Origin of the sequence: Pannonibacter sp. XCT-53, from assembly GCF_009915765.1 — a bacterium.
In the GTDB taxonomy this organism is placed as follows: Bacteria; Pseudomonadota; Alphaproteobacteria; order Rhizobiales; family Stappiaceae; genus Pannonibacter; species Pannonibacter tanglangensis.
Genome location: NZ_JAABLQ010000001.1, coordinates 221,906 through 277,504, shown reverse-complemented (window position 1 = coordinate 277,504; position 55,599 = coordinate 221,906). Strand labels below are relative to the sequence as shown.

The 55,599-nt window shown below is 68.0% G+C and carries 56 protein-coding genes (2 of these 56 only partly in view); 27 read left to right on the top strand and 29 right to left on the bottom strand.

Annotation, left to right across the window (positions count from 1 at the left end):
- A protein-coding gene (locus GWI72_RS01380) for an ATP-binding protein (protein WP_161676083.1) crosses the window boundary here: on the top strand, positions 1–1,174 show its 3' portion. Its footprint begins 119 nt before the window's first position; only the last 1,174 of its 1,293 coding nucleotides appear in the window; its start codon lies off the left edge, out of view; the stop codon is at positions 1,172–1,174.
- A 29-nt stretch (positions 1,175–1,203) separates the two neighbouring features.
- On the opposite strand, the gene GWI72_RS01375 is transcribed toward GWI72_RS01380, so the two are convergent.
- From GWI72_RS01375 to GWI72_RS01355, 5 genes are all read right to left on the bottom strand, one after another.
- Positions 1,204–1,569, bottom strand: a complete 366-nt coding sequence (locus GWI72_RS01375; RefSeq protein ID WP_161675050.1) for a tRNA-binding protein — start codon at positions 1,567–1,569, stop codon at positions 1,204–1,206.
- A 74-nt stretch (positions 1,570–1,643) separates the two neighbouring features.
- Positions 1,644–2,375, bottom strand: a complete 732-nt coding sequence (locus GWI72_RS01370) for a TetR/AcrR family transcriptional regulator (RefSeq protein WP_161707678.1) — start codon at positions 2,373–2,375, stop codon at positions 1,644–1,646.
- Between the two features lie 201 nt (positions 2,376–2,576).
- Positions 2,577–3,395, bottom strand: coding sequence for a pyrroline-5-carboxylate reductase (proC, locus tag GWI72_RS01365; protein ID WP_161707677.1), 819 nt, complete (start codon positions 3,393–3,395; stop codon positions 2,577–2,579).
- Positions 3,392–3,892, bottom strand: coding sequence for a type III secretion system chaperone family protein (locus tag GWI72_RS01360; RefSeq protein WP_161675044.1), 501 nt, complete (start codon positions 3,890–3,892; stop codon positions 3,392–3,394). Before GWI72_RS01360 ends, proC begins: the two co-directional genes overlap by 4 nt.
- Before the next feature lie 371 nt (positions 3,893–4,263).
- Positions 4,264–4,557: an accessory factor UbiK family protein gene (locus GWI72_RS01355; protein ID WP_161675042.1), complete on the bottom strand. Its 294-nt coding sequence runs from the start codon at positions 4,555–4,557 to the stop codon at positions 4,264–4,266.
- A 179-nt stretch (positions 4,558–4,736) separates the two neighbouring features.
- Here GWI72_RS01355 and lgt point away from each other — a divergent pair, with 179 nt between their 5' ends.
- From lgt to GWI72_RS01320, 7 genes are all read left to right on the top strand, one after another.
- On the top strand, positions 4,737–5,561 hold the full coding sequence (lgt, locus tag GWI72_RS01350) for a prolipoprotein diacylglyceryl transferase (RefSeq protein WP_161675040.1): 825 nt from the start codon (positions 4,737–4,739) through the stop codon (positions 5,559–5,561).
- Positions 5,558–6,694 (top strand): class I SAM-dependent methyltransferase, encoded by a 1,137-nt coding sequence (locus GWI72_RS01345; protein ID WP_161707676.1) that lies wholly within the window; start codon positions 5,558–5,560, stop codon positions 6,692–6,694. The genes lgt and GWI72_RS01345 overlap by 4 nt, the downstream gene beginning before the upstream one ends.
- A 261-nt stretch (positions 6,695–6,955) precedes the next feature.
- Positions 6,956–7,726, top strand: a complete 771-nt coding sequence (gene pgeF / locus GWI72_RS01340; protein ID WP_161675036.1) for a peptidoglycan editing factor PgeF — start codon at positions 6,956–6,958, stop codon at positions 7,724–7,726.
- Positions 7,727–7,729: 3 nt separating this feature from the next.
- Complete coding sequence (locus tag GWI72_RS01335; RefSeq protein WP_161675034.1) at positions 7,730–8,887, top strand: M24 family metallopeptidase; 1,158 nt, start codon at positions 7,730–7,732, stop codon at positions 8,885–8,887.
- 83 nt (positions 8,888–8,970) lie between these two features.
- Entirely contained in the window at positions 8,971–9,546 is a 576-nt protein-coding gene (locus tag GWI72_RS01330) for a hypothetical protein (protein WP_161675032.1), read from the top strand.
- Positions 9,547–9,830: 284 nt separating this feature from the next.
- On the top strand, positions 9,831–10,763 hold the full coding sequence (locus GWI72_RS01325; protein ID WP_161675030.1) for a ribose-phosphate pyrophosphokinase: 933 nt from the start codon (positions 9,831–9,833) through the stop codon (positions 10,761–10,763).
- A 403-nt stretch (positions 10,764–11,166) separates the two neighbouring features.
- Complete coding sequence (locus tag GWI72_RS01320; protein ID WP_161707675.1) at positions 11,167–11,859, top strand: MOSC domain-containing protein; 693 nt, start codon at positions 11,167–11,169, stop codon at positions 11,857–11,859.
- Positions 11,860–11,934: 75 nt separating this feature from the next.
- On the opposite strand, the gene GWI72_RS01315 is transcribed toward GWI72_RS01320, so the two are convergent.
- Complete coding sequence (locus GWI72_RS01315; RefSeq protein ID WP_161707674.1) at positions 11,935–14,058, bottom strand: methyl-accepting chemotaxis protein; 2,124 nt, start codon at positions 14,056–14,058, stop codon at positions 11,935–11,937.
- 228 nt (positions 14,059–14,286) lie between these two features.
- A complete protein-coding gene (locus tag GWI72_RS01310) occupies positions 14,287–14,856 on the bottom strand; it encodes a hypothetical protein (RefSeq protein WP_161675024.1) in 570 nt (189 codons plus the stop codon).
- Positions 14,857–15,224: 368 nt separating this feature from the next.
- Between GWI72_RS01310 and GWI72_RS01305 the strand changes: the two genes are divergently transcribed.
- Positions 15,225–15,818 (top strand): 50S ribosomal protein L25/general stress protein Ctc, encoded by a 594-nt coding sequence (locus tag GWI72_RS01305; protein WP_161675022.1) that lies wholly within the window; start codon positions 15,225–15,227, stop codon positions 15,816–15,818.
- Positions 15,819–16,100: 282 nt separating this feature from the next.
- On the opposite strand, the gene GWI72_RS01300 is transcribed toward GWI72_RS01305, so the two are convergent.
- Both GWI72_RS01300 and GWI72_RS01295 read right to left on the bottom strand, forming a co-directional pair.
- Complete coding sequence (locus GWI72_RS01300; RefSeq protein WP_161707673.1) at positions 16,101–16,733, bottom strand: hypothetical protein; 633 nt, start codon at positions 16,731–16,733, stop codon at positions 16,101–16,103.
- Between the two features lie 107 nt (positions 16,734–16,840).
- On the bottom strand, positions 16,841–17,791 hold the full coding sequence (locus GWI72_RS01295) for a hydrogen peroxide-inducible genes activator (RefSeq protein WP_161707672.1): 951 nt from the start codon (positions 17,789–17,791) through the stop codon (positions 16,841–16,843).
- A 101-nt stretch (positions 17,792–17,892) separates the two neighbouring features.
- Between GWI72_RS01295 and GWI72_RS01290 the strand changes: the two genes are divergently transcribed.
- From GWI72_RS01290 to GWI72_RS01270, 5 genes are all read left to right on the top strand, one after another.
- A complete protein-coding gene (locus GWI72_RS01290) occupies positions 17,893–18,096 on the top strand; it encodes a YdcH family protein (protein WP_161675018.1) in 204 nt (67 codons plus the stop codon).
- Positions 18,093–18,308, top strand: coding sequence for a hypothetical protein (locus GWI72_RS01285; RefSeq protein ID WP_161675016.1), 216 nt, complete (start codon positions 18,093–18,095; stop codon positions 18,306–18,308). Before GWI72_RS01290 ends, GWI72_RS01285 begins: the two co-directional genes overlap by 4 nt.
- A gap of 235 nt (positions 18,309–18,543) precedes the next feature.
- Complete coding sequence (gene pth / locus GWI72_RS01280) at positions 18,544–19,365, top strand: aminoacyl-tRNA hydrolase (protein ID WP_161707671.1); 822 nt, start codon at positions 18,544–18,546, stop codon at positions 19,363–19,365.
- Between the two features lie 114 nt (positions 19,366–19,479).
- Positions 19,480–20,580, top strand: coding sequence for a redox-regulated ATPase YchF (gene ychF / locus GWI72_RS01275; RefSeq protein ID WP_161707670.1), 1,101 nt, complete (start codon positions 19,480–19,482; stop codon positions 20,578–20,580).
- 153 nt (positions 20,581–20,733) lie between these two features.
- Positions 20,734–21,420, top strand: coding sequence for a fumarylacetoacetate hydrolase family protein (locus GWI72_RS01270; RefSeq protein ID WP_161707668.1), 687 nt, complete (start codon positions 20,734–20,736; stop codon positions 21,418–21,420).
- Positions 21,421–21,464: 44 nt separating this feature from the next.
- On the opposite strand, the gene GWI72_RS20275 is transcribed toward GWI72_RS01270, so the two are convergent.
- Positions 21,465–22,517, bottom strand: coding sequence for a methyl-accepting chemotaxis protein (locus GWI72_RS20275; RefSeq protein WP_161675009.1), 1,053 nt, complete (start codon positions 22,515–22,517; stop codon positions 21,465–21,467).
- Positions 22,518–23,032: 515 nt separating this feature from the next.
- On the opposite strand from GWI72_RS20275, the gene mbfA reads away from it, so the two are divergent.
- The 4 genes from mbfA to GWI72_RS01245 all read left to right on the top strand — a co-directional run bounded on the left by mbfA (position 23,033) and on the right by GWI72_RS01245 (position 25,797).
- The gene (gene mbfA, locus GWI72_RS01260; RefSeq protein ID WP_161707666.1) at positions 23,033–24,016 is read left to right on the top strand and encodes an iron exporter MbfA; all 984 of its coding nucleotides are present in this window, start codon (positions 23,033–23,035) and stop codon (positions 24,014–24,016) included.
- A 99-nt stretch (positions 24,017–24,115) separates the two neighbouring features.
- On the top strand, positions 24,116–24,481 hold the full coding sequence (locus GWI72_RS01255; protein ID WP_209000032.1) for a COG1361 family protein: 366 nt from the start codon (positions 24,116–24,118) through the stop codon (positions 24,479–24,481).
- Positions 24,482–24,826: 345 nt separating this feature from the next.
- Entirely contained in the window at positions 24,827–25,285 is a 459-nt protein-coding gene (locus GWI72_RS01250; protein ID WP_161707664.1) for a MaoC family dehydratase, read from the top strand.
- Positions 25,282–25,797 (top strand): MaoC family dehydratase, encoded by a 516-nt coding sequence (locus GWI72_RS01245; protein WP_161707662.1) that lies wholly within the window; start codon positions 25,282–25,284, stop codon positions 25,795–25,797. The genes GWI72_RS01250 and GWI72_RS01245 overlap by 4 nt, the downstream gene beginning before the upstream one ends.
- Positions 25,798–25,859: 62 nt before the next feature.
- Here the strand turns inward: GWI72_RS01245 and GWI72_RS01240 are convergent, their stop codons facing one another.
- Genes GWI72_RS01240 through GWI72_RS01230 form a run of 3 tightly spaced genes read right to left on the bottom strand, consistent with a single transcriptional unit; the run spans position 25,860 to position 27,552 of the window.
- Positions 25,860–26,339, bottom strand: coding sequence for a GNAT family N-acetyltransferase (locus GWI72_RS01240; RefSeq protein WP_161675001.1), 480 nt, complete (start codon positions 26,337–26,339; stop codon positions 25,860–25,862).
- Between the two features lie 8 nt (positions 26,340–26,347).
- Positions 26,348–27,007 (bottom strand): 5,6-dimethylbenzimidazole synthase, encoded by a 660-nt coding sequence (bluB, locus tag GWI72_RS01235; RefSeq protein ID WP_161674999.1) that lies wholly within the window; start codon positions 27,005–27,007, stop codon positions 26,348–26,350.
- Positions 27,004–27,552, bottom strand: coding sequence for an adenine phosphoribosyltransferase (locus GWI72_RS01230; RefSeq protein WP_161674997.1), 549 nt, complete (start codon positions 27,550–27,552; stop codon positions 27,004–27,006). The genes bluB and GWI72_RS01230 overlap by 4 nt, the downstream gene beginning before the upstream one ends.
- Before the next feature lie 240 nt (positions 27,553–27,792).
- Here GWI72_RS01230 and GWI72_RS01225 point away from each other — a divergent pair, with 240 nt between their 5' ends.
- A complete protein-coding gene (locus GWI72_RS01225; protein WP_161707660.1) occupies positions 27,793–28,428 on the top strand; it encodes a LysE family translocator in 636 nt (211 codons plus the stop codon).
- Positions 28,429–28,475: 47 nt separating this feature from the next.
- Here GWI72_RS01225 and GWI72_RS01220 read toward each other — a convergent pair whose 3' ends face one another.
- The 10 genes from GWI72_RS01220 to GWI72_RS01175 all read right to left on the bottom strand — a co-directional run bounded on the left by GWI72_RS01220 (position 28,476) and on the right by GWI72_RS01175 (position 40,429).
- On the bottom strand, positions 28,476–29,351 hold the full coding sequence (locus GWI72_RS01220; protein WP_161707658.1) for an S-methyl-5'-thioadenosine phosphorylase: 876 nt from the start codon (positions 29,349–29,351) through the stop codon (positions 28,476–28,478).
- Between the two features lie 411 nt (positions 29,352–29,762).
- Positions 29,763–30,605, bottom strand: a complete 843-nt coding sequence (locus tag GWI72_RS01215) for a cytochrome c1 (protein WP_161674991.1) — start codon at positions 30,603–30,605, stop codon at positions 29,763–29,765.
- 28 nt (positions 30,606–30,633) lie between these two features.
- Positions 30,634–31,899, bottom strand: a complete 1,266-nt coding sequence (locus tag GWI72_RS01210) for a cytochrome b (protein WP_161707656.1) — start codon at positions 31,897–31,899, stop codon at positions 30,634–30,636.
- Between the two features lie 23 nt (positions 31,900–31,922).
- Positions 31,923–32,483 (bottom strand): ubiquinol-cytochrome c reductase iron-sulfur subunit, encoded by a 561-nt coding sequence (gene petA, locus GWI72_RS01205; RefSeq protein WP_161674987.1) that lies wholly within the window; start codon positions 32,481–32,483, stop codon positions 31,923–31,925.
- Between the two features lie 304 nt (positions 32,484–32,787).
- A complete protein-coding gene (locus GWI72_RS01200) occupies positions 32,788–34,626 on the bottom strand; it encodes an ABC transporter ATP-binding protein (RefSeq protein ID WP_161707654.1) in 1,839 nt (612 codons plus the stop codon).
- Positions 34,610–35,050 carry a hypothetical protein gene (locus GWI72_RS01195; RefSeq protein ID WP_161674983.1) on the bottom strand — a complete coding sequence of 147 codons (441 nt, stop codon included), beginning with the start codon at positions 35,048–35,050 and terminating at the stop codon, positions 34,610–34,612. The genes GWI72_RS01200 and GWI72_RS01195 overlap by 17 nt, the downstream gene beginning before the upstream one ends.
- A 433-nt stretch (positions 35,051–35,483) precedes the next feature.
- Entirely contained in the window at positions 35,484–36,827 is a 1,344-nt protein-coding gene (locus tag GWI72_RS01190; RefSeq protein WP_161707652.1) for a methyl-accepting chemotaxis protein, read from the bottom strand.
- 105 nt (positions 36,828–36,932) lie between these two features.
- Positions 36,933–37,334 (bottom strand): DUF2177 family protein, encoded by a 402-nt coding sequence (locus tag GWI72_RS01185; RefSeq protein WP_161674979.1) that lies wholly within the window; start codon positions 37,332–37,334, stop codon positions 36,933–36,935.
- Between the two features lie 85 nt (positions 37,335–37,419).
- Positions 37,420–39,258 (bottom strand): ATP-binding cassette domain-containing protein, encoded by a 1,839-nt coding sequence (locus GWI72_RS01180; RefSeq protein WP_161674977.1) that lies wholly within the window; start codon positions 39,256–39,258, stop codon positions 37,420–37,422.
- Between the two features lie 163 nt (positions 39,259–39,421).
- The gene (locus tag GWI72_RS01175; protein WP_161707650.1) at positions 39,422–40,429 is read right to left on the bottom strand and encodes an AraC family transcriptional regulator; all 1,008 of its coding nucleotides are present in this window, start codon (positions 40,427–40,429) and stop codon (positions 39,422–39,424) included.
- Between the two features lie 149 nt (positions 40,430–40,578).
- On the opposite strand from GWI72_RS01175, the gene hchA reads away from it, so the two are divergent.
- From hchA to hemF, 3 genes are all read left to right on the top strand, one after another.
- On the top strand, positions 40,579–41,445 hold the full coding sequence (gene hchA, locus GWI72_RS01170; protein ID WP_161674974.1) for a glyoxalase III HchA: 867 nt from the start codon (positions 40,579–40,581) through the stop codon (positions 41,443–41,445).
- A gap of 95 nt (positions 41,446–41,540) precedes the next feature.
- The gene (locus GWI72_RS01165) at positions 41,541–42,014 is read left to right on the top strand and encodes a tRNA (cytidine(34)-2'-O)-methyltransferase (RefSeq protein WP_161707648.1); all 474 of its coding nucleotides are present in this window, start codon (positions 41,541–41,543) and stop codon (positions 42,012–42,014) included.
- A 169-nt stretch (positions 42,015–42,183) separates the two neighbouring features.
- On the top strand, positions 42,184–43,119 hold the full coding sequence (hemF, locus tag GWI72_RS01160) for an oxygen-dependent coproporphyrinogen oxidase (protein WP_161707646.1): 936 nt from the start codon (positions 42,184–42,186) through the stop codon (positions 43,117–43,119).
- A 72-nt stretch (positions 43,120–43,191) separates the two neighbouring features.
- Here hemF and GWI72_RS01155 read toward each other — a convergent pair whose 3' ends face one another.
- Genes GWI72_RS01155 through GWI72_RS01140 form a run of 4 tightly spaced genes read right to left on the bottom strand, consistent with a single transcriptional unit; the run spans position 43,192 to position 46,094 of the window.
- The gene (locus GWI72_RS01155; protein ID WP_161707645.1) at positions 43,192–44,583 is read right to left on the bottom strand and encodes a CCA tRNA nucleotidyltransferase; all 1,392 of its coding nucleotides are present in this window, start codon (positions 44,581–44,583) and stop codon (positions 43,192–43,194) included.
- Positions 44,576–44,836, bottom strand: a complete 261-nt coding sequence (locus GWI72_RS01150) for a DUF6111 family protein (protein WP_161674970.1) — start codon at positions 44,834–44,836, stop codon at positions 44,576–44,578. The genes GWI72_RS01155 and GWI72_RS01150 overlap by 8 nt, the downstream gene beginning before the upstream one ends.
- Positions 44,836–45,474 carry a CoA pyrophosphatase gene (locus GWI72_RS01145; RefSeq protein ID WP_161674969.1) on the bottom strand — a complete coding sequence of 213 codons (639 nt, stop codon included), beginning with the start codon at positions 45,472–45,474 and terminating at the stop codon, positions 44,836–44,838. Before GWI72_RS01145 ends, GWI72_RS01150 begins: the two co-directional genes overlap by 1 nt.
- The gene (locus GWI72_RS01140; protein WP_161674968.1) at positions 45,471–46,094 is read right to left on the bottom strand and encodes a DUF1285 domain-containing protein; all 624 of its coding nucleotides are present in this window, start codon (positions 46,092–46,094) and stop codon (positions 45,471–45,473) included. Before GWI72_RS01140 ends, GWI72_RS01145 begins: the two co-directional genes overlap by 4 nt.
- 236 nt (positions 46,095–46,330) lie before the next feature.
- Here GWI72_RS01140 and GWI72_RS01135 point away from each other — a divergent pair, with 236 nt between their 5' ends.
- The 4 genes from GWI72_RS01135 to GWI72_RS01120 all read left to right on the top strand — a co-directional run bounded on the left by GWI72_RS01135 (position 46,331) and on the right by GWI72_RS01120 (position 53,349).
- Positions 46,331–47,344, top strand: a complete 1,014-nt coding sequence (locus GWI72_RS01135; RefSeq protein WP_161707643.1) for an AAA family ATPase — start codon at positions 46,331–46,333, stop codon at positions 47,342–47,344.
- A gap of 173 nt (positions 47,345–47,517) precedes the next feature.
- On the top strand, positions 47,518–48,393 hold the full coding sequence (locus tag GWI72_RS01130) for a DUF58 domain-containing protein (protein WP_161709064.1): 876 nt from the start codon (positions 47,518–47,520) through the stop codon (positions 48,391–48,393).
- Positions 48,393–51,257 (top strand): DUF4159 domain-containing protein, encoded by a 2,865-nt coding sequence (locus GWI72_RS01125; RefSeq protein ID WP_161707641.1) that lies wholly within the window; start codon positions 48,393–48,395, stop codon positions 51,255–51,257. The genes GWI72_RS01130 and GWI72_RS01125 overlap by 1 nt, the downstream gene beginning before the upstream one ends.
- A gap of 13 nt (positions 51,258–51,270) precedes the next feature.
- Positions 51,271–53,349, top strand: coding sequence for a hypothetical protein (locus tag GWI72_RS01120; protein WP_161707639.1), 2,079 nt, complete (start codon positions 51,271–51,273; stop codon positions 53,347–53,349).
- A gap of 206 nt (positions 53,350–53,555) precedes the next feature.
- On the opposite strand, the gene GWI72_RS01115 is transcribed toward GWI72_RS01120, so the two are convergent.
- Together GWI72_RS01115 and GWI72_RS01110 are read right to left on the bottom strand one after the other, a co-directional pair.
- Entirely contained in the window at positions 53,556–54,050 is a 495-nt protein-coding gene (locus tag GWI72_RS01115) for a GNAT family N-acetyltransferase (RefSeq protein ID WP_161709063.1), read from the bottom strand.
- Between the two features lie 249 nt (positions 54,051–54,299).
- Positions 54,300–54,782, bottom strand: coding sequence for an NUDIX domain-containing protein (locus GWI72_RS01110; protein ID WP_161707637.1), 483 nt, complete (start codon positions 54,780–54,782; stop codon positions 54,300–54,302).
- Positions 54,783–55,257: 475 nt separating this feature from the next.
- On the opposite strand from GWI72_RS01110, the gene GWI72_RS01105 reads away from it, so the two are divergent.
- Positions 55,258–55,599, top strand: the 5' end (the start) of a protein-coding gene (locus tag GWI72_RS01105; protein ID WP_161674963.1) for a metallophosphoesterase family protein. 582 nt of this gene lie beyond the right edge of the window; only the first 342 of its 924 coding nucleotides appear in the window; its start codon is at positions 55,258–55,260; its stop codon lies beyond the right edge, outside the window.

Genomic DNA, 55,599 nt, shown 5'->3' with positions numbered 1-55,599 from the left:
GTCCGAGGCTGTGGTCCGCGAGATCGCGGCCGTCGTCTACGTGCTGGAGAACTATCCCCAGGACACCGGCTACCGGCTGATCGAGGAAATGGGCAGCCGTGCCCTCGACATGACCGTCACCGTGCTGCCGCCCGAACCGCTGCCGCCACCACGCCCGAAGCCCTATTTCGACCTGATCGACCACAACCTCAGCCGGGAGATTTCCGAGCGCATCGGCAAGCCCTTCTGGATCGACACGATCGGGCGCTCGCGCTTCGTCGAGGTGCGCATCCAGCTCCGCGACAAGGTGCTGCGGGTCGTGACCCGACGCAGCCAGACCTATGCCTCGAACTCCCATATCTTCCTGGTCTGGATGATCTGCACGTCGCTGGTGCTGATTGTCATCGCCATGATTTTCCTGCGAAACCAGATCCGGCCGATCGAGCGGCTGGCCAATGCGGCCGAGAGCTTCGGCAAGGGCCGGCCGATGGAAACCTTCCGTCCGAGCGGTGCCCGCGAGGTTCGCCGCGCCGCCCAGGCCTTCATCGAGATGCGGCGGCGCATCGAGCGGCAACTGGAGCAGCGCACGACCATGCTGGCCGGCGTCAGCCACGACCTGCGGACGATCCTGACGCGCTTCCGCCTGCAGCTGGCGCTGTTCGGCGACACGCCCGAAACCGCCGGCATGAAGCGGGACGTCAATGAGATGAACCACATGCTGGAGGACTATCTTGCCTTCGCGCGTGGCGACAGCGGCGAGGCGGTCGTGGCGACGGACATGTCGCTGATGCTGGAAGAGCTTGAAGAAGAAGCCGAAATCATCGGCGCGACGGCGCGCTCGACCTTCACCGGCGAGCCGGATGTGCAGCTGCGTCGCAATGCCGTGAAGCGGTCGCTGATGAACCTTGTCACCAACGCCGCGCGCCACAGCACCAACGTCACCATCACCGGCCGCCACGCCGACGGCTGGCTGACCGTCACCATCGACGATGATGGTCCGGGCATCCCGCCGGAGGAGCGCGAGAACGTCTTCCGTCCGTTCTACCGGCTCGACGAGGCGCGCAACCAGGACGAGGGCGGAAGCGGCCTCGGGCTTGCGATTGCCCGCGACATCGCCCGCAGCCATGGCGGCGACATCCAGCTCGAGGACAGCCCGCAAGGCGGCCTCAGGGCCCGCTTCCGGATCCCCGGCTGATCTGCCAGCCTGTTGATTTCAAAAATGTTTCAGTAAAGCCGGCCGCCGAGAGGAACGTCCTGGTCCGGCGCGATCAGCACCACCTCGCCGGCCTCGTCCGGCACGCCGAGCGTCAGAACCTCGGACATCACCGGCCCGATCTGGCGCGGCGGGAAGTTGACCACGGCCAGCACGCGACGCCCGATCAGGGCCTCGGGCGTGTAGTGTCTGGTGATCTGGGCCGACGAGCGCTTCACGCCGATCTCGGGACCGAAATCGATGCGCAGCTTGAAGGCCGGCTTGCGGGCTTCGGGGAAGGGTTCGGCCTCGACAATCCGGCCGACGCGAATGTCGACCTTGAGGAAGTCATCGAAGCCGATCTGGCCCTGGGGGGCAGAGGCGGAAGGGGCAGACATGTCAGGAACCCTTTGAATGGACAGGACCGTCACCGTGCCGGTCGCGTCGGGCAAAGACAAGTGTCTTCCGCTGCTTAAGCGCCGGGAGCGGCGGCGCCGGAGCCATTTTCCGACAGGTCGTCGGCCGCATCCTCCTGACGCCGCGCGCGCCGCCGGGAGCGACGTTCGGCCAGCCGGCACAGCCCTTTCATCAGCGGCCGGGCCGCCCGCTCGGCCCCGTCCAGCCGGTCCATCCACACCTCGCCCTTGTCGAGCGCCCGGTCGAGCGCGGCCATGGTGCGGGGCAGGCCGGGATCGTCCTCGTCCAGGAAGACGTCGACGACCCGCGCGAAGGAGATTGCCAGTCCCTGCAAGACGAGAGCGCCCTTGAACCCGGGGATCGAAATGCCGGCGGCACTCAGCATCCAGCCCTGCGACCGCAGGGCGATGCCGTTCAGAGCCAGGGCCAGGGCCGGGTCGCGACGGACGGAAGACCTGAGACTTTTCAAACCCTTGCGGTAAGAGCCGAGCATGTCGAGGCGTGACATCAGCACGTCGAACAGCCGGTCCCGCGGCGGCTGGTCGCCCATGTCCTCGTCGAGATCATCGAGCACCTTGCGGTCGATCCGGGCCGCGAAGGCCTCGAGGATGTCCATCCGCGACGACACGGCAAGGCGCAGGTCGCCGAGGCTCATGCCGGCTTCCCGGGCCACCTCGGGCAGCGTTATGTCCTTGAAATCCCGGGTTTCGAGCAGACGGAACAAGGTGTCCACGGCCTGCTCGCGCAGGTCCGGGGCGGTGGGCTTGGCAGATTTTGCAGCAGACATCGGCGCGTCTCCCGACCGGAACCAACAGGACTGTCTGCCGGTGAATGTAGGGGGGCGACCGCCAAAAGGCAAAGAGGGCCCCCCCCGGGACGGGTGCCAAGCCCGGCACGGACCGGGCCACGCAGAGCCGTCGACGGGGCCTCGACAAACGCAGGCCCCGCCCCGACACTTTCAGGTCAAAGACCGACAAAACGGGAGAATTCAGCCCGCCAGCTCGCGCGCCCGCTGCGCCGCAGCCGAAACGGCCGCATCCATCAGCGGCTGCAGCCCGTCCGGCGCCATCAGCACCGAGAGGGCCGCGGCCGTCGTCCCGTTCGGGGAGGTGACGTTCTGCCGCAGCACCGCCGGGGTGTCATCCGAGCGGAACAGCAGCTCCCCCGCGCCCGAGACGGTCGCCTCGGCGAGACGGGCGGCCAGGTCCGCCGGCAGACCTGCCTTGCGGCCAGCCTCGGCCAGACACTCGGCCATCAGGAAGACATAGGCCGGGCCGGAGCCGGAGACGGCGGTGACCAGATCGATCTGGTCCTCCGAGGTCAGCCACTCGACGCTGCCCACGGCCGAGAGCAGCTCGGCCACCATGGCGCGGTCGGGGTCGGAGACGGCCGGCGTCGGGAACAGGGCAGTCACGCCCCGGCCGACCATCGCCGGGGTGTTGGGCATCGCGCGGATGATCGGCACCGGCCCGAAGGCAGCCTCGAAGGCGCGGACCGGCGTGCCGGCGGCGACGGAGAGAACGAGGGTGTCCGGGGCAACGGCCGGAGCAAGCCCCGGCAGCACCGATCCCATGATCTGCGGCTTGACGGCGATGAGAACGAGAGCAGCCCGCGTTCCGGCGGGGACGACCGGCGCATGGACAATGCCGTGCTGCGCCAGGAACGCCTTCAGGTCATCGGACGGATTGGGGTCGACGACCAGCAGGCTGGCCGCGTCGATGCCCCGGGAGAGCCAGCCCGCGAGCATGGCTCCGCCCATCTTGCCGGCCCCGACGATGACGAAGGGGCGCTCCCTGGAAAACCTCATGCTTCTCCCGCTGTGTCAAAAAGGGCGGTCGCCACCGCCTCGGATGCGCTCTTGCCAGCCCAGAGAACGAACTGGAAGGACTGATAATAGCGTTCGCAGGACTCCAGCGCATTGGCGAGCATCGCCTCGATCTGCGCGCTGGTGGCCTCCGCCCCGCCGGCCAGCAGCAGCGACTGGCGGTACATGACCATGGACTCCCGGCTCCACAGGTCGAAGTGACCGAGCCACATCTGCTCGTTGATCAGCGCCAGCAGGCGGACGATCTCGGTCTTGCGCGGCTCCGTCACCTTCAGGTCGAAGGCACAGGCCAGATGCAGCGCCTCCAGCTCCTCCATCCAGGTGAAGGAGACGTGGTAGTCGCACCAGGTGCCTCCGATGGAGATGGAGATCTCGTCCTCGCCGGACCGCTCGAAGGCCCAGTCGTTCAGCGCGGCAACATGTTCGATGGTGTCGACGGGATTGGCGGGACGCTCGTATTCGAACTCGATGAGGCTCATGGCGATCCTCTCCGTTGCGGGCCGCCGAGCCGGGGCAGGACGCCACCGGACCAGCAGGTCAGTCCCATGAAACGCAGGGCACCAGAGCGGCATCTTCGGCCCTTAACCGGCGCGTGGACGAATCCCTGTGTTGAATCAGAATATAAGGTTCCTTCGCAATTGCAGTACAAAAGCGCCGGACCGTTCCGATCAATTCTTGTGGACGAGCCTTGCAGCCCGTCGGGGCAGGACGAGGACCGGGAGACCGGACAACCGCCCCCTCGGCACCAACCCTAGCACAGGGTCCCTGCCGTCCGCGACCTCGCGGCACTGCCGACCGGATGCCCGCAACGGACAGGCGCAAACCCCGGCCAGCCCGCGCGCCGGCCGGCTTACTCGTCGGCCGTCCTGGTCTTGCGCGCCGGCTTGGCCGCCGTCTCGGCGAGACGGGCTTCCAGCTCGGCGACGCGGGCTTCGAGCGCCTCGACCCGGTCCAGGGCGCGCACGGCCATGTCGCGGGCGACGTCGAAGTCCTCGCGCTTGACGATGTCCATGTCGGACAGGAAGCGTTCGGCCTGGGCACGGAAGGCCGTCTCCACCTCGCGGCGGGCCCCCTGCGCGACGCCGGCGGCATCGGTCATCAGCTTTGCGAATTCGTCGAGAAACCTGTTCGGGCCCTGGTTCATGACACGCTCCTGTCGGCTGGAGCCGCAAGGGAGGCGCGGCCCGCTTGCACACACCTATTGACCTTTTGCGCCAACTTCAAGGTGAGCGCGCCGCGACTTGACGCCCGCCGGCGAATGCGCAAGGTCTCACACGGCCGCGCCCCGGCACAAAAGGCAGCCCGGACCCGTGAGGATGACCGATGACCCCCCTGCTCGCCCTGCCCTTCCCGGCCATTGATCCGGTGCTGATCGAAGTCGGCCCCATCGCCATCCGCTGGTATGCGCTGGCCTATATCGCCGGCATCCTGCTTGCCTGGCGCTACATGGTGCAGGTGGTGCGCAAGGACGCCCTGTGGGGCGGCACGCCCCGGCCGACGCCGCTCGACATCGACGATTTCGTCGTCTGGGCAACGCTCGGCATCGTCGCCGGCGGGCGTCTCGGCTATGTCCTGTTCTACAATCCGGCCTATTATCTCCAGAACCCGCTCGAGATCTTCGCGATCTGGACCGGCGGCATGTCCTTTCACGGCGGCTTTGCCGGCACGGTCCTGGCCATGGTGCTCTACGCAAGGGCACGCGGCCTCACTGTCTGGACCCTGTTCGACCTGGCCGGCATCGCCGCGCCCATCGGCCTTTTCTTCGGCCGGATCGCCAACTTCATCAACAGCGAGCTGTGGGGACGCCTGAGCGATGCCCCCTGGGCCGTCGTCTTTCCGAACGGCGGCCCGTTCCCGCGCCATCCGAGCCAGCTCTACGAGGCGGCGCTGGAGGGGATCGTGCTGTTTCTGGTCCTGCGGCTCCTGTCGCACCGCTCGCATCTCCTGCAGAAGCCGGGCTTCCTCGCCGGTGCCTTTGCCGCCGGCTACGGCGTCGGGCGCTCGATTGCCGAGCTTTTCCGCGAGCCCGACGCCCACATCGGCTTCCTCGCCGGCAGCCTGACCATGGGCATGCTTCTGTCGGTGCCGATGATCCTGGCCGGCGTGGCCCTGATGGTGTGGTCGGCCCGCCGGGCACCCGCCGCATGAGCGAAAACCGGCTGAAGGCGCGGCTTGAAGACCGGATCCGGCTGACCGGGCCGATGAGTGTCGCCGACTACATGACCGCCTGTCTCGCAGACCCGCAGGACGGCTATTACACGACCAGCCCGGAGCCCTTCGGCCGCGACGGCGACTTCATCACGGCGCCCGAGGTGAGCCAGATGTTCGGCGAGCTGATCGGCGGCTGGGTGCTGGCGACCTGGATCGCCATGGGCACGCCCGATCCGGTGCATCTCGTCGAGCTGGGGCCCGGACGCGGCACGCTGATGGCGGACCTGCTGCGGACCGCGAGGCTGCGCCCGGCGTTTCTGGCGGCCGTGCGCGTCCACCTCGTCGAGGTGAGCCCGCGACTGCGCGCAAGGCAGGCCGACACGCTCGCCCCCCTGATCGCGCCCCTGAGCGGTACCCTGACAGGTTCCGGCATGGCTGCCGTTACCTGGCACGACCGCCTCGCCGAGGTTCCGGCAGGACCGACGATCCTGATCGCCAACGAGTTCTTCGACGCCTTGCCGATCCGGCAGTACCAGAAGACCCCGGCAGGCTGGCGCGAGCGCGTGGTCGGGCTGGATGCGACCGGTGCCCTGACCTTTGGCGTTGGCGGGGCGGCGCTGGCGGAGGACGTCGTCCCGACCGGCGCCAGGGACGCAGCGCCCGGGGCCATCCTCGAAGTGTCGCCGGCGAGCCTCGCCGTCGCCCAGGAACTGGCCGGCCGCCTGGTCAGCGACGGCGGCGCGGCCCTGCTGATCGACTACGGGCACCTGCGCTCCGCGCCGGGCGACACGCTGCAGGCGCTTTCGCGCCATGCCTTTGCCGATCCGCTGGCCGAACCGGGCAAGGCAGACCTGACGGCGCATGTGGATTTCGAGGCCCTGGCGCGGGCGGCGACACACGCCGGGGCGGAGGCCCTGGCGCCGCTGACGCAAGGCGAATTCCTGCTGCGGCTCGGCCTGCTGGAGCGGGCCGGGCAGCTGGGCGCGGGCAAGGACGCCGCCACGCAGGAAAGGCTGCGCGGCGAGGTCGAGCGGCTGGCCGCGCCGGACCAGATGGGCGAGCTGTTCAAGGTGCTTGCCCTTGCAGCGCCGGGTCTGGTTCCGCCGGGCTTCGAGCGGCGGGGGAAATGAGGGGGATCAAGGCGGGGCTGCCACGGACGCTGGCGGTTGATGGTCCTTGCAGGGTGAAAGGAGACAACGTCTTCGGCTTTGGCGGGGGGTGGCTCAGCTCCCCCCACCCCCGAACCCTTTCCTGGCCGTGCCACGGGAACAAATCCCGGACGCCCGGACTTACAGGATCAGGTTGAAGCGGACTGCCGGCTTCAGAGATTTGACAGGCCCGGACAAGCGCCGCAGGATCGGCGCGCCGGGAGCGACCAGCGGAGAGAGCGCATGATCACGTCTGACCTTCTCGACCAGCCCGGGGTCCTGCGGCACGGGTTCTTCACCCGGCAGGGCGGCGTGTCCGGGGGGATCTACGAGAGCCTGAACATCGGTCTGGGCTCCGACGACGACCGGGCCCATGTGCTGGAAAACCGGGCGCGGATTGCCGGGAAGCTGGCGGTTGCGCCGGAGCGGCTGGTGTCGCCCTATCAGGTCCACTCCCCCGACGTGATCACCGTCGAGGCCCCGTTTGCGGCGGATGCCGACCGGCGGGCCGATGCGCTGGTGACCGCGACGCCCGGACTGGCGCTCGGCATCTCGACGGCAGACTGCGGACCGGTGCTGTTTGCCGACCTGCAAGCGCGGGTGATCGGCGCAGCCCATGCCGGCTGGCGCGGGGCGCTGACCGGGGTGCTCGACAACACGATTGCAGCGATGGAAGCGCTGGGGGCCGAGCGCGGCCGGATCCGGGCCGTTCTGGGGCCGACGATCTCGCGCGCCGCCTATGAAGTCGGCCCGGAGTTTCAGGCCCGGTTCCTGGAGGAGGCCGAAGGCAGCGGGGCCTTCTTCAGCCCGTCGCAGAAGCCTGGGCATTTCATGTTCGACCTGCCGGCCTTCATCCTCGCCCGGCTGACGGCGGCCGGCGTCGGGGCTGCGGAAAGCCTCGGCCTCTGCACCTATGCCGACGAGGAGCGGTTCTTTTCGTATCGCCGGACCACCCATCGCAAGGAACCGGACTACGGCCGGCTGATGTCGGCCATCGTCATTGAGGGAGCATGACGCATGGCGCTGCATTTTTCGGATGACGAGTTCGCGGCCCGCCGCGCCCGGCTGCAGGGACGGATGGGCGAGGAGAAACTTGATGCCATGCTGCTCTTCGCGCAGGAGAGCATGTACTGGCTGACCGGCTACGACACGTTCGGCTTCTGCTTCTTCCAGTGCCTGGTGGTGACGGCGGACGGGCGGCAGGTGCTGCTGACCCGCTCCGCTGACCAGCGGCAGGCGCGGCACACCTCCAACATCGCCGACGTGCGGATCTGGGTGGACCGGGGCGGGGCAAGCCCGGTGGCACAGCTGAAGGAGCTGCTGTTCGAGCTGGACCTGCTCGGTGCCAGGCTTGGCGTCGAGTATGACACCCATGGCATGACCGGCAAGATCGGCCGCGAGCTGGACGAGACGCTGCGCAGCTTTGCCGAGCTGCGCGACGCCTCGACCGTGATCCCGCGCCTGCGCGCCGTGAAGAGCCCGGCCGAGCTGGACTATGTCCGCGAGGCCGCGCGGCTCGCCGATGCGGCCTATCTGGCGGCGCTGGAGGAGATCCGCCCGGGGGCCGACGAGGGCCGCATCCTGGCCGTGCTGCAGGGCACGATCCTGGAAGGCGGCGGCGACTATCCGGGCAACGAGTTCATCATCGGCTCGGGCCGCGACGCGCTGCTGTGCCGCTACAAGGCCGGGCGGCGGCACCTGTCCGAGCGCGACCAGATCACGCTGGAATTCGCGGGCGCCTATCGCCACTACCATGCCGCCCTGATGCGCACGGTGATCGTCGGCGAACCGACACCCCGGCATGTCTACATGCACGAGGCCTGCCTGGCAGCCCTGTCCGCGGTGGAGACGAAGCTGGTGCCCGGCAGCACCTTCGGCGACATCTTCGACGCCCACGCCGAGGCGATGGACGCACGGGACCTCATGCCCCACCGGCTCAACGCCTGCGGCTATTCGCTGGGCGCCCGCTTCACGCCGAGCTGGATGGACTGGCCGATGGCCTATCGCGGCAACGAGGCGGGGGTGGAGCCGAACATGGTCATCTTCCTGCACATGATCCTCGCCGATTCGGCCAACGAGACGGCCATGACCCTCGGCCGCACCTATCTGACCACCGAGAGCGGACCTGTGCCCTTGTCGGCACTGCCTCTCGACCTTGCCGTCAAGGCAGGCTAAACCAAGCTGAAACAGGGTGTTTGCGCCGCAAGGCGTGCCGCTTGAGGACTGACCGGACCGCAACTCGCGACCCACGAGAAAAGATGACGACGACCTTGCCCGCTGCCGCGAAGCGCTTTGCTGCCGCCGCCCTTCTCCTTGCCGTCGCAGCCTGCGGCCCGACGCCCGAGCCGCCGCGCCCGGTGACGCCCCCTGCCCCCTCGACGGCCGCCCCGACCACGCCGGCTCCCTATGTGCCGGTGGAACAGGCCACCTTCGCCTTCGAGCCCTTCATCGGCGCACCCGGCAACGTCGCCGACGACCTGTCGCGCCAGATCGGCACCCGCGCCCGCGACGAGGGCCTGACCCTCGTGCGCCGCGCCGACCTCAGGGCGACCTTCCGCGTCAAGGGATACCTGTCGGCCTCCGGCTCTCCGGCCTCCTCGGCCGTGTTCTACGTCTTCGACGTGTTCGACGCCCATGGCCTGCGCGTGACGCGCCTGTCGGGCAGCGAACTGACGCAGGGCGTCAGCGGCGACCCGTGGCGCAGCGCCGACGCCGACACGCTGAAGCGCATCGCCGCGACCTCGGTCATGCAGCTGAAGGCCTGGCTGCTGAGCCGGCCGGCCCCGGCCGGCGCGGCCGCCACCGGGCAGGCCCCGCGCCCGCGCGCCGGCTGAACCGGCGCCGCATGGCCCCCGGATCAGGCCGCGGGCCCGTTGCTTAGCCGGTTCGGTTAGCCATAGCAGCAGGCAGGCGCAAAAAAACGAGGGTCTTGTGCACCTGCACGGTTGTCGGCGGAACGGGACGTTGTTACAACGCCGCCGCCGGCTGCCGGTTGCGGTGCCAGGCTGGCATGCCCTCCACGGGCATGCGACTTCGACGCGGACCATCGACGACAGAGGACGAGGACGCCGGATCGCGGACGGGCCTCGCAACGTCGCATCTAGAGGACTGGCGGCCCATGAAAATCGTCGCGGGCAATTCCAATCGCGCGCTCGCCGAAGAGATCTCCAAGTACCTCGATGTCCCGCTGGCGCATTGCCAGGTCCGGCGCTTCGCCGATCAGGAGGTCTTCGTCGAACTTCAGGAAAACGTGCGTGGCGAGGATGTCTTCGTGGTTCAGTCCACGAGCTATCCGGCCAATGACCACCTGATGGAACTCCTGATCATCATCGATGCGCTGCGCCGCTCCTCCGCGCGCCGCATCACCGCCGTGGTCCCCTATTTCGGCTATGCCCGCCAGGACCGCCGCGCCTCCGGCCGCACGCCGATCTCGGCCAAGCTGGTCGCCAACCTGATCACCGAAGCTGGTGCCGACCGCGTCCTGACGCTGGACCTGCACGCCGGCCAGATCCAGGGCTTCTTCGACATCCCGACCGACAACCTGTTCGCCGCCCCGGTGATGACCCGCGACATCAAGGAGCGTTACGCGACCGACAATGTCATGGTCGTCTCGCCGGACGTCGGCGGCGTGGTGCGCGCCCGCGCGCTGGCCAAGCGCATCGATGCGCCGCTCGCCATCGTCGACAAGCGCCGCGACCGGCCGGGCGAGTCGGAAGTCATGAACATCATCGGCACCGTCGACGGCAAGGACTGCATCCTGGTCGACGACATCGTCGACAGCGGCGGCACGCTGTGCAACGCCGCCGAGGCGCTGCTGAACAAGGGCGCGAAGTCGGTGACCGCCTACATCACCCACGGCGTCCTGTCCGGCGGTGCGGTGGCCCGCGTCTCCGCCTCGAAGCTGAAGGAACTGGTGATCACCAATTCCATCGAGCCGACCGCCGCCGTCATCGCCGCCGCCAACATCCGCACGATCTCGATCGCTCCGCTGATGGGCGAGGCGATCAACCGCACGGCGCTGGAAGAATCGGTGTCGAGCCTGTTCGACTGATCCGGACAGCTCCGGTTTTCGGCAAGGGGCGCCCGGTGGGCGCCTTCAGACTGCTGACAAACCTACTCACAGTCATCCCGGCCCAGCTGAGCGTCAGCGAAGCGCCGAGCCGGGATCCAGATATCAGCCGCGCGAAGCGCGACACACCTGTCGGTCGCAAGTCGTATCGAGTTGACTTGGTTTTGCGCTCGCATGCGCTCGCACAGACACGCTGGATTCCGGATCTGCGGTTCGCTGGACGCTCACCTTGTCCGGAATGACGGCAAACTGACGAAACTCCGAAGTTTGTCAGCAGTCTGGGGCGCCCGGTGGGCGCCTTTTGTGTTTGCGACAATCGGCGCGGTGTCGCGGCCCTGCCGCTGCCCCTAAACCTGCTCTGGCCTGCCAGTGGACGGAGATCCCGATGACCCAGACCCTAGAAGCCACCATTCTCGCCGTCTTCACCGGCAAGGCACGCGACCGCTGGGAGGGCAAGGCCCCAAGCGCCATCGCCAAGGAGGCCGCCACCGGACCGCTGTGGCTGTCGGCGACGGGACTGGCCGGCGACGAGCAGGCGGACCGGGCGGTGCATGGCGGACCGGAGAAGGCGCTGCACCACTACGCCGCCGACCATATGTCCGCCTGGGCGAGCACGTTCCCCGACAGCGCGGAGTTCTTCCGGCCGGGCTGCTTCGGCGAGAACATCGCAAGCCTCGGCCTGACCGAGACGACGCTCTGCCTCGGCGACGTGCTGGAGCTGGACGGCGCCACGGTGCAGATCTGCCAGGGCCGCCAGCCCTGCTGGAAACTGAACCTGCACACCGGCCAGCCCGCCATGGCCCCCTCGTTCCAGAAGACCGGCCGCACCGGCTGGTACTACCGGGTGCTGGCGGAAGGCAGCGTCGCCGCCGGCGGTCGCATCCGCCTGATCGACCGCCCGCATGGCGACTGGCCGCTGGCCCGCCTGATCGCCGCCCGGTTCGACCCGCGGCTGGATCCGGCCGTGGCGGCCGAACTGGCCGGACTGCCGGTGCTGGCCGAGAGCTGGCGCACCGCCTTCGCCCGCAAGGTCGATCCGGCCTACACCGAGAACACCGACCGCCGCCTGAAGGGCTGAGCCACCGGATCGCGGCCGGCAACAGGGCAGGCCCTGTCGGGCTTTGGCCGGCGGCAATCCGGGCCCCGTCTTGCCTCAGCCGGCGGCAACACGCGAGAGAAAGCGGTCGACCCGCTCGCGCAGCACGCCGGCGCTGTCGTTGACTTCCTGCGCCGCGCGCAGCACCCCGGTTGCCGTCTCGCTGGTGGACCCGGCCTTGGCGGAAATGGCCTGCATCAGGCTGGCCGCGCGGCTGGCCCCGCGCGAGGCGTCCCGCACGCTGACCGAAATCTCGGTCGTTGCCTTGCCCTGCTGCACCACCCCGTCGGCAATTGCCGTGGTGTAGCCGTTGACGCTGGACATGGCCGCGGTGATGCGGCCGATGGAGCGCACGGCCTCCTCGGTCGCCGCCTGGATGCCGGCAACCTGGGCACTGATCTCCTCGGTCGCCTGGCTGGTCTGGTTGGCCAGATCCTTCACCTCGGCGGCGACCACGGCAAAGCCGCGCCCCATCTCGCCGGCCCGCGCCGCCTCGATCGTGGCATTGAGCGCCAGAAGGTTGGTCTGGTGGGCAATGGCGGTGATGAGCCCGACCACATCGCCGATCCGCTGCGCCGCGCCGGCAAGCTCGCCGATCCTGGCATTGGTGGAGAGGGCGTCGTCGAGCGCCGAGGACATCATGCGGGTCGCCTCCGCCACCTGGCGCGAGATCTCGCCGATGGAGGCCGACAGTTCCTCGGCAGCGGCGGCCACCGTTTCCACATTCGCCGACGCATCCGAGGACACGCTGGACGCCGAGCCGGCGCCCTCCGTGGTCTCGCCGGCGATCTGCGTCAGGCTGGACGCAAGGCTCTGCATGCGGTCCCCGGTGGCGCCGACCTGATCGAGAACCCGGCCGATCTCGCCCCGGAACTCGTCGATGAGCAGCTGAAGTCCGCGCACCTGCGCCTCGCGTTCGCGCTGGACCGCCTGCTGGTCGGCCTCGAGCCGGACCCGTGCACGGGCATTGTCGCGGAACACGAGAACCGAGCGCCCCATGTCGTCGATCTCGTCCACATCCCGCAGCGCCGGCAGTGGTGCGTCATTGTCCCCTTCGGCGAGGCGGCGCATGGCCGTGGACAGGCCGGTGAGCCGCGTCGAGAAGCGGCGGGCAAAGACGAAGGAGAAGACGGCGACCAGAAGGCCGCAGCCGGCCGCGATGGGCGCGATCCAGACCCGCAGCGCCTGCAGCGGCGCCAGAACCTCCGCCACGTCCTGCACCACCACCAGCGCATGCGGCGTGCCGTTCACCTCGAAGGGCGACACGGCGACACTCAGCACCTCGCCAGTGGCAAGGGACATCTCGCTCTTGCGCGGCAGCCTGCGCGCCTCCGGTACGAGACCGGCGTCACGGAACGACGCGCCCAGCCGGTCATCGACCCCGGTGCGCAGGCTGTCGTTGAGGATGAGCCCGTCCGGGCCGAGCAGGAACACGTTGCCCGTCTCGCCAAGACCGGAGTAGCTGGCGACCGCCTGATCCAGCGCCGCCCTGGGGGCGCCATAGACCAGGGCGCCGATCACCTTGGAGCCAATGACGACCGGCGTGGCGAGATAGGATTCGATCCGGCCCCCGAGCAGCGGGTCGGGCTGGAAGCGGGCCACATGGACCGTCGCCTCGGCCCCGGCGAGCGCGGCCGCAGCCACCTGCCCGAACGGTGTGGCCGCGACGGCCGGATCCTTGACGTTGACGGCCAGGTTGGCCTGCTTGCGCACCGTGTAGATGACGTTGCCATCGCTGTCGACGAGCAGGAGATCCGACAGGCCCTGATCCTGCATCTGGTCGCGCAGGATCGAGTGGAAGCTCTTGTGCGCCTTCTCGTAGGGCTTGCGCCCCGACCGGTCGAAATTCTCCCGGCTCGTCTCGGGCTCGGGGTTGCGGGTGATGTAGGCGTCGATCACCGCCGCCGCCGCGCCGCTCTCGTATTTCGACCAGCCGGAGGCAAACTCCGCGACGGCCGTGCGCACCGTCATGCCGCCGGCCTGGGCCACGAGGGAGGCCTGCAGGCTGTGGATGTGATCGACCGCCGCCTTGGCTGTCGTGTCGGCGAGGGCGAGCAGGGTCTCGTCCCCCTGTTCCCGCACCACGGCCGAAGCCACGAGATAGCTGGCCACACCGACAACCAGCGCGCAGAACATGCTTGCGCCGATCATGACGACCGGCAGTTTCACCGAAATCCGCATCGACCCACCTCTGGCGCCTGACCCCGCGAGACCACGTCAGGCGCACCGGAACGCTGACGGCGCCGGACTGGCGCCGGAACAGGGGGCCCGGTGACCGGGCCCGACACTGGCAAAAGGCCGACAGGCCCAAATATGGCCCAGGACTGGCCAAGGACTGGCCCAAGACTGGCCCAAGACTGGCAAGCAGCCGTGCAGCCAAGTCCGCCGAAGGGGCCTGCCGGCCAGACGTCACAGCTTGTCGACGTTGACGCCGACCGTGACCGCCCCGATGACCGCGCCTGTCGCCGGATCGGTGATCGAGATGCTGACCTGGCTCTGCAGCATCTGCGTGGAGTCGTCGCGCTCCAGCTCGCTGATGTGGACAGCGCCCGGGCCGACGAGGAAGGTCGCCTTCCACTTGTCCTCGTCGCCCTGCCAGTAATCGGAGGTGACCTCGCTCTGGCCGACGTTGAGCCCCTTGGCATCCATGACGAAGATCTCGGTGTACTTGCCCCCGCTCGCCTCCTGCGCAGCAGTCAGATACTGCGACAGCGGATTGTCGAGCACCTTGTCGATCATCGGCTGCGTGCTGGCCTCGGCCTCGGCGCGCCAGGTCTTGTCGAGTGCGGTGATCTGGTCCGCGCCATAGCCGGCGGTCTCGGCATTCTGTGCCTTCAGCGCCGCGATGACCTCGGGCGCCTGGACGATCTCGGCGATCGGCCCCTTGGCGAGGGCTGTCAGCTCGGTCTTGAAGTCATTGGCAAGGGCAAGCGTCGGCATCAGCGCAAGAAGCGCCGTCGTCACAGCAAGTCGTGTCATGATCGTCCCCCAAATTTCCGGACAGGCTGATCATAACAAACAAAGTTAACAAACCACCGACGACATGCCATTCCTTTGCGGTATTTGCCGCAGTAGATGAAAAGATAAAGATGTCGAGGAATGGATATTTCTTGCAGTTGCAGTTTTTATCAGGATGTGCGGACGCCTCTCATCGGAACTTCCAGCCGGAGCGACGCTCGCCCGCAGCCGGCCCGAACCGCCAAGCCGGTTGCGAAAAACCGTGGGCTCCTCTATAAGCCGCTGCGCGTCCGCACCCCTGGAGGCGGCGCGAGGGGCCGATTCCGGTCTGCGAGCCGAAAGGTGCGCGGGACCGCCGGCCCGTTTTTGCATCCGAAGGAGTACTACCCATGGCTACCGGCTTCGAGCTGAAGGCATCGGTACGGAACCGGGTGGGCAAGGGGGCCGCTCGTGCACTGCGTCGCGAAGGTCTCATTCCCGCCGTCATCTATGGTGACAAGAAGGCTGCCCTGCCGATCACCATTCCGCTGAAGGAAACCACGCTGGCCCTGCACAAGGGCGGCTTCCTGACGCATATCTCGACCATCGAGGTCGAGGGCGAAAAGCACCAGGTCATCGCCAAGGACTATCAGCTGCATCCGGTTCGTGACGAGCTGGTGCATGTCGATTTCCTGCGCGTGTCCGCCGACGCCAAGCTGACCGTCGAAATCCCGGTTCACTTCCTGAACCAGGACACCTGCCCGGGTCTCAAGGCAGGCGGCGTGCTGAACATCGTCCGCCACGCGGTGGAAATGATCGTTCCGGCCCTGTCGATCCCGGAATTCATCGAGGTGGATCTGGCCAAGGCCAAGATCGGCGACTCGCTGCACATCTCCGCAGTGAAGGTCCCGGAAGGCTGCCACCCGACCATCACCGACCGCGACTTCACCATCGCCACGATCGCCGCTCCGGCGGGTGGCGTGAAGGAAGACGCCGCCGGCTGATCCAGCCTGCAGGCATCCAGTCCGAAGGGGCGCGTTTTTCGCGCCCCTTTTTTGTTGCGGTGGTGGCTGAGGTTGGCATCCCGGCATAGCAAGCAGATCTGGGCGCCGGAACCATTACCCCGTCACCGGATGACCTCCCTCCTCTTCCGTCCGCATTCGCTCGCACCTCCCTCTTATGGGCGAGGCTGTTGCAAATCTTGATGCACCTTACCTCTCAAGCACACCGCAACTCCCATTCGAATGCGCGAACCGCAAACTCACCCGCGTAAGAAAGTAAAAAAACTAAGATTTCAACTTCAAAAATTCATCAGCAATCCAAATAATTACGTTATAGTATTCAACAGCCTCACGCATTGTCGGAAACGCGCACTCATCTGCATGTATAAGTTCATTTCTTCTATCTACATGCCCTCTCAACGCAGAAAAAACATATTCGAAGGCAGATTGGTCTACACAACGGTAATCTTCCGGAATCTTTGAGCTGTATGGAATTTTGCTGTCGATGGCATAATCTCGATAAATCTCGAACTGTTCAATAATTGCCAGTTTAGCAACCAGTCGCTCTGCCTTCCACACGCTAGACCCAGCAGGAAACGCAGGCACGAGGATGCCTCCATTGCTTCTTGGGCGCTCCCCTCCAAGTACCAGACTTGCGGCGACGCTCGTCTCAAGACTGAGTATTAAGCAATATGGGCGCGAATGGTCGATCTGTTCCTCACCGGCGCCAGCGGACAAATACGGTCCTACACTCCAAGCTTTGTTATCACCACCTAAGCACTGCCAACTAAGCATTTTTTCGGAAGCTACCGCATGATCGAAGATTGAGCACGCTTCAAGAAGCGCCACTCCCGCGCGCTTTTTATAGGCCACAAAGGCTTGTGCGCGATCATTGTCAGTAAAATAGGCACAGCTCATCTTCGCATCCACTTGGCAAAAGAAGTGGGAAACAATTGTATCACCTCTGATGTCGCCTGAATAAATCCGACATTTGAATCTGAAGCAACAACGGCAAACTGAAATTGCTACCTTGTTGAACCTCCGATAGGTGCAAGCTTTAAACCCTCTATCGAGAGGGCAGAAAGAGCGTTGCGGGCGAGGATGGCGAGGCGCTGGAAGTGGAGCTGGCGCGGGGACCCGGTGCGCCAGGCGAGGACGACGCGACGCAGCATCGGCCAGTCGGAGAGTTCGCGCAGCACCACCTGCCGTTCCTTGGCGAATTCGGAAGCCACATAGGCTGCGGGGAACAGCGACAGCCCCATGCCGATCGACACCATCTGGCGAATGGCATCGAGGCTGGTGCCCTCATAATCCTCGCCCATGGCGGCACCAGACACGGCGCACAGCGCCTGCACCTGCTCGTAGAGGCGGTGACCCCGGCCGAGCGTCAGCATCCGCTCGCCCCCGAGCGCCGCCACCGGAATTTCCGCGGCAGCCGCCAGCCGATGGCGGGCCGGCAGGCCGAGGTAGATCTTTTCCTCACAGATGACCTCATGGTTCAGCCGCTCGTCGCGCAGCGGCCACGGCGTGAAGGCACAGTCGAGCGCGCCATCGCGCACCGCCGGCTCGAGCTGCACCGGACGCTCTTCGCGGATGTAGAGTTCCAGATCCGGCACATCCGCCTGCAAGGCCTCGAGCACGGGGGGCAGCAGGTAGGGACCGACCGTCGGCGCGACCCCGAGCCGGATGAGCCCGCCGAGGCCGCTGTCGGCAGCCCCCGCCACGCGGACCAGCTCGTCCAGCGTCTCGAGGACGGACCGCGCCAGCGGCAGCAGCGCCTGGCCGGCCGGCGTGGGCTGGGCGGTGGCCGCCCCGCGATCGATCAGGACGGTGCCGAGCCGGTCCTCCAGCAGGCGGAGCTGGGCGGACAGGGTGGGCTGGGAGACGTTGCAGGCCCGGGCAGCGGCGCCGAAATGGCCGTGGTCGGCGACGGCGACGAGATACTCGAGCTGGCGATGGGTGGGACGATAGGGCATGCGATAGAGTTTATCTATCTTTCCGATACAGTCTATGTATTTCAACAATGAGCCGGCACGGACCATCTTTTTGAGGCAAGGCCAACGAAAGGAGGACTGCCATGCACCGCAAACTGGTTGCCCTGCGTATCCGCCACGCGATCCTCGATGCCAAGATCGAGCGCGAGGCCCGTCGTCCGCATGCGGACACGCTGAGGCTGACCGCCCTGAAGAAGCTGCGCCTGCGCCTGAAGGAGGAGATCGCCCGTCTGGAGCGCGAGTTCTTCCGCAAGCCGCAGCGCCCGTCGGGACTGGTGAACGCATGACCCACGCCACCACCGTACCCTTCTGGTTCGCCATGCGCGGCATGGGCACCCGCAAACCCCGCAGCCGCCGTGCCGAGCGCCTGGCCGAGCTGGACAGCCGGATGACGGAGTTTCTCGCCGAGAAGCACGAGACCGGCAGCCTCGACGTGATCCGTCACGTTGCAGGAGAGCGGGCACGGATCCGCTCCGACCTCGATGGCGCTGCCGGCTGAGGTCTGAAGCGTCCGGCACGACCCCTTTTCCCTTGTGCACGTGACCGGCGCTGTTCCGGTTGGGGCGGTCAGATGCGGGCCGCCCCATCGCCGTTTGAGGGGGCCTTCCGGCACCCCTGCCCCTTGCCTTGTGCGGTCCCGCAGGCCCTGCGGCTCGACAGCCTGCGCCTGCTCCTGTAATCCGGCGGAACGCAAGACCGCGCCGGACGACCGGCACAAGCTCAACGGACCCGCCATGCAGATCATCGTCGGCCTCGGCAATCCCGGCGGGCAATATGCCCGCAACCGCCACAACATCGGCTTCATGGCCGTGGACGAGATCCACCGCCGCAATCCCGGGTTCTCGCCCTGGCGCGCCCGGTTCCAGGGCGAGGCGAGCGAGGGCACGCTGGCGGGCGAGAAGGTCATGCTGCTGAAGCCCATGACCTACATGAACGAGAGCGGCCGCTCGGTCGGCGAGGCGATGCGCTTCTACAAGCTGGAGCCGAAGGACATCCTCGTCCTCTATGACGAGCTGGACCTGCCGCCGGCCAAGTTCCGCATGAAGAGCGGCGGCGGCCACGGCGGCCACAACGGCCTGCGCTCCATCACCGCCCATGTCGGCGACGCCTATCGCCGCCTGCGCCTCGGCATCGGCCACCCGGGCGACAAGAAGCTCGTCTCCAATTACGTGCTCGGCGATTTCGCCAAGGTGGACCAGGAGTGGCTCGAGCCGATGCTGACAGCCATTGCCGACTACGCCGGCATGCTGGCGCGCGGCGAGGACAGCCAGTTCGCCAACAAGCTGACGCTGGTGCTGGAGCCGGAAAAGGCCCGCCGGCCGGACAAGACAGCCAAGGCAGAGAAGGCCCCCAGGCCGGAGAAGGCGGAGAACTCAGCCGCGGGCCCGGCCGGCGACACGGCGGCGGCTCCCGACCCCGTGCCGCAGGCGGTGCGGAGCGCGCCGAAGGGCCAGAGCCACATCCGCCAGGCCCGCCAGCCAAAGGGCCCGCAGATGCCCACCAGCGGCCCGATGGCGGAGATGCTGAAGAAGCTGCTGGGCAAGGGCGACGGGTGAGCGCCCCCCAAGCCGTGGCGCTGACCGTGCGTGCGATGTGGCGGGAAGCTTGACGTTCCGTGCCCCCTCGGGCAAGAAGCGGCACCTCTTCGATCCAACCGAAAGCGATCACCCATGGGTTTCCAGTGCGGCATCGTCGGGCTGCCCAATGTCGGCAAGTCCACGCTCTTCAACGCGCTCACCAGAACGGCCGCCGCGCAGGCCGCCAACTATCCGTTCTGCACCATCGAGCCGAACACCGGCGAGGTGGCGGTGCCGGATCCGCGCATGGCGGCGATTGCAAAGATTGCCGGCAGCAAGGAAATCATCCCGACCCGCATCACCTTCGTCGACATCGCCGGCCTGGTGCGCGGCGCCTCGAAGGGCGAGGGCCTCGGCAACCAGTTCCTGGCCAACATCCGCGAGGTGGACGCCATTGTCCACGTGCTGCGCTGCTTCGTTGACGAGGACATCACCCATGTCGAGGGCAAGATCGACCCGATCTCCGACGCCGAGACGGTCGAGACCGAACTCATGGTCTCCGACATGGAGAGCCTGGAACGCCGCCTCGCGCCGATGAAGAAGAAGGCGCAGGTGGGCGACAAGGACGCCAAGGCGATTGCCCCGATCATGGAAGCCGCGCTCGCGCTGCTGCAGGACGGCAAGCCGGTGCGCACGCTGAAGCTGGCCGACGCGGAGGAAGAGAAGATCCTGCAGGGTCTGAACCTCCTGACCTCCAAGCCGGTGCTGTACGTCTGCAACGTCGAGGAAGCCTCGGCCGGAACGGGCAACGCGCTGTCGGCCAAGGTCGCCGAAATGGCCAGGGCGCAGGGCGCAGGCTCGGTCGTGATCTCGGCCGCCATCGAGGCGGAAATCTCGCAGCTGAGCAATGACGAGCAGGCGGAGTTCCTCGAGACGCTCGGCATCGAGGAACCGGGCCTCGACCGGCTGATCCGCGCCGGCTATGACCTCCTGGGTCTCATCACCTATTTCACCGCCGGCCCGAAGGAAACCCGCGCCTGGACCATCACGCGCGGCACCAAGGCGCCGCAGGCGGCCGGTGTCATCCATTCGGACTTCGAGCGCGGCTTCATCCGCGCCCAGACCATCGCCTATGACGACTACATCAGCCTGAACGGCGAAGTGGGCGCCAAGGAAGCCGGCAAGGCGCGGGACGAAGGCAAGGACTACGTCGTCAAGGACGGCGACGTGCTGCTGTTCAAGTTCAACACCTGAGACCCGGGACAGGGAAGCCGGGCGGGCGGTCTGGCACCAACGTCTCTCCCCCCCTCAAGGGGGGAGAGGGGCGCAGCGGCCAAACGCAAGGCAGTAAACCCACATCTTGTGCGGCCGGACCAGATGCCACTCACGCCCCACACGGAGCACAGCATGACCAGCCTAGTGATCGACATCCCGAAGGTTCCTGCCCTCCCCGTCGAGGGTGAGGCCGGGCTGTTTCCGGTGCGGCGGGTGTATTGCATCGGCCGCAACTACGCCGCCCATGCGGTGGAGATGGGCCACGACCCCAGCAAGGAACCGCCGTTCTTCTTCCAGAAGAACCCGGACAACCTCGACCCCTCCGGCCGCTTCCCCTATCCGGGCAAGACGGCGGACGTGCATCACGAGGTGGAACTGGCGGTGGCCCTGAAGTCGGGCGGCAGCGGCATCGCGGTCGCCGACGCGCTCTCCCACGTCTACGGCTATGCCGTCGCCCTCGACATGACCCGGCGCGACCTGCAGGCGCAGGCCAAGGACATGGGCCGCCCCTGGGACACGGCCAAGTCCTTCGAGCGCTCGGCACCGATCGGCCCGATTGTTCCGGCAACGCGCCTCGGCCATCCGGCCGCAGGCAGCATCACCCTGTCGGTCAACGGCACGGCCCGCCAGAGCGGCGACCTGAACCAGATGATCTGGAAGGTGCCGGAGATGATCGCCTACCTGTCCGAGTATTTCACGCTGGCCGCCGGCGACATGATCCTGACCGGCACCCCGGCCGGCGTCGGACCGGTCGTGCGCGGCGACCGGATGGAAGCCCGGATCGAGGGCCTTGCTCCGCTCGTGGTCGAGGTGGTGTGACGCCGACGCTGGTCGCGGGCCCGCGCCCTCGCGGGCCTTGCCCCCTAGAGACGCTGGCGAATGACACCGCACCAGCCGAGCCCCCGGTAGGTCTCGTAGCCAGGGGTCCTGTGAAAGGCGACGACAGCGCCCTCGTCGTCGATGTAGCAGCCGTGCTCGCGGCCGTTGCTGCGCAACGGGAACTGGTCCGTCAGGAGCCCCTGGCGATCCGAAGAGGCCAGAACGCGACCGCGCCGATCCACCAGCAGCACGCGCGACCGGTCCCTTTCGGCGGCAGAGAGGCGCACCCCCTCGACGATTGCACGCGCCTGCGGCTCCCAGTCGAAGTGAACGGCGAGCATCCCGATGGCGCGGCCGGTCGGCGCTCCGCCTTCCCGGACACTGGCAACATAGGTTGCCGCCTGGGCACCGGCGAGCAACGGATCGCGGGTGATGTCGTCAGCGACATAGTCCTCGCCGCTGCGCAAGAGCTGGCCTTTCTGGAACCAGCTGCAGGAACGGACGCTCTGCCCGATGACCGGATACCGGTCCGGCCGGCCACTGGCGATGACCGTGCCGTCCAGATCACAGACCCAGATGTCGAGATAGACCGTGTAGGCCCCCAGGATGACACCCAGCCGCTCGCACGCGAAGCTGGAGCGGGCCGGAGAGGGCTGCGCCAGGCAGTCGACAAGCGCCGCATCCGTCGCCCACCATCTGACATCACAGGTGCGCTCGAACAGGTTGCGATCCATGATCTCGATTGCGTTCAGCGACAGATCGACCAGCCGCTGCCCCTGTGCATGGGAGGCCATGTTGCGTGCCAGCGCCTCGAGCTGCGCGATCTCGCCCGCCAGCTCCTCGGCCAGCGCGCCGGAAATGCTCTCGACCGATGACGAGATGTCCCGAACTTCCTGGGCCACGACATGAAAGCCGCGCCCCTGATCACCTGCCCTTGCACTCTCAATCATCGCATTCAGCGCGAGGACACGCAGGCGTCCGGTCACGTTCTTGATCTGGCCGACCTTGGCCATGGCGAGATCCCGCACATCGGACGTGCGCCGGACAATATCCGAGAGCTGCGACGAGCCTTCAGCGATTGCAATGCCTTGAACCATGTCTGACCATCCCGCTTGCCTGATCCTGGGATCATCGAATGCGACACCTATGACAGTGTCATATTTGTCAATGATCGCGGTTCTGGTAGACAGAAGGTTAAGATCAGAGCATCAATCATGAGAAAGGTGGAAATTGACTATAATTTACTCAAGTTTCGTCAGATCGGCAGCGCACGCGGACAGAATATCGAGAGAAGAAACATTATCTGCACATTTTTTACTCATATTACCTTAGGGAAGTAAGCGGCACTCCGGAGGCGTCCCCCAGCGGCCAGCTTCTCCGTCTGGCAGGCCCCCGGGCCCCTGCCCCAGCACCGAAACAACAGGGCAGCGACAGGGGCAGCGACAGGGACAATGGCAGGGGCATCGGCGGGGGCATCGGCAGGGGCACACGGTCAGGACCGACCGGGCTCGACCGCACATCACCGCCGCATCCGCAATACTACGCGTGGCTTCGACCGGTCTTGCGGTCTAGGGTATTGCGGACCTGCCCCTTCCAGATCCTGGATCCGCACATGTTCTCCCGCTTCCTTGCCGGTGCCCGCCGCGACTTCTCGTCGTTGAGCGAGGCCGAGATCCTGGCGCTGGCGATCTCGTCCGAAGAGGATGACGGCCGGATCTATCTGGCCTATGCGGAGGGGCTGCGCGAGAGCTTTCCCGCCTCGGCCGCCGTCTTCGAGGCGATGGCGGAGGAGGAAAGCCAGCACCGGCACCGGCTGATCGAGCTGTTTCGCGCCCGCTTCGGCGAGACCATCCCGCTGATCCGCAGGGAGCATGTCCGCGGCTACTACAGCCGCAAGCCGGACTGGCTCGTGCGCCCGCTCGGCCTCGACAAGGTCCGGGCGATGGCGGAGGAAATGGAGCTTCAGGCGGCCCGCTTCTACGAGGAGGCGGCCAAGCGCACGTCGGATGCGGCCACGCGCAAGCTGCTCGGAGATCTGGCACTGGCTGAACGTGGTCATGAAAAGAAGGCCATAGCGCTTGGTGAAGCCCTGACCCCGGCAGACGTGCGCCAAGAAGAGGACAAGGCCGAACGCCGCCAGTTCATCCTGACCTATGTCCAGCCGGGACTGGCCGGACTGATGGACGGCTCCGTCTCGACGCTGGCGCCGATCTTCGCGGCCGCCTTTGCAACGCAGGACACCTGGCAGACGTTCCTCGTCGGCCTGTCGGCCTCGGTCGGCGCGGGCATCTCGATGGGCTTCACAGAAGCCGCCCATGACGACGGCGTGCTGTCGGGCCGCGGCTCGCCGCTGAAACGCGGCCTGGCCTCCGGCATCATGACGGCCCTTGGCGGGCTCGGACACGCCCTGCCCTATCTGATCCCGGATTTCTGGACGGCCACGAGCCTTGCCGTGGGCATCGTCTTCATCGAGCTATGGGCCATCACCTGGATCCAGAACCGCTACATGGACACCCCCTACTGGCGCGCCGCCCTGCAGGTCGTGCTGGGCGGATCGCTGGTCTTCGCGGCCGGTGTGCTGATCGGCAATGCGTGATCGACCCAGAATTTTTCCCAGATCCCCCCTCGCCAAGAAAAAAGCGACAGACTAGGGTTGTCCCGTTGACGGCACGTTGCCGGCAGCTGGGGGATAATCATGAAGCTTGGCAAGTTTCTGACGGCCGCAGCACTTTGCGGCCTTTTCAATGTCGGCACCGTGTTCGCACAGGGAACCGGGGCTGAAGGCTATTTCCAGATCCACAACAACACGGACCAGAACACGGTCGTCGGGTTTTACACCAACGACGGATCCGGCTGGAGCGACAACTGGCTGAGCAACCGCCTCAAGCCAGGCGAGAACGCCCGTGCGACCTTCACGGCCAACACCGGCCCCTGCGAGCAGACGTTCCAGGTCGGCTGGCTCGGCACCGACGGCGGCGAGGTGCTGGATGATCCGATCTCGATCGACATCTGCAAGGCCTCGAATGTCTATCTCGACGACAACGAGATGTATTACGACTGACGGCAGCGCCGCAGCGTCCGGACGCCGGCGGGTCCTGATCCGCCGGCTGAGCCTGAAGACACACCTCGACCTCACCGAAGTCATCGCGGCCAAGCGGAGCGCCGGGCCGGGCGCGGAGGGTCGGGGTCTGTTGTTTCACCGCGTCAACTCCGGAGAGACCTTGGCTCTCCGGTGCCCGCTCTCCGCTTCGCTCTCGTCAGGGATGGCGAGAGAGGGTGTGTCAGCCGTTTGAGCCGGAGGGAGAGGACCCGCCGGCTTTTTTGGTCCATCGACAGGACTGCGCAATGCCCGCCCCTCCTTCTGGCGCTCTCGCCAGCCGCCACGGGCTGCGCTAGAACTCCCCTCATGAGCACTTACCGCCACTTTGAAGACTTCGCGCCCGGCACGATCATCGACCTGGGCAGCCGCAGCGTGTCGCGCGAGGAGATCATCGCCTTCGCGTCCGAGTTCGATCCGCAGCCGTTTCACCTGAGCGAGGAAGCCGGCAAGGGCTCGCTGCTCGGCGGCCTGGCCGCCTCCGGCTGGCATACGGCCGCGATCTTCATGCGGCTCTTGGTGGACGGATTGCTGGGCCAGGCCGCCGGACAAGGCGCGCCGGGCATCGACAAGCTGATGTGGCGGCGGCCCGTCTATGCCGACGACACGCTGACGGCGAAGGCCGAGGTGCTGGGTGGCCGCCCGCTGCGCTCCAAGCCCGGCCTCGGCGTCGTCAGCTTCCGCTTTACCGTTACCAACCAGCGCGGTGACCTCGTCATGACGCTGGACAATCCCATCCTGTTTGCCTGCCGGGAGACGGCCGCATGAGCGCGTGGTTCGAGGACATGGCGATCGGCGACCGGCTGGATCTGGGCAGCCACCACTTTACCGCCGAGGACATCATCCGCTTCGCCCGGCAGTTCGATCCGCAGCCCTTCCACCTCAGTGAGGCAGGTGCGGCGGCAACGCATTTCGGCCGGCTCTGCGCCTCCGGCTGGCACACCGGCGCGGTGTTCATGCGGCGTCTGGTGCTGACGCACCAGCGGCTGGACGAGGAGGCCCGCCAGCGCGGCGAGACGCCGGTGCCGCGCGGGCCCTCGCCCGGCTTTGAAAACCTCAAGTGGCTGAAGCCGGTGTTTGCGGGCGACACGATCCGCTATGCCAGCGAGGTGACGGGCAAGATCGACACCACCGGCCGCCCGGACTGGGGCATCATCCTCGGCGTCAACGAGGGCGTGAACCAGCACGGCGAGGTGGTGTTCCGCTTCGACAGCCGGGTCTATATCCCGAAACGGACGGGCGGGGAGCGCCTGGAGCACCGCGACGCGACGGCGGGCTGACCGGGCAAGGGCCGTGCTCGCGGCCGGCCGGATCTGGCAGTCCCGTCAGATCTCGCGGCCCGTCAGATCTCGCGCCCAAAAACGATCTCGTCATGCAGCGGGATGCCGTACTCGCCGATCACCGGGATCTCCGGCTTGAGCCGGCGCTCGGCGTCGATGACGCCGGGCACGACCCGTTCCAGACGGAAGCCGCGCCGCTGATAGAAGCGGAAGGCGTCGAGATTGTCGTTCGAGGTGCGCACCATCAGCCGGCCGATGCCGTGGCGGCGGGCGTCCTGGACCACCGCCTCCAGCAGCTGCGTGCCCGTGCCGGCCCAGCGGCTCAGCGAATCGAGGGTCAGGATCTCCCACTCGGCGTCGCGCTTGATCAACGTGACCAGCCCGACCAGATCCGCCCCCTCCTCGGCAAGGAAGCCCGGCAGTGCGGAGGCGTCGATCATCTCGCCCTCGATGAGGATATCCGGCGTGGCCCAGCGATCCGTCAGGAGACGGGCGACGGCAGGCCGGTCGGCCTCCTCGATGGAGCGGATGAGGGCGGGCATGGGCGGTCCTATCGGATGAAGAGACGCTCGGAAAGCGGGGTACGGGCCTGCCAGCCCTCGCGCTCCAGCTCGGGATCGACGTGTTCCTCTACCGGATACCCGAGGCACAGGTAGGCGACAAGCTCCCAGTTCGGCGGAACGTCAAGCGCCCTGTGCACCGCCTGCGGGTCGAGGATCGACACCCAGCCGACACCGACCCCCAGCATCCGCGCCGCCAGCCACAGCGCCTGCACCATCCCGGCCACAGAATGGGCCAGCGTGGCCGGCATGGTGGCCCGCCCCAGACCCTGCCCCTGCACCGGATCAGGATCGCAGAACACGGCAAGATGCACCGGCGCCTCGCGCAGGCCCGCAAGCTTGAGCCGGGCGTAGAGCGCGGCGCGATCCTCGGCATAGGCCCCGGCAGCGCGGGTGTTCTCGGCCTCGAAACTGGCCTCAACCACCGCGCGCGCCGGGGCGCTTTCGACCAGGACGAGGCGCCAGGGCTGGCTGTTGCCGACGGAGGGCGACAGATCCGCAAGCCGCAGGATCTCCGCCACCAGCCCGGCGTCGAGCGGATCCCGGCGAAAGCGGCGGACGTCGCGCCGCCAGCGCAGCAAGGTCTCGAACTCGGCCCGGAAGCGGGCCTCAAACCGGGGCGGCGCGCCCGCGGGAGCCGTCACGGTCAGTGACCCGGGAAGGCGACCAGCGTGCGGACGGGCACACCCAGGGCCTCCAGTTTCGCCCGGCCGCCAAGGTCGGGCAGGTCCACGATGAAGCACGCGGCGACGATCTCCGCCCCCTGCCCGCGCAGGAGCTTGCAGGCCGCCTCGGCCGTGCCGCCGGTGGCAATCAGGTCATCGACGACGATGACCCGGTCGCCCGGCCGGATCGCATCCTTGTGCATCTCCATCTCGTCGAGGCCATACTCGAGCGAATAGGCGATGCGGACGGTCTCGTGCGGCAGCTTGCCCTTCTTGCGGATCGGAACGAAGCCGGCCGAGAGCTGATGCGCCACGGCCCCGCCCAGGATGAAGCCGCGCGCCTCGATGCCGGCGATCTGCTCCACCTTGGAGCCCGCCCAGGGCTGAACCAGCGCATCGACCGCCCGGCGGAAGGCGCGCGCATTGCCAAGCAGCGTGGTGATGTCGCGGAAGAGGATGCCGGGCTTGGGATAATCCGGAATGGTGCGGATGGCCTCGATGAGTTCGTCAGCAACGCTGGGCATGTCCATGGTCTGCGGTCCACCTGTTTTTTCGCGCGCCGGCCCGTGACGGCCGATCCTTTTGCCGGTTATACAGGAGGTGTGGCCCCGGGGGCCAGACGGCTTGCCGCCTGCCCCCAGCCTGACGTTTTCCCCGCCCTGCCCGGCCGCTCCGGTCTGGCGCCCCTCTGGTCCCGCCCGCACCGTCCCGATCCGATCCGGCCTGCCGGCGGGCCCGGTCTGGCCGGACCGACAAACCGGACACCGCCGATGTTCGACTATTCCCTGCTGCACTGGACCACGTTCTTCACGGCCGCGCTGCTGCTCAACCTGTCGCCCGGGCCCGACTTCGCCTTCATCCTGGCGCAGACGGCTGCCGGCGGGCGCCGGTCCGGCTTCGCCGCCATGTTCGGCATCTGGACGGGGGCCTTCGGCCATGTGCTGATGGCCGCCGCCGGGCTCTCCGCCCTCCTGGCCGCCTCGGCCGTTGCCTTCTCGGTCGTGAAATGGGCGGGGGCGGCCTATCTGGTGTGGCTCGGGATCTCGGCCCTGCGCTCGCGCGGCAGCGTGCTGCTGAAGGGCAAGGCGCGACCCGAGCAGGGCTGGCTGCCGATCTACCGGCAGGGCGTGATCGTGTCGCTGCTGAACCCGAAGGTCGGGATGTTCTTCCTCGCCTTCCTGCCCCAGTTCGTGGTGCCGGGGGCAGGCCCGGTCGGGGCGCAGCTGTTCCTGCACGGGTTTCTGGTCGTGCTGATCGCGGCCTGCATCGAGCCACCGCTGGTGCTGATCGGCGAGCGCCTGACCGGGCACCTGCGCCAGAACCAGCGGCTGTCGATGTGGATGGACCGCGGCCTCGGCGTGATCTTCATCGGCCTTGGCCTGCGCCTCGCCCTGCAGCAACGCTGACGGGCGCGGACGCTGGCGCGCCATCTGGCGAGCAAGAGCGGCAGGTGTCAGTCCGACAGAACCCGGGCGGTGATGGCCGCAAGCCGGGCCATCAGCGCCGGGTCGCGCTTGTCCGGCGCGGTCATCAGCGCATGGTCAAGGGCGCGGTCGGATCCGACCGGACAGGGCTCGTGCCGGCGGGGAATGTCACGCGCCAGCCGCGCCACCAGCCGCTGGGCGTTGTGGGCGTTGTCGCGCAGGACCTGGAGGATTGCCTGGATGTCGACCTCGCCATGGTCGGGATGCCAGCTGTCGTAATCCGTCACCATGGCGACGGTGGCGTAGCAGATCTCCGCCTCGCGGGCGAGCTTGGCCTCGGGCATGTTGGTCATGCCGATGACGTCGCAGCCCCAGGACCGGTAGAGATGGCTTTCGCCGAGGGAGGAGAACTGCGGGCCTTCCATGGCGAGATAGGTGCCCCCGCGGCGGCAGGTGACGCCCTCGGCGCGGGCCGCCGCCTCGATGTGATCGACCAGGCGCGGGCTCACCGGATAGGCCATCGAGACATGGGCGACGCACCCGGAGGCGAAGAAGGACTTGGGACGGGCGAAGGTCCGGTCGATGAACTGTTCCACCAGCACGAAGGTCCCCGGCGCCAGCTCCTCCTTGAGGGAGCCGCAGGCTGAGACGGAGACGAGATCCGTCACGCCGCAGCGCTTCAGCGCGTCGATGTTGGCGCGGTAGTTGATGTCGGAGGGGGAATGGACGTGGCCGCGACCGTGGCGCGGCAGGAACACGACCTTGAGCCCGTCGATGTGGCCGATGCGCAGGTCATCGGACGGCTCGCCCCAGGGCGTCTCGACGCGCACCCACTCCGCGCCCGCAAGACCCGGAAGGTCATAGATCCCCGATCCGCCGATCACCCCCAGCACGCAGTCCGTCATTGCCTGTCTCCCCTCCGGTTCCGCCCGGTGTCGGTTCGCACCCTACCCCGACAGGCTGACACAAAGAAGACAGCCGGCTCATGAGGGGATGATCCCGATGGTCCCCTCATGAGCCGGCTGTGTCTCCCCGGGCGAGAGCAAGGCGGAGACCCGGGACCTGCCCGGTGCCGGCGCAGCAAGCGGCTGGCGATGGGACCGGCACACCTCGCCACCAGCCCGCGTCATCGCCCGGGCGATGCAGCGCTGCGGCGCAAGCGCAAGGGCCCCGGCTCGCGCGTCGTCTTGCCGGGGTCACTCCGACAGAGGAACGAAGGGGCTCGTCAGGTGTGCCCCGGAAAGCAAAAAGGGCCGCCGTGCTGCCACGGCGGCCCTTTCAGGATTTGAGGACGCGAAGCTTCGACGCGAAGCTCCTCAGTGGGCGACGTTGCGCCAGATCTTCTGCTTGGTGAAGTAGAGGAGCGAAGCGAAGACAAGGAGGAAGACCATGACCCGGAAGCCCAGCTCCTTGCGCTCTTCCAGCTTGGGCTCGGCGGCCCACATCAGGAAGGCGGAGATGTCGCGGGCATACTGGTCCACGGTCTGCGGCGTGCCGTCGGTGTACTCGACGATGTCGTCGGACAGCGGCGGGGCCATGCCAATCGCGTTCCCGGAGAGGAACTTCGGGTTGTAGTACTGGCCCGGGTTGATGACGACGCCCTCGGGGACGTTCTCCTCATAGCCGGTCAGCAGCGCGTAGAGGTAATCCGGTCCCAGCTCCGCATACTGCGTGAAGGGATCGAACACGAACCACGGGAAGCCCCGCTTCGCGGCGCGCGCCTTGGCGATGAGCGAGAAGTCCGGCGGATAGGCGCCGCCGTTGGCCGCACGGGCGGCCTGCTCGTTCGGGAACGGCGAGGGGAAGCGGTCGGCGAGGATCGCCGGACGCTCGAACATATCGCCATCGGCATTCGGGCCGTCCGTGACGGTGTATTCCGCCGCGATCGCCTTCGCCTGGTCCTCGGTGAAGCCGGGACCACCCGGCTGCGCGAGGTTGCGGAACGAGAGCAGGTTGAGGCCGTGGCACGAAGCGCAGACTTCACGGTAGACCTTGAAGCCTCGCTGCAGCTGGGCCTGATCGAACTGGCCGAACGGACCGGCGAAGGACCATTGCTGGCGCTCGATAACGACATCCTTCCCGGCGGCGAAGGCCGGCGCGGAGGCCGCGAGGGCGACGGCGGCGACCAGGGCGCGGGCCGTCTTGATCATGATGCGCATGTTCAAAAACTCCTGACCTGACCGGCGGTCACTTCGTTTCCGGTGCCGCGACAGCACCAGCTGGCTTGCCGGATCCGCCCGCAAGGACGGCCTCCGAGATCGACGCCGGGATCGGCAGCGGCTTCTCCAGGAAGCCGAGCAGCGGCAGGATCACCAGGAAGTGGGCGAAGTAGTAGACCGTGCAGATCTGCGACAGGATCACGTAGATGCCTTCCGCCGGCATCGCGCCCAGGTAGCCGAGAGCCACCGCATTGGCCGCGAAGATCCAGAAGAACTGCTTGAACAGCGGGCGATAGGCACCCGAGCGCACCTTGGAAGTGTCAAGCCACGGCAGGACGAACAGGATCGCGATCGCACCGAACATGGCCAGCACGCCACCGAGCTTGTCCGGCACGGCGCGCAGGATCGCGTAGAATGGCAGGAAGTACCATTCCGGAACGATATACGCCGGGGTGACCAGCGGGTTGGCGGGGATGTAGTTGTCCGGGTGACCAAGGAAGTTCGGCACGTAGAACACGAACCACGCGAAGAAGATCACGAACACGACAATCGCGAACAGATCCTTGATCGTGTAGTAAGGGTGGAACGGCAGGGTGTCCTGGCTCGACTTCGGCTGCACGCCCGTCGGGTTGTTGTTGCCGGTGGTGTGGAAGGCCCACACGTGCAGCAGCACGACGCCGAAGATCATGAACGGCAGCAGGTAGTGCAGCGAGAAGAAGCGGTTCAGCGTCGGGTTGTCGACGGCGAAGCCACCCCACAGCCAGGTCTTGACCGACTCGCCGACGAGCGGGATGGCCGAGAACAGGTTGGTGATCACGGTCGCGCCCCAGAAGGACATCTGGCCCCACGGCAGCACGTAGCCCATGAAGGCGGTGCCCATCATCAGGAGGAAGATGACCACGCCGAGGATCCACGAGATCTCGCGCGGCGCCTTGTAGGAGCCGTAATAGAGACCACGGAAGATGTGGATGTACACGGCGATGAAGAACATCGACGCGCCGTTGGAGTGCAGGTAGCGGATGAGCCAGCCGTAGTTCACATCACGCATGATGTGCTCGACGCTCTTGAACGCCATCGCGGTGTTCGGCGTGTAGTGCATCGCCAGGACGATGCCGGTGATGATCTGCGAGATCAGCACGAAGAACAGGATGCCGCCGAAGGTCCACCAGTAGTTGAGGTTCTTCGGGGTCGGGAAATCGACGAAGGATCCGCGCACGAGCGAAATGACCGGCAGACGGCTCTCGAGCCACTTTGCGGCCGCGCTCTGCGGAACGTAGTTAGAATGTCCAGCCATGGCTGTCTCCTCAGGGCTCCGGGTCAACCGATCTTGATCTTCGCGTCCTCAACGAACGCGAAGGGCGGGACCAGCAGATTTTGCGGTGCGGGCCCGAGGCGGATGCGGCCGGCGGTGTCGTAGTGCGAGCCGTGGCACGGGCAGAACCAGCCGCCGAAGTCGCCGGCGTCGCCGATCGGAACGCAGCCCAGATGGGTGCAGATGCCGACCATGACGAGCCAGGGCTCCTTGCCTTCGGCCGCGCGGTTGGCGTCGGTCGCCTCGGCGGAGTCCGGCAGGTTGGAGTTGCGGGCGAGCGGATCAGGCAGCGCGGTGAGCGGCACGGCCTTGGCTTCCTCGATCTCCTTCTCCGTGCGATGACGGATGAAGACCGGCTTGCCACGCCACGTGACGGTGATCGACTGACCGACCTCGACGGCGGAGATGTCCACCTCGATCGAGGCAAGAGCGAGGGCCGACGCGTCCGGGTTCATCTGGTCGATGAAGGGCCAGGCCACGGAGGCCGCGCCCACAACGCCCATGGCGCCCGTCGCAAGATAGAGGAAGTCACGGCGGGTCGGTTCCGCCGAATGGGTATTTGCCAAGGTCGCGTCCTCTCGAAACCTGTTCAACGTATACCGAATGCCCGCTGGCAGGCCGCCCCGGGTTCCGAAAAAACCATAGGCAGTCCGACGCGGGCATCAACGGCAGACGGGTGCGGCATTCGCACGCACCTTCTCCAAGCGGCTCGTCTTTTTGCACCGTTCTGCAGGCTTGTCCAGATAGCGGATGGGCGCAGACCCATTTGTCGCACCGCTTTCCGTCTCACCCTCGCCCCCTTGATGCCGCGAAAACACCGCGATTGGAAGGGGGGGACCCGCACGCCGGCGCGCGTCCCCCGCCTTATGCTCAGCTCTCGGCGGTTTCCGGCAGGAATCCGCCGGACTGGTGCGTCCAGAGCTGCGCGTAGAGCCCCCCGGCCGCAAGCAGGTCCTCGTGCCGGCCCATCTCGATGATTCGGCCCTTGTCGAGCACGATCAGCCGGTCCATGGCCGCGATGGTGGACAGGCGATGGGCGATGGCGATCACCGTCTTGCCTTCCATCAGGTCGAAGAGACTGTCCTGGATGGCGGCCTCGACCTCCGAGTCCAGCGCCGAGGTCGCCTCGTCGAGCACGAGGATCGGCGCGTTCTTCAGCAGGACCCGCGCGATGGCGATGCGCTGGCGCTGGCCGCCCGAGAGCTTCACGCCCCGCTCGCCGACCTGGGCCGACAGGCCGCGCCGGCCGTCCTTGTCCTCGAGCTGGCCGACGAACTCCAGCGCATGGGCCTTGCGCAGCGCCTCCAGCACGTCGGCCTCGCTGGCGCGGGGCGAGCCATAGGCGACGTTCTCGTAGATCGAGCGGTGCAGGAGCGAGGTGTCCTGCGTCACCACGCCGATGTTGGCGCGCAGGTCGTCCTGGCGGACGGTCGCAATGTCCTGACCATCGACGAGGATGCGGCCGCCCTCCACGTCATAGAAGCGCAGCAGCAGGTTGACGATCGTCGACTTGCCGGCGCCCGAGCGGCCGATCAGGCCGATCTTCTCGCCCGGGCGGATGTCGAGCGACAGCCCGTCGATGACGCCCCGCGTCTTGCCATAGTGGAAGTCGACCTTCTCGAAGCGGATGCCGCCCTCGCTGACGGTGAGCGGCCGCGCGTCGGGCAGGTCCCGCACCTCCCGCTCGCGCGAGATGGTGCCGATGCCGTCCTGCACCGTGCCGACATTCTCGAACAGGCCCGACACCTCCCAGAGGATCCACTGCGACATGCCCTGGAGACGCAGGATCAGCGCGATGGCAATGGCAATGTCGCCGGTGGTGACCACGTCGATCTGCCACAGGTAGATCGCCATCGCCCCGGTCGAGAACAGCAGCAGGTTGTTGATCAGCGTCAGCGTGGTGTTGAGGATCGTGACCAGCCGCATCTGGCCGAAGACGGTGTCGAGAAACACCGTCATCGACTTGCGGGCATAGGCCTCTTCCCGGTCGGCATGGGAGAAGAGCTTCACCGTGGCGATGTTGGTGTAGGCATCCACCACATGCCCGGTCATCACCGACCGGGCATCGGCCTGCTCCTGGGAAATGTCCTTCAGGCGCGGGATGAAGACGCGCAGCACCGCCAGATAGGCCAGCAGCCACACCACCAGCGGCGCAGCGAGATAGGGATTGGCATCCCCGACCACGACCACGGCGCTGGCGAAGTAGACGACCACATAGACGAAGATGTCGACGATCTTGGTGACCACCTCGCGCACGGCCAGCGCCGTCTGCATCATCTTGTTGGCGATGCGGCCGGCGAAGTCGTTCTGGTAGAAGGTCATGCTCTGGCGCAGCAGGTAGCGGTGCACGCGCCAGCGGATCGACATCGGGAACGGCCCGAGCAGGCTCTGGTGCATCAGCAGCTCGAACAGCACCTCGATGACGGGCAGAACGAGCAGGATGACCAGCGCCATGACCAGGAGATACGGCCAGTTCTCGGCCAGGAACGTGTCCCGGTCGGCCGACGACAGCCAGTTCACCAGATCGCCCAGATAGGTGAAGATCGTCACCTGCAGGATGGCGATGGCGGCGGCAAAGACCGCCACCCCCAGCAGGATCGGCAGGACCGGCCGCGTGTAGTACCAGCAGAAGGCGAGGAACCCCTTCGGCGGGACCGACAGGTCGGTGTCGCTGAACGGATCGACGAGGCGTTCAAACCGCGAGAACATCGGTGATCTCCGGGCGGGTGCGGACGCCCCGCTCTTGCTTGCGCCGGCGAACCACGGGTGTGAGCACCCGCGACCGCTGCGACGACAGGACGACGGCCAGGGCAAAGCTGACCAGGGCCCCGGAGACCACGACGGTCCCCAGGAACAGCGACATCAGATGCGCGCCGTATCGCGACATCAGCATGACTTCACCGTGCCTTTGCACAGCCTGCAGGTCCATCAGTTCATGCAGGAGAACCGGCAGGAAAAGAAGGGCGGCAACGCCGGTCACGGTCACGACGAAGGCCGCAAGCGCCAGCACGGCCAGGCGCAGGCGCTGCAGGGGCGAACGGACAACGGCCGGCCTGTCGGCGCCAGCCAGGGTAAATGCAACATCCGGACGGTTCGGCAAGGCGAACGGGTCCGTCGGATAACGATCGGACATGGGTCTGCTCCAGGCAGAGGAATGGCTCAGAGATATGCCACCGGAAGACAGGGGCCATGACATGGCGGCTGCAGCCCGCCGTCAGGGCGGCGTGGCTTGGACCGGAGGCAGGTCAGCTGGAATGTGGAGCTTTGGGTCAGGCCCGCGGGGAGCGGGCCAACTCGGCGATCGAGCCCAGCAACAGGGCGGCGGTCATGCAGACGCGCGACGCAATGGTCATGTACACCCTCCCACGGCTCGAAGGTTGATCAGGTTGCCAAGATGCATCCGCCACCGGACGCAGGAATTTACCTAGCCGAGTCTGGCGTAGAGGAAAAGCTGTATAACGCCGGCTGCCGCGCTTTCGGGGCAGCTGTGGCCTTTGCGCAACAAATGCAGGTTGCAGCCGGAGGCAGGCCACGCGGGATCTCCGCGCGGCCTCCGCCACGGATCGTCAGGCCGCGCGGATGCTGGTCAGGAACTGCCGCACCTGCGCCTGCAGCTCGCCCGACAGGGTGCCGAGCTGGCCGGCTGCGGACTGCATGGCGTCGGTGGCCCGGGTGCTGGCCTGCATCGCTCCGGCGAGCTGCGCGACGTTGCTGTCGACGCGGGACGTGCTGGAGGTCGCAACCGACACGGACCGGCCGATGGCGCCGGTGGCCTCGGCCTGCTGCTGCACGGAGGCGCGGATGGTGTTGGAAATCTCGCTGATGCGGTCGATCGTGCCGGCGATGGAGCGGATGGCGACAACCGCCTGATCGGCAACGGTCTGGACCGAGGCGACCTGTGCGGTGATCTCTTCGGTGGCCTTGGTGGTCTGGCCGGCGAGGGCCTTGACCTCGTTGGCGACAACGGCGAAGCCGCGTCCCGCCTCTCCGGCCCGCGCGGCCTCGATGGTGGCGTTGAGCGCCAGGAGATTGGTCTGGTTGGCGATCTGGCTGATCAGCTCGACCACCTCGCCGATGGCACGGCCTGTCTCGGACAGGCGGCCGACGATGGCGTCGGTCTGGCGGGCCTCCTCGACGGCGCTGCCGGCAATGAGCGAGGCCTGCTGCACGTCGTCGGTGATGCCGGCGATCGAGCGGGTGAGCAAGGCGGCCGCGTCCGACATGCTGCCGACGGACTGGCCGGACTGGGCGGTCGCGGAGCTGACCTCGGCCACCGCATGCGAGGAGCGGCCAACGGCGTCCCTGAGTTCGCCCGCGTTGCTGTTGACGGCCCGGGCGGTCTCGCCCAGCGAGTGGACGGCGCTGAGCACCGAACGCTCGAAATCATCGGCAATGTCACGCAGGAGCGCCTTGCGCTCTTCCTCGCTGTGCTGCTGCTGCCGGGTCTGCCGCTCGGCTTCCTCGCGGGCCCGGGCCGCAAGCTTGCCGCGGAACTCCAGCACGGAGCGGGCGATGTCGCCAATCTCGTCGGAGCGGTCGCCGCCCTCCACCGCCACATCCAGATCCCCGCGCGACAGGCGGGTCAGACCGTCCTGCAGGCGCCGGAGCGGCCGCGCCACCCCCATCGCCAGCCAGATCGCAAGACCGAGAAAGGCAAGTCCCACGGGCGTGCAGACGATCATGACCTGCAGCATCTGGTCGAAGATGAGCGCATCGACCCGCGCCGCGCCGGTCGCCCCGAGGAACCCCTGCGCCTCGACCGGATCGGCCAGCGCGCGGGTCAGGGCCATGCGGAAGACGTAGAAGGCATAGGCCGTGCCGACCATCATGATCACGGCCGCTGACACGACCAGCACCAGGAACCTGCCCACGATGGGCAGCCGGAGGCCGGCATTACCGGATTGGGACATCGCACAAACTCGCAAGAGGAAACACTGACCGGAACGGTCCACCACCTTGCATCAATACTCGGCCCAGTCCGTAAATTTTCTATGGACGCGCCAGTCAAGCGAAGGTCAGAGGAATTTCTGCGTCAGGTAATAGCCTCCGGCGGCCGAGACCCCGGTGAGCACCGTGCCCCACAGCACATCCACCACGACGACGATGAACGGCCAGTCGCGCATGGTGGCGTAGTTGGTCATGTCATAGGTGAGATAGGCGAAGAAGCCGAACAGCGCGCCATAGACAAGCGCATGCCAGAAGGACTCGTTGCGCAGCGCCGGCAGCACGGCAAAGATCAGGATGCCGACGACATAGAGCATGTAGAAGACCGCTGCCGCCCCGAGGTTCGGCTTGTCCATCAGCAGATGACCGATGCGGTCGAAGTAGAAGCGGGTGGCAACCTGGGACAGCCAGATGGCGTCGATGATGAGGAAGATCGCGGCGGTCGTGCCATAGGCGACGAGGATCTGGGGCATGTCTGTGTTCCTTCTGCCTGACGTCTACGCCGGCCCCGGCCGGCCGGATCACCCGGCAGGGGTTGGCCGCGCCCGCCGCCAGCCCTCACGCCTCCGCCAGGAAGCCGCCGGACTGGCGGGCCCACAGGTCCGCATAGAGCCCGCCGCGCGCCAGCAGCGCCTCGTGACTGCCCTGCTCGACGATCCGTCCGCCGTCCATCACCAGAAGCCGGTCCATGGCGGCAATGGTCGACAGGCGATGGGCGATGGCGAGCACGGTCTTGCCGACCATCAGCGGCGCGAGGTTCTCCTGGATCACCGCCTCGACCTCGGAATCGAGCGCCGAGGTGGCCTCGTCGAGAATGAGGATCGGGGCGTTCTTCAGCAGCACCCGGGCGATGGCGATGCGCTGGCGCTGCCCGCCCGAGAGCTTGACGCCGCGCTCGCCGACATGAGCATCGAAGCCGCGGCGCCCCTTGTGGTCCACCAGCTCCTCGATGAAGCCGAGCGCATGGGCCTGGGCCGCCGCCGCCCGCAGCTCCGCCTCGGTCGCCGAGGGCCGGCCATAGAGGATGTTGTCGCGGATCGAGCGGTGCATCAGCGAGGTGTCCTGGGCCACCATGCCGATCTGCGCCCGCAGGGAGGCCTGGGTCAGCTCGCGAACGTCCTGCCCGTCGATGAGGACCCGCCCGCCCTCGACATCGTGAAAGCGCAGCAGCAGCGTGGCCAGCGTGGACTTGCCGGCACCCGACGGTCCGACAATGCCGATCTTCTCGCCCGGCCTGACCTCGAAGCTGAGCCGGTCGAGCACCCCGTCGCCCTTGCCGTAGTGAAAGGTGACGGCGTCGAAGGCAACGCTGCCGCGCGTGCGCTCCAGCGCCCGGGCATCCGGCCGGTCGGTAACCGTGACCGGGCGGGAGATCAGCTCGACGCTGTCCTGCAGCGTGCCGAAGAGACGGAACAGCCCGTTGAGCTGGCCGAGCATGCGGCCGAGCAGCAGGTTGAGGCGCAGGACCAGTCCGAGCGACAGGGCCACGTCGCCGGTGGTGAGACTGCCCTGCTGCCACAGATGCAGCGCGAATCCCGCGATCGCCACCATCATCACCCCGGACAGGAGCGACATGAGCGCCCGCACCTCGGTGAGATTGCGGGTGAAGCGGACGAGCACGGCGAGATACTCGCCGAACTGCTGCCGCATCCCGTGTTCCTCGCCCACCCGGTTGCCGAAGAGCTTGACGGTCTGGATGTTGGTGTAGGTGTCGACGAGCCGGCCGGTCAGCCCGGAGGCCGCATGGGCATTGGCCTTCGACTGCTCGCGGATGCGCGGCACGTAGATGCGCGCGATGACGACGAAGGCCGCGAGCCACAGCGCCACCATGACGGCGAGGCGCCAGTCGAGATCGCCCAGCATGACCATGGTCGCAGCCGCATAGACGATGATGTACCAGACCACCTGCAGCAGCGTGACCATGAACTCGCCCGCCGCCTGGCCCGACTGCCAGACCTTGGACGAGATGCGCCCGGCAAACTCGTCGTGGAAGAAGCCGAGGCTCTGCTCCATGATCCGGTTGTGCGCCTGCCAGCGGATCAGGTTGTTGAAGCCGGGAATGACGGTCTGTTCCTCGACCAGGGCCGTGCCGGCCGCCACCAGCGTGCGCAGCACGAGCACGACGAAGGCCATGCCGAGCAGCGTCAGGCCGTGATCGGCAAACAGGCGCCCGGGCTCGGCCGCGTCCAGCATGTCGACGATGGTGCCGATGAAACTGTAGATGCCGGCCTCGATTGCCGCCGTCAGCCCGCCAAGGATCAGCATCAGGAGGAAGGGCCAGCGGCACTGCCAGACATAGAGCCGCAGGAAAGCCAGCGCCGACGTGGGCAGGGAGCGTCCGGAACCCGGCTGGAACGGGTCGATCCAGCCCTCGAAGAGGCGATAGATGGTCTGCACTGCTGTGGCCCCGCTGGCGTGGTCTCGCGTCTCTCCCCCGCCCTATGTAGCAGCTTCTGGCGGGCCGGCCAGTCCCTCGATCCCTGCCTGCGGTGCGGGCGCGCCGTGCCGCTGACGGGCGCTGGCGGGCGCCGACAGGCGCGCGGGCGGCGCAGCCGGGCGCTCAGCGACCGCGGTTGAGCTGGCGCCAGCGTTGCGGCGTGGCCTCGAAGCGCTGGCGGAAGGCGCGCGAGAAGGTGGCGGCGGAGGCAAAGCCGCTGCGGAAGGCAATCTCGGAGAGGGTCAGATCTGACGTGCGCAGCAACCCGGTGGCGTGATCGAGGCGCCAGCAGGCGATGTAGCTTGCCGGCGTATGCCCGACGAGCTGCGCGAAGCGCTCGGCAAACACGGTGCGTGACATGCCGGCCAGAGCCGCCAGCTCGTTGACGGTCCAGGCATGGGCCGGATCGGCGTGGATGGCCGCCAGGGCGCGGCCGATCCGGTCATCGGTGGCGGCTGCCAGCCAGCCCACCTCGGTCGCCGATGCGATCGCCCAGCTGCGCAGGACCTGGATGATCAGCAGATCGAGGAGACGCGACGTCGCCACATGCGCGCCCTGCCGGGCAACCGCCGTCTCGAGCGCAATCATCTCGACGAGACGCCCAAGCCAGCCCTCCGGCCGGATCTGGCCGGCCCTGACGACAAGCGGCACCGGCAGGATGGAGAACAGGTGCTTGGCCAGGACCGGATCGAAGGAGAACCAGCCGGTGAACCAGGCAGCATGACCGTCGGCCGGTGCAGGGTCGGGATTGGGGCCGGGATTGGGGTCGGGGCCGGGACCGGGACCGGCGTCCTGCTGCGGCAGGTCGAGGGCACAGCCGGGCGCGACCGCCTGCGGCGGCAGGGCCCAGTCGTCGGCGATCCGATGCCCGTCGGCCGGGATGAGGACGGCCACATCCCCGGTTTCCAGCACCAGGGGCCGCTCCTGCGGGCCGGCTGCCAGCTGGATGCGCCCCGCGCCGACGACATGCAGGACGCCGCGCGCAGGCCCGAACGAGAAGGAAAAGCCCGGCGCCGGACGAAAGGCCGAGAGGCCCTCGCCACGCAGGCGGATCACCTCGAGGATGGGCGACAGGGCATCGCCCGGATGCCCGGCCGGCGTTTCGGCAAAGTGATCCGGCGTTTGAGACATTGCAGTTCGCTCTCTTCGTTTGCAAATATACTGCGAAAATTCGCAGTCCGACTGCATCACCCGACAACAATCCAGGACCTGCGGTTATCATAAACCTGAAAAATTCACCTAAAGAAAATCCGGAATACACACACAAACGGAGAAAGAAAATGACTGCCACCGTCAATCAAGACATGAAGCCGACGCCGGACCCTGCCGAGGACAACGCATTTTTCCCCTCGCCTTACTCGCTCAGCCAGTTCACGTCGCCGAAGTCTGATCTGTCGGGAGCCGACTATCCCGCACCCTACACCGGCAAGCGGTGGAAGATCCTGGTGATCGGCGCAGACGAACGGTACCTGCTGCTCGCCAATGGTGCGATGTTCTCCACCGGCAACCATCCGGTCGAGACCCTGCTGCCCATGTATCACATGGAGAAGGCCGGCTTCGACTTCGAGTTCGCCACGGCATCGGGCAACCCGATGAAATTCGAGTTCTGGGCCATGCCCAAGGAGGACGCCGAGATCACCGGACTGTTCGCCCGCTATGCCGACCAGATCAAGGCGCCGCGCAAGCTCGCGGATGTGGTCGCGGAGTCGCTCGGCGACCAGTCCGACTACATCGGCGTGTTCATTCCCGGCGGACATGGCGCGCTGATCGGCCTGCCGCACAGCCCCGAGGTCAAGGCAGTGCTCGAATGGGCGGTGGCGCACGACAAGTTCGTCATCTCGCTCTGCCACGGCCCGGCGGCCTTCCTGGCGGTGGGCGAGGACAGCACGCTCTTCAAGGGCAAGCAGATCGTGGCCTTCCCCGACGCGATGGATGCCCAGACGCCGGACATCGGCTACATGCCCGGCCACCTGACCTGGAAGTTCGGCGAGAAGCTGAGTGCCCTTGGCTTCGAGATCCTGAACACGGGCATTTCGGGACAGGTGCACAAGGACGGCAAGCTGCTGACCGGGGACAGCCCGCTCGCCGGCAACGCGCTCGGCAAGCTGGCGGCGAGCGAGCTGCTGGCAGAGGTGAGCGGCCGCTGACGGCCACCCCCCGCTGACGCAAGGGGCCGCAGGGCTTGCAAGTCCTGCGGCACGCCCGTATCGGATCGCGGAGTGTCCGCGAACCGAAGCCGCCCATGCCCGATCTTGTCCTCTATCAGCCGGATATCCCGCAGAACACCGGCACGATGCTGCGCATGGCCGCCTGCCTCAACGTGAAGGTGCACCTGATCGAGCCCGCCGGATTTCCGCTGTCGGACCACGCCCTGCGGCGGGCCGGCATGGACTATCTGGAACGCGCGGCGCTGATCCGGCATGTGACCTGGGCCGCCTTCGAGGCGTGGCGCGAGGCCGAGGGCCGGCGCCTGGTGCTGGCCTCGACCCGGGGAAGCATCGCCTACACCCGGCTGGACTATGCCCCCGATGACCTGCTGATGCTGGGCCGCGAGACCGCGGGCGTGCCGGAGAGCGTGCACGCGGCCGCCGATGCGCGGGTGCTCATTCCGATGGCCGAGGGGCTGCGGTCCCTCAATGTGGCCATCTCGGCGGCGATGATCCTCGGCGAAGCCCTGCGCCAGACCGGGAACTTTCCCACAGTCACCCGCGTTTGACGGATGTGACGGAGATCGGACGGAGAGCAGGCGCCACGGCATGACCGTGCTTTGCATGTCGGCCCGGGAGCCGCTAGAACTTTTGCCAAGGACACCGCATCAGCGGACCGAGGGCAGGCGCCGGGAGCCCTGACCGCCCGATCCAGCCCATGAGAGGACGCGAAAGCCCATGAACGACAAGATCCCCGACGGCGGCAGCCAGCGCGGCGGCCCGGTTCCGGCCGACATCGAGGCCAAGAAGGAGGCCGCTCCGGCCTGGTTCGCCGACCTCAGGGACCGCATCTGCGCGGCCTTCGAGGCGCTGGAGGACGAGATCGGCAGCCTGGGCGGCCCGCTTGCCGACCAGCCGGCCGGCCGGTTCGAGCGCACGCCCTGGGAGCGCACGGATGCGAGCGGCGCCAAGGGCGGCGGCGGTGTCATGTCGATGATGCATGGCCGCGTGTTCGAGAAGGTGGGCGTGCATGTCTCCACCGTCTACGGCGAGTTCTCGCCCGAGTTCCGGGGCCAGATCCCCGGTGCGGCGGAGGACCCGCGTTTCTGGGCCTCCGGCATCAGCCTGATCGCCCATCCGCAGAACCCGCATGTGCCGGCCGTGCACATGAACACGCGCATGGTCGTGACGACGCGGCAGTGGTTCGGCGGCGGCGCCGACCTGACGCCGGTGCTGGACGCGCGGCGCACGCAGACCGATCCGGACAGCATCGCCTTTCACAAGGCGATGGAGAATGCCTGCGCGCCGCACAGGAATGCGGACTATCCGGCCTTCAAGACCTGGTGCGACGACTACTTCTTCCTCAAGCACCGCAACGAGCCGCGCGGCATCGGCGGCATCTTCTACGACTATCTCAACTCCGGCGACTGGGATGCGGACTTCGCCCTGACGCGGGACGTGGGACTGGGCTTCCTCGACATCTATCCGAAGCTGGTGCAGGCCAATTTCGCCAAGCCCTGGTCGGAGGCCGAGCGCGAGGAACAGCTGATCCGGCGCGGGCGCTATGTCGAGTACAACCTGCTCTATGACCGCGGCACGATCTTCGGGCTGAAGACCGGCGGCAATGTCGCCTCGATCCTGTCGTCCATGCCACCCGTGGTGAAGTGGCCGTAAGTCCGGCCAACGACACGAGGAAAAGACACGGGGAAACGACAAGACCGGGAGACGGGCAGGCGAGACGGGGGCCTAGCCGGCCGGGGGCAGCTCCGCCGCCACGAGCCGCAGCAGGTCGGCGCGGCTGGCGGCGTAGTCGCTGGCCACCCACGCCTGCCGCAGCCGGGCCAGCGTCGCCCCGAGGGCCGGCCCTTTCGGCAGGCCGAGCGCCACCAGATCGCGTCCGCCAACCGGAAAGACCGGGACCGGCCAGGCCTCAAGCAGCGGCCGGAGCGCGACGAGGGCGGCGGGATCTCCGCCCCCGGCCCGGCAAGCCGCAATCGCCAGCCTCAGCCCGTCGGCGGCAGGCTCGGGCCCGGCATCGACGACAAGCGCCTTGAGCCTGCGCTCCGGGTCGGCGGCGGCCGCAAGCGCCTCTCCCGCGCTCCGCGCCGCGAGCATCCGCTCGCGCTCGGCGTTGGAGAGCCGGAGCCGCGCGGCCAGACGCTCCAGATCCTCGCGAACGAAGCCGAACAGCGCCGCCAGCGCCACGGGGGCCGCCAGCCCGGGGGAAGTTGGTCCGGGGGCAGTTGGTCCGGGGGCCGCTGGTTTGGTGACAGTGGCCTGAGCCGAACCCTCGACCGGCGCATCCGGACCGGACGCGGTCCGGACCTCTGGCGGGGCCTCGACAAGCGCCTCGAACAGGGCCAGCCGTGCCAGCCCGCCGGTGACGATCTCCAGGATGCCGCAGTCTTCCATCTGGCGCAGGACGGGCGCCGCCCCGGGGGCGACGACAAGACGTTTCAGCTCCGCGCCGACGCGCTCGGCCGACAGCTGCCGCAACCCGTCCCGCAGCGCGATGGCGGCCGACAGTCCGTCCGGGTCGAGGCTGCCGGACCCGTAGCAGGCGTGCATGCGGAAGAACCGCAGGATGCGCAGGTAATCCTCGCGGATGCGCTGGCTCGCCGCACCGATGAAGCGGACGCGTCGCGCCAGACAGTCGGAGAGGCCACGGAGCGGATCGTGGACCGTGCCGTCGGCAGCGCAATAGAGCGCATTCAGCGTGAAGTCGCGCCGCGCCGCATCCCGCGCCCAGTCGCGGCCGAAGCGGACCACCGCGTGGCGGCCGAAGGTCTCCACATCCTCGCGCAGCGTCGTGATCTCGAAGGCCTGGCCGGCGCTGACCACCGTGACGGTGCCATGCTCGATGCCGGTCGGCACGGCCTTCAGTCCGGCGGCACGGGCGCGCTGCATCACCACCTCGGGCAGGGCCGTGCTGCAGAGATCGACATCGGACACGGGCACGCCGAGGAGGGAATTGCGCACCACGCCGCCGACGGCGCGCAGCTCGTCCCCCTCGCGGCCGATGGCCTCAAACACCTGTTGCAGGGCCGGATCCGCCAGCCAGGGCTGGCCGGCCAGCGACGGGGCAACCGGAGACGATCCGGGTGCGGAGAGCGGACCGGACGGGCTGCCGCTACTCATAACGCCCCGGCACGAAGACGCCGTTGCGATACTCCGCCGGCCGGTACTCCTTGCCCTGCGGCATGCGGTCAAAGCTTGCCATCAGGATGAAGCCGAGGACGCTGATGAGCAGACCGGAAAACACCAGCCAGAAGATCGGCCCGTTGCGCCAGTTGTCGGCGGTCTGGCCCTTGCGGGTAAACCAGAGCCACAGGGCATAGCCGAGGAAAGGAAGCAGGAAGAACAGGATCTGGGTCAGGACTACACGCAGCATCAGCCATAAACCGTATCATAGAGGGAGCGGACGATGCCCGCCGTCACGCCCCAGATGAAGCGGGTCTGGAAGGGCATGGCATAGAAGTAGCGCGGACGGCCCTGCCAGTCGCGGCTCTGGCGCTGATGATTTGCAGGATCCATCAGGAATTCGAGCGGAACCTCGAACACATCGGCCACCTCGCCGGGATTGGGCGTGAGCGGCGGCCGGCCCGACACGAAACCGATCACCGGCGTGACGCGGTAGCCGGAGCCGGTCAGATAGGGCGCCAGGCGGGCGAAGGGCTCGACGTGGCGGCGGTCGAGGCCGATCTCCTCCTCGGCCTCGCGCAGCGCCGCGATCTCCGGCGAGCCGTCCTCCGGGTCGATCTTGCCGCCGGGAAAGGCGACCTGCCCGGCATGGGCCTTGAGATGGGCGGTGCGCTCGGTGAAGAGCACCGTGGCCCCCCGGGCGCCCTGGTCATAGATGGGGATGAGCACGGCCGCCTCGCGCGGCGGGCCATCCCACTTGGCGTAAGGCCCCATGTCCGGATTGAGCACGTGGTCACCGGTGACCAGATCGGCGGGCACCGGCAGGCGGGCGCGGGCCCGGTCGCGGAAGGCGGCTGCCGTGAAGGGAGCAAGGTCAAGCAGGCTCATGCCGCACTCTCCCCGGCGCCAACGCCCGGGCCGGCCTCGGCAAGGCCGCCCGACAGGGCCGCGACGGCAGCCGGCGGCAGGGCAAAGAAGACCCCGTCGCTCCACACGCCCACCTCGCCTGCCCGGTCCTCGAACAGGCCGGCCAGTTCGTAGAGCAGCGGCCGCGCCAGCAGGGCGTCCAGCCGGCCGCGCACCCGCACGTAAGGCTTGAGCCCGCCGGTCTCCGGTTCGACGACAAAGCGCAGCCGGTGGTCCGGCCCCGCGACCACCACATCGCCGACCGACGTGCGCAGGGTGAGTCGCTGCGCCGCACCCTGCCCCTCGGCATGCAGCTCCACCGCCAGGAACGGGGCGTCATCGACCCGGATGCGGACCTTTTCCACAGGGGTCACGAGATAGTGACAGCCGTCCTCGTCGTGGCGCAGGACCGAGGCGAACAGGCGGACCAGCGCCTCGCGGCCAATCGGCGAGCCGAGGTAGTGCCAGCTGCCATTGGCGGCGATGCGCATGTCGATGTCGCCGCAAAAGGGCGGATTCCAGCGCTCGACCGGGGGCTTGCGGCCGGCGCCCGCGCCCGCGCGGGCCAGCAGCGCGCCCAGTCCCTCATCCAGATGCGTCATCAGCTGTTCCTGTTCCTGGTCTGCCGGACCCGCTCCGCCGCCGGCCGCGCCATCGTTCCGCCATGTCCGGCCGCTGTGATCCGCCGCAGCCGCACCGTCCGTAGGTCAGACAAGCCGGGGTTGCAGGACGACCGCTTGCCAGAATTAGCGGCTTACCGGTGCTAAGATATGCTGTCAAAGTGACATGACCAATGGCCCGTTCGGGTGGTGATGAAGGTCCAGCGAAGAGGTCCGCGATGAGCGCAGTCAGCCCCTCCCCCAACACCGACCCGGCCGCGATCGTCGCGGACGCCGAAAAGGCAGTGGCCCGCATCGGCGAGGCCCGTGCCGACATCGCCCGCGTCATCTTCGGACAGGAAAGCGTGGTCGAGCGCGCGCTGGTCACCATCCTGGCTGGCGGCCACGGGCTGCTCGTCGGTGTGCCGGGCCTCGCCAAGACCAAGCTGGTGGAGACGCTCGGCACGGTGCTCGGCCTCAACGCCCGCCGCATCCAGTTCACGCCCGACCTGATGCCCTCCGACATTCTCGGCGCGGAAGTCATGGAGCAGGCCGCTGACGGCACCCGCGCCTTCCGCTTCATTCCGGGCCCGGTGTTCTGCCAGCTGCTGATGGCCGACGAGATCAACCGCGCCAGCCCGCGCACCCAGTCGGCGCTGCTGCAGGCGATGCAGGAATACCATGTCACCGTCGCCGGCCACCCGCATGACCTGCCGCGGCCGTTCCACGTGCTGGCCACCCAGAACCCGCTGGAGCAGGAGGGCACCTATCCGCTGCCGGAAGCCCAGCTCGACCGGTTCCTGATGCAGATCGACGTGCATTATCCCTCGCTCGAGGCCGAGCGGCGGATCCTGCTGGAGACGACCGGCGCCTCGGAAGCCCGGGCGCGCGGCGTGCTGAACGGCGAGGAGCTGGCGGCAATCCAGGGACTGGTCCGCCGCATGCCGGTGGGCGAGAGCGTTGTCGAGGCCATCCTGGCCCTGGTGCGCGGCGCAAGGCCTGCGGAAGACGGGCAGAGCGACGACCTGCAGAAGCTGATCGCCTGGGGCCCGGGTCCGCGCGCCAGCCAGGCGCTGATGCTGACCGTCCGTGCCCGGGCGCTGCTGGAAGGCCGGCTTGCCCCCTCCGTCGATGACGTGCTGGCCCTGGCCGAGCCGGTCCTGCAGCACCGCATGGCCCTGACCTTTGCCGCCCGCGCCGACGGGCACAGCGTGCGCGAGGTGATCGGCCGGCTGAAGTCCAGGATCGGCTGAGCACGGCCCGTCGCGGCGCGGATCGAGCAGGGAGACAGGGCATGGCGAGCGGCGCAGACACGCAGACCACGGCACGGGACGGCGCACCGGCGGGCACACCGGCTGGCGCACGGAACGGCGGCGCGGCGGCCGGTCCGGCCGCGTCCTCCGGCCCCGTGACCCTGCCCGCAACCATGGGCGAAGCCCGCAGCCTTGCCGATGCGATGCCGGAGCTGCTGGTCGATGCGCGCCACATCGGCAACACGGTCTCTGCCGGCTGGCATGGCCGCCGGCGGTCCGGCCCGGGTGAGACCTTCTGGCAGTTCCGGCCCTTCAGCATGGGCGAGCCGGCCCGCCGCATCGACTGGCGCCGGTCGGCGCGCGATGATCATCTTTATGTGCGCGAGCGCGAGTGGGAAGCCGCGCATACCTTGTGGCTGTGGGCGGACCTGTCGCCGTCGATGGCCTTCCGCTCCAGCCTCAGCCGGACCTCGAAACGGGACCGGGCGGTGGTGCTGCTGCTGGCGCTGGCCGACATGCTGGCCTCCACCGGCGAGCGGATCGGCCTGCCCGGCGTGACGCGCCCCGTGTCCGACCGCAATGCGGCCGAGCGGGTGGCCGATGCGCTCCTTCACCTTGCCAGGCCCGCCGCCCTGCCCGACAGCTCCGGCATCCGGCGCTTTTCCGACGTGGTGCTGATTGCCGACTTCCTCGACCCGCTCGAGGACACCGCCCGCTGGGTGACCCATGTTGCCGGCACCGGCGCCCGCGGCGCCCTCGTCCAGGTGCTGGACCCGATCGAGGAAAGCTTTCCCTTTGACGGCCGGGTCGAGTTCCGCGATCCGGAAACCGGACTGAAACTGACCACCGGCCGGGCCGAAGGCTGGCGGCAGGCCTATCAGGAGCGGCTCGCGGCCCGCAAGGACGCCCTGCGCCAGCTCGCCGCCCGCGCCGGCTGGAGCTACATCCTGCATCACACCGACCGCTCGGCGACCGAACCGCTGCTGATGCTGCACGAACGGCTGAGCGGTCAGGCGGAGGCGCGCGGCGCACGGGGAGGACGGCTCTGATGTTCGGACTGCCCCTCGCCTTCGCCACGCCGCTGATCCTCGGGGCCCTGGTGCTGCTGCCGGTGATCTGGTGGCTGCTGCGCTTCACGCCGCCACGCCCGCGGGAGGTCACCTTCCCGCCCACCCGCCTTCTTGTCGACATCGAGAAGCGCGAGGAAACCCCGCAGAAGAGCCCCTGGTGGCTGACGCTGCTGCGGCTGCTGATCGCGGCCCTCCTGATCCTGGCCCTTGCCGGTCCGCAGTGGCGGCCCGCCGACCGCATCGACCTGGGGTCGGGACCGGTTCTCCTGCTCATCGACAACGGCTGGACCTCGGCGACCGACTGGGACCGGCAAGTGACGGCCGCCAACGGCCTGCTGGCGCTGGCCGAGACCGCCGAACTGCCGGTGATCCTGGCCGCCACCGCCGACGGCGCCGGCCAGCCGCTTGCCCCGGCCCCCGCCGATGTGGCGGCCGAACGGCTGCGCGCCATGGCACCGCGCCCCTGGGACCGGCAGCGCGCCGAACTCGTCACCGCCCTGCGCAAGACGGTGAGCGAGACGGCCCCGAGCCGCATCGTCTGGATCTCGGACGGACTGGAGGACCCCTCGGCCGGCGCGTTCCAGCGCGACCTTTCCGCGCTCGCCGGCGACATCCCGCTGACCCTCTACACCAACGCCCGCACGCCGCTCGGCATCGGCGGTCTGGTGAGCACCGCCGACGCGCTGACGGCCACCGTCATCCGCAAGCCGGAGGCGAGCAGCCCCGATGTGGTGCTGCGCGCGCTCGATCCGAAAGGACTGGTGCTGGGCGAGGCGACCGCCCGCTTCGAGGGCGGCGCGGCCAGCACCGAGGCCACCTTTGCCCTGCCGAGCGAGCTGCGCAACGACATCGCCCGACTGGAGATCGACGGCGTCCGGGCGGCCGGCGCGGTGAAGCTGATCGACGACAGCTGGCGCCGCCGGACCGTTGGCCTGATCTCCGGCGCAGGCGCCGACCAGGCCCAGCCGCTGCTGTCGCCGCTCTACTATCTGCAGCGCGCCCTCGCCCCCTTTGCCGACCTGCGCGTGCCGCGTGCCACCGACCTCAGCGAGGCCGTGCCCGAACTGCTGGAGCAGGGCGTCTCGGTGGTGGTTCTGGCGGATGTCGGTCGCCTGCCCGATCCGGCCGCCGAAGCGCTTGACCGCTGGATCCGCGGCGGCGGCCTGCTGGTCCGCTTCGCCGGGCCGCGCACGGCCGGCGGCACCGACGACCTGCTGCCGGTGGCGCTGCGTGCCGGCGACCGCACGCTCGGCGGCAGCCTGTCCTGGGAACAGCCGCAGAAGCTCGCCCCCTTCCCCCCGGCCTCGCCCTTCGCGGGACTGACCGTGCCGGAGGAAGTGCTGGTGTCGCGGCAGGTGCTGGCGGAGCCGACGGCGGACCTGCCGGAGCGCAGCTGGGCCCTTCTGACCGACGGCACCCCGCTGGTGACCGCCGGTCGGCGCGGCGACGGCGCGGTGGTGCTGTTCCATGTCACGGCGGACACGGCCTGGTCGAACCTGCCCCTGTCGGGCGTCTATGTCGACATGCTCCGCCGCATCGTCGCCTCCGCCAGCGCGGCCGCCGCCGCCGCGCCGGAAGCCGGCGAGGCCGCGAGCGTGGAGGTGAGCGAAGGCGAGGTGCGCGCCGTGCTGCCGCCGCTGCGCCTGCTCGACGGCTATGGCAGCTTCGTGCCGCCGCGCGCTGACGTGGTGCCCGTCGCCGCCAGCGGCTTCGCCAGCGTGACCGCGAGCCGCGACACCCCGCCCGGCCTCTACGGGACCGAGGATGGCTACCGGGCCCTGAACCTGCTGACCGGCAGCGAAACGCTGACCCCGCTCGATGTCTCTGCCCTGGGTGAGGACCTCGATACCCGGCCCTATCTCGATGCCGAGCCGGTGGACCTCAGGGCCGGACTGTTTTCCGCCGCCTTCCTTCTCCTGATGCTGGATGCCCTGATCGTGCTGCTGATGGCCGGACTTGTGAGCCGGCTGCGCCTTGCCCGCGCCGCCATGACCATTGCCCTGGCCCTCTGCCTGACGGCCGCGCCGGCCGTCCTGTCCGGTCCGGGCGGCGCGGCGCTGGCCCAGACCGCGTCCGGAGCCGGCTCCTCCGACGACCTGTGGGCGCTTGAGGCGGCGACCGACACGCGGCTTGCCTATGTCATCACCGGCAATCCGGAGATCGACGAGACGAGCCGGGCCGGCCTCGACGGCCTGTCGCAATATCTGGCCGCCCGCACGGCGCTGGAGCCGGGCGCCCCGATCGGGGTGGACATCTCGCGCGACGAGCTGGCGTTCTTCGCCCTGCTCTACTGGCCGGTGGACGCCGCAGCCACCAAGCCGGATGCACGCACCATGGCGCGGATCGACGGGTTCATGCGCAACGGCGGCACGATCCTGTTCGACACGCGCGATCACATCACCGCGTCGGCCACGGGCTTTTCCGGCACACCGGCGACGCTGAAGCTGCGCGAGATCCTCGACGGGCTCGACGTGCCCGCGCTCGAACCGGTGCCGGCCGACCATGTGCTGACCAAGGCCTTCTTCCTGCTCGACAGTTTTCCGGGGCGCTACGCCACCAGCCCGCTGTGGGTGGAAGCCTCCGAGGCGAGCCCCGAGGGCACCGACCGGCCGGTGCGCGCCGGCGACGGCGTGTCGCCGATCATGATCACCGGCAATGATTTCGCCGCGGCCTGGGCAACCGACCAGAGCGGCAATCCGCTCTATCCCACCGTGCCGGATGATCCCGACCAGCGCGAGTATGCCTACCGGTCGGGCGTGAACATCGTCATGTACAGCCTGACCGGCAACTACAAGGCCGACCAGGTGCATGTTCCGGCCCTGCTGGAACGGCTCGGCCAGTGACAAGGAGACGTCGATGATGTGGTCCGTTTCCTTCGATCCCTTCGTGCCCTGGTGGGTGATCGGCGCCGGGGCGACGGCCATCGCCGTGCTGCTTGCCATCGCGCTCAGGCTCGGCGTGCGCGGCGCGCTGCTGCGCGGCACCGCGCTGGCGCTTGCCCTTCTGGCGCTCGCCAATCCGGCGCTGGAACGGGAAGACCGCGAGCCGCTGACCAGCGTGGTCGCGGTGGTTGTCGACAAGAGCCAGAGCCAGAGCCTCGACGGGCGCGACGCGGCCACGGCCGCAGCCCTCGCCGAGCTGGAACAGCGCATCGCCGCCCTGCCCGGCTTCGAGCTGCGCCGCATCGAGGTGAGCCCGTCGCTGCGCGATGACGGAACGGCGCTGTTCGGCGCGCTGGCGGAGGGCCTGTCGGACGTGCCCCCCGACCGCGTCGGCGGCGCCATCCTTCTGACCGACGGGCAGGTGCATGACATCCCCGCGACCAGCGGCGCGCTCGGCTTCAACGCCCCGCTGCATGGCCTGGTGACCGGCCGCGCCGACGAGGGCGACCGGCGCCTGTCGCTGGTGCGCGCCCCCCGCTTCGGCCTTGTCGGCTCGGAACAGACCGTGACGCTGAGCCTTGAGGATGCGGGCGCGCTCGGCGGTGCCAGCGGCAGCCCGGCCACGATCCGCGTGCGGCGCGACGGCGAGCTCATCACCGAGTTCCGGGCAACCCCGGGCGAGCGGATCGAGGTTCCGGTGGAGATCGGCCACGGCGGCCACAACATTTTCGAGTTCGAGGCCAACACGCTGCCCGACGAGCTGACGCCGCTCAACAACCGGGTGGTCGTGACCATTGACGGCATCCGCGAGAACCTGCGCGTCCTGCTCGTCTCCGGATCGCCGCATGCCGGCGAGCGCACCTGGCGCAACCTGCTGAAGTCCGACGCCTCGGTCGATCTGGTGCATTTCACCATCCTGCGGCCGCCGGAAAAGCAGGACGGCACGCCGGTCAACCAGCTGTCGCTGATCGCCTTCCCGACGCGCGAGCTGTTCTCCGAAAAGATCGACCAGTTCGACCTGATCATCTTCGATCGCTACGTGAACCGTGGCGTGTTGCCGATGCTCTATTTCGACAACATCGCCCGTTACGTCCGCGCCGGCGGGGCGCTGCTGATCGCCGGTGGTCCCGACTATGCCGAGGGCTCGACGATCTACCAGACGCCGATGGCGCCGGTGCTCCCGGCCCGCCCGACCGGCAACGTGATCGTGACGCCCTTCCGGGCCGACATCTCCGACATCGGCGACCGGCACCCCGTGACCCGGGGCCTGCCCGGCGCCCAGTCGGACCCGCCGCAGTGGAGCCGCTGGTTCCGCGCCGTCGAGGCCGAAGTGGACATGGGCCAGTCGCTGATGACCGGTCCGAGCAACGTGCCGCTGCTGGTGCTCAACCGCGAGGAAGCCGGACGCGTCGCCGTGTTCCTGTCGGACCAGATCTGGCTCTGGGCGCGCGGGTACGAAGGCGGCGGACCGCATGTGCCGCTGATGCGCCGGCTGGCGCACTGGCTGATGAAGGAACCGGACCTGGAGGAAGAGGCGCTGCGCGTCAGCCTGCGCGGCTCCGAGCTGGTCGTCGAGCGCCAGACCCTGGGCGACAGCGCGGCCGACGTGACGGTGACGCTGCCAACCGGCGGCACGCGCAGCCTGACGCTCCAGGAAGCCGACCCCGGACTGTGGCGCGCCAGCCTGGCGGCCACGGAAATCGGTCTCTACTCGGCCACCGACGGCGAGCGGACGGCGCTGGTGCATGTGGGGCCGCAGAACCCGCGCGAGTTCAGCAACGTGCTGTCGACGACGGAACGGCTGGAGCCGCTGAGCGCCCAGACCGGCGGCGTGACGCAGCGCATCGCCGACATCGGTGGCGGCGCGCTGATCCCGCGCCTCGTGCCGCTGAAACGCGCCGACGACTATGCGGGCGCCGGCTGGATCGGCCTGAAGCAGACCGAGGCGAGCGTGCTGAAGGGCATCGACCGCATCCCGCTCCTGTCGGGTCTCATCGGCCTCGCCCTGCTGCTCGGCGCGGTCTCGGCCGCCTGGTTCCGCGAGGGTCGCTAGGCCCCGGCCGCTGGCGGGTCGGCGTGATGTCCGCTCTGGCCCCTGACGGATCAGCGGCCGCCGCGGAGGGTGGGCGTGATGTCCGCTCTGGCCGCTGACGGATCAGCGGCCGCCGCGGGGAGTGGGCGTGATGTCCGCTCTGGCCGCTGACGGATCAGCGGCCGCCGCGGAGGGTGGGCGTGATGTCCGCTCTGGCCGCTGACGGATCAGCGGCCGCCGCGGACGGGTCCCTCCGGCATCGGCGCGCCGTCAAGCATGGCCACGAGCAGGCGGTTGGGATCGACCGGTCCGGGCAGCACGATCCGGCCGAGCGGAACGTGCTCGAAGCCGAAAGGCCCGTAATAGGGAGGATCGCCGACCAGCAGGACGGCCGTTTCGCCAAGCCGCCGCGCCTCGTCGAGCGCGGTGCGCATCAGCAGCCGGCCAAGTCCGCGGTTCTTGTACTCCGGAGCCACCGTGAGCGGTCCGAGCAGCTGGGCAGGCGTCGTGCCGATGCGGATCGGCGTCAGCCGGACGGAGCCGGCCACCTGGTCGCCGGCCAGACCGACGAAACACAGGCGATCATCCTGCGGCACCCCTTCGCGGATGCGGAAGGCGGTCCGGGCAAAGCGGCCCGGGCCGAAGGCAGCAGCTTGCAGGGCGTCAACGGCGGCCTCGTCGCAGGCGTGCTCGAGGCGAATGAACCAGGTGTCGGCTTTCATGGTCAGGGGATCCTGGGCAGAGATGGACATCAGTCACGTCCGTTGCCCGGATCCGCCGAGGCGGAAGTCCCGCTCAGCAGCCATGCCCCAGACGCGCGAAGGCGGACGAGATCCTGTCTCGTCGGCAACGTCGTCGTCGCTGGTCATGGCATGCGATCATGGTGATCCTGCTCCGGCTGCCAAGCGTGCAGCCCACGGGAATCGCACTAACACGCGTCGCGCCTGCCGGTCCACGAAAAAATCACGTTCTCACCAGAGCGCGCTGCGGGCCATCCGTCCGGCCAGCTCGTCCAACCGGCGGGCGGTGGCGCTGGTGATGTCCGGCGGCAGCTGGTCCGGCGCAAAGAACCGCGCCTCGGCGATCTCCGCATTCGGCACCGGCGAGCGCGTGGGCGGATCCCAGTCGGGCAGCTCGAACAGGGCGACATGGTCGCGGCGGGTGGTCTCGCGGTTGTGATAGAGGCCGAGCAGCACCGGCTCGCCCCGGGCGCGGATACCGGTCTCCTCGAAGATCTCGCGGGCCGCCGCCTCGCTCAGGGTCTCCCCCACATCAACGCCGCCACCGGGAAGATACCAGCCCGGCAGGTAGGTGTGACGCACCAGAAGCACATAGCCGGCCGCATCCCGCACGATGACCCGGACGCCGAGGGTGTGGGCGTGGCGCACCAGGGCGGCGCCATGGATGATGCGACGGGTCAGGCGGGCCGGAAGCATGGACAGGAGGAACTGCATGGCCGCACTTATGCCGATCACCGGGGCCAAGACAAGCCTTGATGGCGTTCTCAAGGCAAAACGTGAAGACGGCCTTTACCGGCCATGCGCCGCGCGCAGGTCTGACCTACCGGAAAGCTGGATTGTGCATCTGCGAAGAAGGATTATATATCGCTCATTCCGATGAAAAAGCGGGCAGCAACTTGCACAATCCCTGGGCAAGGCTCTCGCCGGAAACCAAAAGAGACCCCCATGTTTACCGCCCTGTTCGCGCGTCGCCGTCGTCCCTCCCGCTTCACCTGGAAGCCGGAAATCGACCTGAGCAACCCGCGTATCCGCGCAACCCTGTCGACCTTCAGCGCCTCGTGAGGCTGCGCCGGCGACGGCTGCGATGAGTTGACCCCAAAAAGACGCCCGGCCTCCCCCGGGCGTTTTTTTTCATGCCGGGCAGCCGTAGGCCCTTGACCGGACCGGGCCGACACAGAACATGCCAGCCATGTTCCGACTGGCCCATTTCTCCGATCCGCATCTCGGTCCCCTCCCCGACCCGAGCCTTCTCCAGCTCCTGTCGAAGCGGGTGCTCGGCTACGTCAACTGGCGGCGCAACCGCCTGCGCGCCATGGGCGGCGACTATCTGGCCCGGCTGCTCGACGACATGGAGCAGCGCACCCCCGATCACATTGCCCTGACCGGCGACCTCGTCAACATTGCCCTCCCCTCGGAAATCGCCGCCGCCAGCGCCTGGCTCGGCGCCGTCGCGGCCCCCGAGCGCCTGTCCGTCGTGCCCGGCAACCATGACGCCTATGTTCCCGGCGCGCTGAGAAGCGCGATGGAGGCC

Coding starts and splice junctions, on each gene's coding strand:
- lgt (WP_161675040.1), top strand. CDS start 4,737: ATGACCCCCCTGCTCGCCCTGCCCTTCCCGGCCATTGATCCGGTGCTG.
- GWI72_RS20275 (WP_161675009.1), bottom strand. CDS start 22,517: ATGGTTCAAGGCATTGCAATCGCTGAAGGCTCGTCGCAGCTCTCGGAT.
- GWI72_RS01290 (WP_161675018.1), top strand. CDS start 17,893: ATGCACCGCAAACTGGTTGCCCTGCGTATCCGCCACGCGATCCTCGAT.
- GWI72_RS01310 (WP_161675024.1), bottom strand. CDS start 14,856: ATGACACGACTTGCTGTGACGACGGCGCTTCTTGCGCTGATGCCGACG.
- GWI72_RS01315 (WP_161707674.1), bottom strand. CDS start 14,058: ATGCGGATTTCGGTGAAACTGCCGGTCGTCATGATCGGCGCAAGCATG.
- GWI72_RS01125 (WP_161707641.1), top strand. CDS start 48,393: ATGTTCGGACTGCCCCTCGCCTTCGCCACGCCGCTGATCCTCGGGGCC.
- mbfA (WP_161707666.1), top strand. CDS start 23,033: ATGTTCTCCCGCTTCCTTGCCGGTGCCCGCCGCGACTTCTCGTCGTTG.
- GWI72_RS01270 (WP_161707668.1), top strand. CDS start 20,734: ATGACCAGCCTAGTGATCGACATCCCGAAGGTTCCTGCCCTCCCCGTC.
- GWI72_RS01345 (WP_161707676.1), top strand. CDS start 5,558: ATGAGCGAAAACCGGCTGAAGGCGCGGCTTGAAGACCGGATCCGGCTG.
- pgeF (WP_161675036.1), top strand. CDS start 6,956: ATGATCACGTCTGACCTTCTCGACCAGCCCGGGGTCCTGCGGCACGGG.
- GWI72_RS01360 (WP_161675044.1), bottom strand. CDS start 3,892: ATGAGCCTCATCGAGTTCGAATACGAGCGTCCCGCCAATCCCGTCGAC.
- GWI72_RS01210 (WP_161707656.1), bottom strand. CDS start 31,899: ATGGCTGGACATTCTAACTACGTTCCGCAGAGCGCGGCCGCAAAGTGG.
- GWI72_RS01135 (WP_161707643.1), top strand. CDS start 46,331: ATGAGCGCAGTCAGCCCCTCCCCCAACACCGACCCGGCCGCGATCGTC.
- GWI72_RS01215 (WP_161674991.1), bottom strand. CDS start 30,605: ATGCGCATCATGATCAAGACGGCCCGCGCCCTGGTCGCCGCCGTCGCC.
- GWI72_RS01325 (WP_161675030.1), top strand. CDS start 9,831: ATGAAAATCGTCGCGGGCAATTCCAATCGCGCGCTCGCCGAAGAGATC.
- GWI72_RS01225 (WP_161707660.1), top strand. CDS start 27,793: ATGTTCGACTATTCCCTGCTGCACTGGACCACGTTCTTCACGGCCGCG.
- GWI72_RS01245 (WP_161707662.1), top strand. CDS start 25,282: ATGAGCGCGTGGTTCGAGGACATGGCGATCGGCGACCGGCTGGATCTG.
- GWI72_RS01330 (WP_161675032.1), top strand. CDS start 8,971: ATGACGACGACCTTGCCCGCTGCCGCGAAGCGCTTTGCTGCCGCCGCC.
- GWI72_RS01305 (WP_161675022.1), top strand. CDS start 15,225: ATGGCTACCGGCTTCGAGCTGAAGGCATCGGTACGGAACCGGGTGGGC.
- hemF (WP_161707646.1), top strand. CDS start 42,184: ATGAACGACAAGATCCCCGACGGCGGCAGCCAGCGCGGCGGCCCGGTT.
- GWI72_RS01200 (WP_161707654.1), bottom strand. CDS start 34,626: ATGTTCTCGCGGTTTGAACGCCTCGTCGATCCGTTCAGCGACACCGAC.
- hchA (WP_161674974.1), top strand. CDS start 40,579: ATGACTGCCACCGTCAATCAAGACATGAAGCCGACGCCGGACCCTGCC.
- GWI72_RS01165 (WP_161707648.1), top strand. CDS start 41,541: ATGCCCGATCTTGTCCTCTATCAGCCGGATATCCCGCAGAACACCGGC.
- ychF (WP_161707670.1), top strand. CDS start 19,480: ATGGGTTTCCAGTGCGGCATCGTCGGGCTGCCCAATGTCGGCAAGTCC.
- GWI72_RS01110 (WP_161707637.1), bottom strand. CDS start 54,782: ATGCAGTTCCTCCTGTCCATGCTTCCGGCCCGCCTGACCCGTCGCATC.
- GWI72_RS01230 (WP_161674997.1), bottom strand. CDS start 27,552: ATGGACATGCCCAGCGTTGCTGACGAACTCATCGAGGCCATCCGCACC.
- GWI72_RS01250 (WP_161707664.1), top strand. CDS start 24,827: ATGAGCACTTACCGCCACTTTGAAGACTTCGCGCCCGGCACGATCATC.
- GWI72_RS01120 (WP_161707639.1), top strand. CDS start 51,271: ATGATGTGGTCCGTTTCCTTCGATCCCTTCGTGCCCTGGTGGGTGATC.
- GWI72_RS01295 (WP_161707672.1), bottom strand. CDS start 17,791: ATGCCCTATCGTCCCACCCATCGCCAGCTCGAGTATCTCGTCGCCGTC.
- GWI72_RS01140 (WP_161674968.1), bottom strand. CDS start 46,094: ATGACGCATCTGGATGAGGGACTGGGCGCGCTGCTGGCCCGCGCGGGC.
- GWI72_RS01115 (WP_161709063.1), bottom strand. CDS start 54,050: ATGAAAGCCGACACCTGGTTCATTCGCCTCGAGCACGCCTGCGACGAG.
- GWI72_RS01240 (WP_161675001.1), bottom strand. CDS start 26,339: ATGCCCGCCCTCATCCGCTCCATCGAGGAGGCCGACCGGCCTGCCGTC.
- GWI72_RS01155 (WP_161707645.1), bottom strand. CDS start 44,583: ATGAGTAGCGGCAGCCCGTCCGGTCCGCTCTCCGCACCCGGATCGTCT.
- GWI72_RS01130 (WP_161709064.1), top strand. CDS start 47,518: ATGGGCGAAGCCCGCAGCCTTGCCGATGCGATGCCGGAGCTGCTGGTC.
- GWI72_RS01175 (WP_161707650.1), bottom strand. CDS start 40,429: ATGTCTCAAACGCCGGATCACTTTGCCGAAACGCCGGCCGGGCATCCG.
- GWI72_RS01375 (WP_161675050.1), bottom strand. CDS start 1,569: ATGTCTGCCCCTTCCGCCTCTGCCCCCCAGGGCCAGATCGGCTTCGAT.
- GWI72_RS01190 (WP_161707652.1), bottom strand. CDS start 36,827: ATGTCCCAATCCGGTAATGCCGGCCTCCGGCTGCCCATCGTGGGCAGG.
- GWI72_RS01195 (WP_161674983.1), bottom strand. CDS start 35,050: ATGTCCGATCGTTATCCGACGGACCCGTTCGCCTTGCCGAACCGTCCG.
- GWI72_RS01320 (WP_161707675.1), top strand. CDS start 11,167: ATGACCCAGACCCTAGAAGCCACCATTCTCGCCGTCTTCACCGGCAAG.
- GWI72_RS01285 (WP_161675016.1), top strand. CDS start 18,093: ATGACCCACGCCACCACCGTACCCTTCTGGTTCGCCATGCGCGGCATG.
- pth (WP_161707671.1), top strand. CDS start 18,544: ATGCAGATCATCGTCGGCCTCGGCAATCCCGGCGGGCAATATGCCCGC.
- proC (WP_161707677.1), bottom strand. CDS start 3,395: ATGAGGTTTTCCAGGGAGCGCCCCTTCGTCATCGTCGGGGCCGGCAAG.
- GWI72_RS01300 (WP_161707673.1), bottom strand. CDS start 16,733: ATGAGCTGTGCCTATTTTACTGACAATGATCGCGCACAAGCCTTTGTG.
- GWI72_RS01185 (WP_161674979.1), bottom strand. CDS start 37,334: ATGCCCCAGATCCTCGTCGCCTATGGCACGACCGCCGCGATCTTCCTC.
- GWI72_RS01145 (WP_161674969.1), bottom strand. CDS start 45,474: ATGAGCCTGCTTGACCTTGCTCCCTTCACGGCAGCCGCCTTCCGCGAC.
- GWI72_RS01370 (WP_161707678.1), bottom strand. CDS start 2,375: ATGTCTGCTGCAAAATCTGCCAAGCCCACCGCCCCGGACCTGCGCGAG.
- GWI72_RS01150 (WP_161674970.1), bottom strand. CDS start 44,836: ATGCTGCGTGTAGTCCTGACCCAGATCCTGTTCTTCCTGCTTCCTTTC.
- GWI72_RS01220 (WP_161707658.1), bottom strand. CDS start 29,351: ATGACGGACTGCGTGCTGGGGGTGATCGGCGGATCGGGGATCTATGAC.
- GWI72_RS01255 (WP_209000032.1), top strand. CDS start 24,116: ATGAAGCTTGGCAAGTTTCTGACGGCCGCAGCACTTTGCGGCCTTTTC.
- GWI72_RS01355 (WP_161675042.1), bottom strand. CDS start 4,557: ATGAACCAGGGCCCGAACAGGTTTCTCGACGAATTCGCAAAGCTGATG.
- GWI72_RS01335 (WP_161675034.1), top strand. CDS start 7,730: ATGGCGCTGCATTTTTCGGATGACGAGTTCGCGGCCCGCCGCGCCCGG.